This is a genomic window from Winogradskyella litorisediminis, assembly GCF_042675765.1.
GTDB classification, from domain to species: domain Bacteria; phylum Bacteroidota; class Bacteroidia; order Flavobacteriales; family Flavobacteriaceae; genus Winogradskyella; species Winogradskyella litorisediminis.
The window spans coordinates 1-57,671 of record NZ_JBHTJL010000012.1 but is presented as its reverse complement, the minus strand read 5'-3'; the positions used below and the strand labels follow the sequence as shown (position 1 = coordinate 57,671).

Annotated in this window: 49 protein-coding genes (1 of these 49 running past the window's edge); 26 read left to right on the top strand and 23 right to left on the bottom strand. The window is 33.4% G+C overall.

The features are described from left to right. From porD to ACFQ1Q_RS10270, 10 genes are all read left to right on the top strand, one after another. Positions 1-290, top strand: partial view of a type IX secretion system protein PorD gene (gene porD / locus ACFQ1Q_RS10315; protein ID WP_386130878.1) — the 3' portion only. Its footprint begins 598 nt before the window's first position; only the last 290 of its 888 coding nucleotides appear in the window; its start codon lies off the left edge, out of view; the stop codon is at positions 288-290. A gap of 66 nt (positions 291-356) precedes the next feature. Next, positions 357-2,009: a DNA repair protein RecN gene (recN, locus tag ACFQ1Q_RS10310; RefSeq protein WP_386130875.1), complete on the top strand. Its 1,653-nt coding sequence runs from the start codon at positions 357-359 to the stop codon at positions 2,007-2,009. A gap of 132 nt (positions 2,010-2,141) precedes the next feature. After that, on the top strand, positions 2,142-2,960 hold the full coding sequence (locus tag ACFQ1Q_RS10305; RefSeq protein ID WP_386130872.1) for an enoyl-ACP reductase FabI: 819 nt from the start codon (positions 2,142-2,144) through the stop codon (positions 2,958-2,960). A 168-nt stretch (positions 2,961-3,128) separates the two neighbouring features. Further along, positions 3,129-5,570: a T9SS type A sorting domain-containing protein gene (locus ACFQ1Q_RS10300; RefSeq protein WP_386130869.1), complete on the top strand. Its 2,442-nt coding sequence runs from the start codon at positions 3,129-3,131 to the stop codon at positions 5,568-5,570. Positions 5,571-5,659: 89 nt separating this feature from the next. Beyond that, on the top strand, positions 5,660-7,396 hold the full coding sequence (locus tag ACFQ1Q_RS10295) for an FG-GAP-like repeat-containing protein (protein ID WP_386130866.1): 1,737 nt from the start codon (positions 5,660-5,662) through the stop codon (positions 7,394-7,396). 63 nt (positions 7,397-7,459) lie between these two features. Beyond that, positions 7,460-8,464, top strand: a complete 1,005-nt coding sequence (locus ACFQ1Q_RS10290; protein ID WP_386130985.1) for a glycosyltransferase — start codon at positions 7,460-7,462, stop codon at positions 8,462-8,464. An 89-nt stretch (positions 8,465-8,553) separates the two neighbouring features. Further along, on the top strand, positions 8,554-9,426 hold the full coding sequence (locus ACFQ1Q_RS10285) for a CdaR family protein (protein ID WP_386130864.1): 873 nt from the start codon (positions 8,554-8,556) through the stop codon (positions 9,424-9,426). Beyond that, positions 9,423-10,031, top strand: a complete 609-nt coding sequence (gene coaE / locus ACFQ1Q_RS10280; protein ID WP_386130862.1) for a dephospho-CoA kinase — start codon at positions 9,423-9,425, stop codon at positions 10,029-10,031. The genes ACFQ1Q_RS10285 and coaE overlap by 4 nt, the downstream gene beginning before the upstream one ends. A 75-nt stretch (positions 10,032-10,106) precedes the next feature. Further along, positions 10,107-11,681 carry a sensor histidine kinase gene (locus ACFQ1Q_RS10275; protein WP_386130859.1) on the top strand — a complete coding sequence of 525 codons (1,575 nt, stop codon included), beginning with the start codon at positions 10,107-10,109 and terminating at the stop codon, positions 11,679-11,681. A gap of 4 nt (positions 11,682-11,685) precedes the next feature. Then, entirely contained in the window at positions 11,686-12,390 is a 705-nt protein-coding gene (locus ACFQ1Q_RS10270; RefSeq protein WP_132706073.1) for a response regulator transcription factor, read from the top strand. Positions 12,391-12,422: 32 nt separating this feature from the next. Here ACFQ1Q_RS10270 and miaA read toward each other — a convergent pair whose 3' ends face one another. The 10 genes from miaA to ACFQ1Q_RS10220 form a co-directional block, all read right to left on the bottom strand. After that, entirely contained in the window at positions 12,423-13,373 is a 951-nt protein-coding gene (gene miaA / locus ACFQ1Q_RS10265; RefSeq protein ID WP_386130855.1) for a tRNA (adenosine(37)-N6)-dimethylallyltransferase MiaA, read from the bottom strand. After that, a complete protein-coding gene (locus tag ACFQ1Q_RS10260; protein ID WP_386130852.1) occupies positions 13,324-14,205 on the bottom strand; it encodes an ion transporter in 882 nt (293 codons plus the stop codon). The genes miaA and ACFQ1Q_RS10260 overlap by 50 nt, the downstream gene beginning before the upstream one ends. A gap of 18 nt (positions 14,206-14,223) precedes the next feature. Then, positions 14,224-16,101, bottom strand: a complete 1,878-nt coding sequence (locus tag ACFQ1Q_RS10255) for a DUF3857 domain-containing protein (RefSeq protein WP_386130849.1) — start codon at positions 16,099-16,101, stop codon at positions 14,224-14,226. 76 nt (positions 16,102-16,177) lie between these two features. Further along, positions 16,178-17,542: an exonuclease domain-containing protein gene (locus tag ACFQ1Q_RS10250; RefSeq protein WP_386130982.1), complete on the bottom strand. Its 1,365-nt coding sequence runs from the start codon at positions 17,540-17,542 to the stop codon at positions 16,178-16,180. A gap of 66 nt (positions 17,543-17,608) precedes the next feature. Further along, positions 17,609-18,277 carry a YggS family pyridoxal phosphate-dependent enzyme gene (locus tag ACFQ1Q_RS10245; protein WP_386130846.1) on the bottom strand — a complete coding sequence of 223 codons (669 nt, stop codon included), beginning with the start codon at positions 18,275-18,277 and terminating at the stop codon, positions 17,609-17,611. Positions 18,278-18,325: 48 nt separating this feature from the next. After that, the gene (locus ACFQ1Q_RS10240; RefSeq protein ID WP_449361590.1) at positions 18,326-18,940 is read right to left on the bottom strand and encodes a DUF7477 domain-containing protein; all 615 of its coding nucleotides are present in this window, start codon (positions 18,938-18,940) and stop codon (positions 18,326-18,328) included. Next, the gene (locus ACFQ1Q_RS10235; RefSeq protein WP_386130841.1) at positions 18,941-19,207 is read right to left on the bottom strand and encodes a hypothetical protein; all 267 of its coding nucleotides are present in this window, start codon (positions 19,205-19,207) and stop codon (positions 18,941-18,943) included. It abuts the gene before it with no gap. A 62-nt stretch (positions 19,208-19,269) separates the two neighbouring features. Beyond that, on the bottom strand, positions 19,270-20,508 hold the full coding sequence (locus ACFQ1Q_RS10230; RefSeq protein WP_386130839.1) for a DUF1015 domain-containing protein: 1,239 nt from the start codon (positions 20,506-20,508) through the stop codon (positions 19,270-19,272). A gap of 79 nt (positions 20,509-20,587) precedes the next feature. Beyond that, a complete protein-coding gene (locus ACFQ1Q_RS10225) occupies positions 20,588-21,475 on the bottom strand; it encodes a 3-hydroxyacyl-CoA dehydrogenase family protein (RefSeq protein ID WP_386130837.1) in 888 nt (295 codons plus the stop codon). A gap of 101 nt (positions 21,476-21,576) precedes the next feature. After that, the gene (locus ACFQ1Q_RS10220) at positions 21,577-22,536 is read right to left on the bottom strand and encodes a Gfo/Idh/MocA family protein (protein ID WP_386130834.1); all 960 of its coding nucleotides are present in this window, start codon (positions 22,534-22,536) and stop codon (positions 21,577-21,579) included. A 256-nt stretch (positions 22,537-22,792) separates the two neighbouring features. Between ACFQ1Q_RS10220 and ACFQ1Q_RS10215 the strand changes: the two genes are divergently transcribed. Next, a complete protein-coding gene (locus ACFQ1Q_RS10215) occupies positions 22,793-23,434 on the top strand; it encodes a protein-L-isoaspartate(D-aspartate) O-methyltransferase (RefSeq protein ID WP_386130831.1) in 642 nt (213 codons plus the stop codon). 101 nt (positions 23,435-23,535) lie between these two features. On the opposite strand, the gene ACFQ1Q_RS10210 is transcribed toward ACFQ1Q_RS10215, so the two are convergent. The 4 genes from ACFQ1Q_RS10210 to smpB all read right to left on the bottom strand — a co-directional run bounded on the left by ACFQ1Q_RS10210 (position 23,536) and on the right by smpB (position 29,063). Continuing rightward, positions 23,536-25,362, bottom strand: coding sequence for a Xaa-Pro dipeptidyl-peptidase (locus tag ACFQ1Q_RS10210; protein WP_386130828.1), 1,827 nt, complete (start codon positions 25,360-25,362; stop codon positions 23,536-23,538). Between the two features lie 128 nt (positions 25,363-25,490). After that, positions 25,491-26,015 carry a hypothetical protein gene (locus ACFQ1Q_RS10205; protein ID WP_386130826.1) on the bottom strand — a complete coding sequence of 175 codons (525 nt, stop codon included), beginning with the start codon at positions 26,013-26,015 and terminating at the stop codon, positions 25,491-25,493. A gap of 15 nt (positions 26,016-26,030) precedes the next feature. Beyond that, positions 26,031-28,490, bottom strand: coding sequence for a DUF5686 and carboxypeptidase regulatory-like domain-containing protein (locus ACFQ1Q_RS10200; RefSeq protein WP_386130823.1), 2,460 nt, complete (start codon positions 28,488-28,490; stop codon positions 26,031-26,033). Between the two features lie 114 nt (positions 28,491-28,604). Beyond that, on the bottom strand, positions 28,605-29,063 hold the full coding sequence (gene smpB / locus ACFQ1Q_RS10195; RefSeq protein ID WP_386130820.1) for an SsrA-binding protein SmpB: 459 nt from the start codon (positions 29,061-29,063) through the stop codon (positions 28,605-28,607). 115 nt (positions 29,064-29,178) lie between these two features. Here smpB and ACFQ1Q_RS10190 point away from each other — a divergent pair, with 115 nt between their 5' ends. Then, positions 29,179-29,946, top strand: a complete 768-nt coding sequence (locus ACFQ1Q_RS10190; protein WP_386130817.1) for a DUF6503 family protein — start codon at positions 29,179-29,181, stop codon at positions 29,944-29,946. Here ACFQ1Q_RS10190 and ACFQ1Q_RS10185 read toward each other — a convergent pair. The 3 genes from ACFQ1Q_RS10185 to clpB form a co-directional block, all read right to left on the bottom strand. Next, complete coding sequence (locus ACFQ1Q_RS10185; RefSeq protein WP_386130814.1) at positions 29,932-30,444, bottom strand: SixA phosphatase family protein; 513 nt, start codon at positions 30,442-30,444, stop codon at positions 29,932-29,934. The two genes, ACFQ1Q_RS10190 and ACFQ1Q_RS10185, sit on opposite strands and share 15 nt — an antisense overlap. A gap of 48 nt (positions 30,445-30,492) precedes the next feature. Then, on the bottom strand, positions 30,493-31,152 hold the full coding sequence (gene deoC / locus ACFQ1Q_RS10180; RefSeq protein ID WP_386130811.1) for a deoxyribose-phosphate aldolase: 660 nt from the start codon (positions 31,150-31,152) through the stop codon (positions 30,493-30,495). A gap of 551 nt (positions 31,153-31,703) precedes the next feature. Then, positions 31,704-34,310, bottom strand: a complete 2,607-nt coding sequence (gene clpB / locus ACFQ1Q_RS10175; RefSeq protein WP_386130808.1) for an ATP-dependent chaperone ClpB — start codon at positions 34,308-34,310, stop codon at positions 31,704-31,706. A gap of 209 nt (positions 34,311-34,519) precedes the next feature. Between clpB and ytxJ the strand changes: the two genes are divergently transcribed. Further along, complete coding sequence (gene ytxJ, locus ACFQ1Q_RS10170; RefSeq protein ID WP_386130805.1) at positions 34,520-34,903, top strand: bacillithiol system redox-active protein YtxJ; 384 nt, start codon at positions 34,520-34,522, stop codon at positions 34,901-34,903. A 7-nt stretch (positions 34,904-34,910) separates the two neighbouring features. Continuing rightward, positions 34,911-35,717 (top strand): methyltransferase domain-containing protein, encoded by an 807-nt coding sequence (locus tag ACFQ1Q_RS10165; RefSeq protein ID WP_386130802.1) that lies wholly within the window; start codon positions 34,911-34,913, stop codon positions 35,715-35,717. Between the two features lie 10 nt (positions 35,718-35,727). On the opposite strand, the gene ACFQ1Q_RS10160 is transcribed toward ACFQ1Q_RS10165, so the two are convergent. Beyond that, positions 35,728-36,150, bottom strand: a complete 423-nt coding sequence (locus tag ACFQ1Q_RS10160) for a thiol-disulfide oxidoreductase DCC family protein (RefSeq protein ID WP_386130801.1) — start codon at positions 36,148-36,150, stop codon at positions 35,728-35,730. A 101-nt stretch (positions 36,151-36,251) separates the two neighbouring features. Here ACFQ1Q_RS10160 and hpf point away from each other — a divergent pair, with 101 nt between their 5' ends. After that, positions 36,252-36,551: a ribosome hibernation-promoting factor, HPF/YfiA family gene (gene hpf, locus ACFQ1Q_RS10155; protein ID WP_386130799.1), complete on the top strand. Its 300-nt coding sequence runs from the start codon at positions 36,252-36,254 to the stop codon at positions 36,549-36,551. A gap of 116 nt (positions 36,552-36,667) precedes the next feature. After that, complete coding sequence (locus ACFQ1Q_RS10150) at positions 36,668-38,461, top strand: DUF885 domain-containing protein (RefSeq protein ID WP_386130796.1); 1,794 nt, start codon at positions 36,668-36,670, stop codon at positions 38,459-38,461. A 30-nt stretch (positions 38,462-38,491) separates the two neighbouring features. Here ACFQ1Q_RS10150 and rlmH read toward each other — a convergent pair whose 3' ends face one another. After that, positions 38,492-38,965, bottom strand: a complete 474-nt coding sequence (rlmH, locus tag ACFQ1Q_RS10145; protein ID WP_386130794.1) for a 23S rRNA (pseudouridine(1915)-N(3))-methyltransferase RlmH — start codon at positions 38,963-38,965, stop codon at positions 38,492-38,494. A gap of 100 nt (positions 38,966-39,065) precedes the next feature. On the opposite strand from rlmH, the gene nadC reads away from it, so the two are divergent. The 4 genes from nadC to priA are packed head-to-tail and all read left to right on the top strand — an operon-like array spanning position 39,066 to position 43,798. Further along, positions 39,066-39,923 (top strand): carboxylating nicotinate-nucleotide diphosphorylase, encoded by an 858-nt coding sequence (gene nadC / locus ACFQ1Q_RS10140; protein ID WP_386130792.1) that lies wholly within the window; start codon positions 39,066-39,068, stop codon positions 39,921-39,923. Positions 39,924-39,975: 52 nt separating this feature from the next. Next, positions 39,976-40,929 (top strand): YihY/virulence factor BrkB family protein, encoded by a 954-nt coding sequence (locus tag ACFQ1Q_RS10135; protein WP_386130790.1) that lies wholly within the window; start codon positions 39,976-39,978, stop codon positions 40,927-40,929. After that, positions 40,926-41,345: a DUF2147 domain-containing protein gene (locus ACFQ1Q_RS10130; RefSeq protein ID WP_386130787.1), complete on the top strand. Its 420-nt coding sequence runs from the start codon at positions 40,926-40,928 to the stop codon at positions 41,343-41,345. The genes ACFQ1Q_RS10135 and ACFQ1Q_RS10130 overlap by 4 nt, the downstream gene beginning before the upstream one ends. Beyond that, on the top strand, positions 41,345-43,798 hold the full coding sequence (priA, locus tag ACFQ1Q_RS10125) for a replication restart helicase PriA (RefSeq protein ID WP_386130784.1): 2,454 nt from the start codon (positions 41,345-41,347) through the stop codon (positions 43,796-43,798). Before ACFQ1Q_RS10130 ends, priA begins: the two co-directional genes overlap by 1 nt. 79 nt (positions 43,799-43,877) lie before the next feature. Here the strand turns inward: priA and ACFQ1Q_RS10120 are convergent, their stop codons facing one another. Then, entirely contained in the window at positions 43,878-44,573 is a 696-nt protein-coding gene (locus tag ACFQ1Q_RS10120) for a LytR/AlgR family response regulator transcription factor (protein ID WP_386130782.1), read from the bottom strand. Between the two features lie 196 nt (positions 44,574-44,769). Between ACFQ1Q_RS10120 and rpsF the strand changes: the two genes are divergently transcribed. From rpsF to ACFQ1Q_RS10095, 5 genes are all read left to right on the top strand, one after another. Continuing rightward, entirely contained in the window at positions 44,770-45,108 is a 339-nt protein-coding gene (rpsF, locus tag ACFQ1Q_RS10115) for a 30S ribosomal protein S6 (RefSeq protein WP_386130779.1), read from the top strand. 2 nt (positions 45,109-45,110) lie between these two features. Beyond that, positions 45,111-45,407, top strand: coding sequence for a 30S ribosomal protein S18 (gene rpsR / locus ACFQ1Q_RS10110; RefSeq protein WP_386130776.1), 297 nt, complete (start codon positions 45,111-45,113; stop codon positions 45,405-45,407). 13 nt (positions 45,408-45,420) lie between these two features. After that, positions 45,421-45,882 carry a 50S ribosomal protein L9 gene (gene rplI, locus ACFQ1Q_RS10105; protein ID WP_386130773.1) on the top strand — a complete coding sequence of 154 codons (462 nt, stop codon included), beginning with the start codon at positions 45,421-45,423 and terminating at the stop codon, positions 45,880-45,882. A gap of 76 nt (positions 45,883-45,958) precedes the next feature. After that, positions 45,959-46,825 carry a glycerophosphodiester phosphodiesterase family protein gene (locus tag ACFQ1Q_RS10100; protein WP_386130771.1) on the top strand — a complete coding sequence of 289 codons (867 nt, stop codon included), beginning with the start codon at positions 45,959-45,961 and terminating at the stop codon, positions 46,823-46,825. Positions 46,826-46,857: 32 nt separating this feature from the next. Continuing rightward, positions 46,858-47,331 (top strand): DUF6495 family protein, encoded by a 474-nt coding sequence (locus ACFQ1Q_RS10095; protein ID WP_386130768.1) that lies wholly within the window; start codon positions 46,858-46,860, stop codon positions 47,329-47,331. A 104-nt stretch (positions 47,332-47,435) separates the two neighbouring features. Here ACFQ1Q_RS10095 and ACFQ1Q_RS10090 read toward each other — a convergent pair whose 3' ends face one another. Next, positions 47,436-48,680 (bottom strand): ABC transporter permease, encoded by a 1,245-nt coding sequence (locus ACFQ1Q_RS10090; protein WP_386130765.1) that lies wholly within the window; start codon positions 48,678-48,680, stop codon positions 47,436-47,438. 215 nt (positions 48,681-48,895) lie between these two features. On the opposite strand from ACFQ1Q_RS10090, the gene hisS reads away from it, so the two are divergent. After that, positions 48,896-50,278 carry a histidine--tRNA ligase gene (gene hisS / locus ACFQ1Q_RS10085; protein WP_386130979.1) on the top strand — a complete coding sequence of 461 codons (1,383 nt, stop codon included), beginning with the start codon at positions 48,896-48,898 and terminating at the stop codon, positions 50,276-50,278. 54 nt (positions 50,279-50,332) lie between these two features. On the opposite strand, the gene ACFQ1Q_RS10080 is transcribed toward hisS, so the two are convergent. Together ACFQ1Q_RS10080 and ACFQ1Q_RS10075 are read right to left on the bottom strand one after the other, a co-directional pair. Next, entirely contained in the window at positions 50,333-56,776 is a 6,444-nt protein-coding gene (locus ACFQ1Q_RS10080; protein WP_386130762.1) for a LamG-like jellyroll fold domain-containing protein, read from the bottom strand. A 180-nt stretch (positions 56,777-56,956) separates the two neighbouring features. Further along, on the bottom strand, positions 56,957-57,671 hold a 715-nt coding region (locus tag ACFQ1Q_RS10075; RefSeq protein ID WP_386130759.1), incomplete at its 5' end, for a T9SS type A sorting domain-containing protein.

Sequence of the window (57,671 nt, the reverse complement as noted above, 5' to 3'; positions counted from 1 at the left end):
ATAAGGAATTTAGAAGCTCTATGTATACTTATCATAGAAATGGATTAGATTTAATGTTTAAGGATGTTAAAACTGGAAAGCAAGAAGTGTCAAAGTCAATTTTAGACTTGCAGAAAATGCATGGTCGAAGACCAAATTCGTTCTTAATGCGCGTCTTTTTTGATTCAAAAGCTAATGAGATTACCAGCATTTTTTCAGGTGGTCCAAGTGTACAGATTTCGAGCTTAGTTAATGCACTAAATAAAATTGCACCAATCCACGGTTCTAAGTGGAAAAAGATAAAATTCTAAAATTTACGTTTCCGTTTTTCATTGTTAATTTCAAAGTGTAGCTTTGTATGTATAATCTATTCTGCATTGATAACTTCGCTAAGTATAACTAACTACGCCCTAATCGATTTTTTAGAAGTCGGTTTTAACAACGGATTTTCCATAATTACTGGAGAAACTGGTGCTGGTAAATCTATTCTTTTAGGTGGTCTGTCTCTAGTTTTGGGAAAACGCGCAGACATCAGTCAAGTAAAAGATACTTCAAAAAAATGTGTGATTGAAGCTGTTTTTGATATTGCTGGTTATAGTTTAAAATCTGTCTTTAAAAATGCAGATTTAGACTACGACCCACAAACTATAATTAGGCGAGAGATTTTGCCATCTGGTAAGTCTAGGGCTTTTGTAAACGACACACCTGTAACTCTAGATAGCTTAAACCAGCTAAGTGTTCATTTGCTAGATATTCATTCACAGCATCAAACTTTACAGTTGGTAGATGACCAATTTCAATTTAGGGTTATTGATGCGTTGGCAAAAAATGAAAAGCAATTAGAAAATTATAATACAGAGCTTAATAATTACAAAAGCTTAAAACAAGAATTAAAACAAATACAAGATTTTGCTATTGATGCTAAAAAGGAATATGACTATAATTTGTTCTTGTTAAATGAATTAACAGAGGCGAATTTGATAGATGGCGAATTACAAGAGCTTGAAGAAACCTATGAGCAACTTAGTAATGTAGAGACAATTAATGAAACCATAAGCTATTCTATTTCCTTATTAAATGCCGAGGAGATTGGTGTTGTTGACCGTTTGGCTGAAATAAAACGACAGTTTACTAATATTTCAAACTTTGGAAAACAATACGAAGCCATTCAACAACGTATTGAAAGTACAGCGATTGAATTAGATGATATTTTAATTGAATTAGATAATCTTGAAGGCGAATTAACATCCGACCCAAGCACTTTAGATAAAGTAAATCAAAAGCTTTTAATTTTAAATAATTTATTGAAGAAGCATTCCGTTTCAGAAGTTTCAGAATTAATAGCAATAAGAGAAGAGCTGTCAGAGAAAATTTCTGTTTCAGAAAATTTAGACTCAGATATTAATGTGCTTCAAACTAAAATAAATGCTTCAGAAGAAAAGTTGAAATCTATAGCTACAGAATTAAATAAAAAAAGAGTTGAAGTCACGCCGAAATTCACAAAAAAACTTCAAGATATTTTAACGCAATTAGGTATGTCTAATGCCAGATTTGATATTCAATTTCGATTAACAGACGGCTTCAAAATTAATGGCATGGATGAGCTTCAGTTTTTGTTTATGGCCAATAAAGGCGGAAATTTTACAGAGCTAAAGAAATCTGCTTCTGGTGGAGAGTTATCTCGTATTATGCTTGCTATAAAATCAATTTTGGCTAAGCACATAAAGCTTCCTACGATAATGTTTGATGAAATTGATACTGGTGTTTCAGGAGAAATTTCAAATAAAATGGGAGATATAATGAAGGACATGAGCAAAAATATGCAGGTCTTTTCTATTACACATTTACCGCAGATTGCCTCAAAAGGTAATTGGCATTATAAAGTTTATAAAACAGATACTAATAATGTAACCCAAACGCAAATGCGTTTATTATCTCAAGATGAGCGCATTGTTGAATTAGCACAAATGCTTGGCGGCTCAAACATTACAGAATCTGCTATTGCGCATGCTAAACAATTGTTGAATTAAACAATGTTTGTAAAAAGGTTTTTAATTTAAGTTTAGTTAAAAAAGCTTTTTAACTATAAAAACATAATTATACTATCTTTGAATTAAATTTTAAAACAAAACTTACAATCAATATTATAACAACCAAACATTATGTCATATAACTTATTAAAAGGAAAAAAAGGAATCATTTTTGGCGCTTTAGACCCTAACTCCATTGCATGGAAAACAGCAGAACGTGTGCACGAAGAAGGTGGAGAATTTGTTTTAACCAATGCGCCAATTGCAATGCGTATGGGGCAAATTAACGAATTAGCAGAAAAAACAGGTTCGCAAATAATTCCTGCAGATGCTACTTCAGAAGAAGACTTACAAAATTTAGTAGAAAAATCTATGGAAATTTTGGGAGGTAAAATTGATTTTGTACTCCACTCAATAGGTATGTCTGTTAATGTTAGAAAAGGAAGAGCTTACACAGACCAAAAATACGATTGGACACAAAAAGGAACAGATGTATCCGCAATGTCTTTTCATAAAGTAATGTCTGCGTTGTATAAAAATGATGCCATGAACGAATGGGGAAGTATAGTCGCATTAACTTATATGGCAGCACAACGTGTCTTCCCAGATTATAACGATATGGCAGATAACAAAGCCTATTTAGAAAGTATTGCGCGTAGTTTTGGCTATTTCTTTGGAAGAGATAAAAAAGTACGTGTTAATACCATTTCGCAATCACCAACACCAACAACAGCAGGTCAAGGCGTAAAAGGTTTTGATGGTTTTATAGCCTATGCCGAAAAAATGTCACCACTCGGTAATGCAACAGCACTAGATTGTGCAAACTACACTGTAACTTTATTTAGTGATTTAACAAAGCGTGTGACGCTACAAAACTTATTTAACGATGGCGGATTTAGCAACATGGGTGTTAGTGATGCTGTTATGGAAGCTTTTGTAGAGAAGGAGTAAAAACGAAAAAATTAGCATTTAATCTATTATAAGTCACTGTTCAAAGCAGTGACTTTTTTTTGATAAATTTTATCGAAATAATTCGCTTTTTATCGAATACGTTAAATTTTAAGCAAATGTTTAAAAAATTAACATAATTTTAAAGTTCTAATTAATAATTCAACATTTATGAAAAAAATTACTTTTTTAACTTTATTGTTATCAATATTCTGTTGGCAATCGTATAGTCAAGATACTTGTGCTACAGCAGTAACACTAACACCTGGAGTAGCTCAAGTTGGGGACACGACAGGTAATAGTCCCGGCAGCTTCTCGGATAGTAATACCGCTCCAGAAGTTAATCCTTGTAGTACTAATTATAACGACCAAGAGTATTGGTTTGCTTACACAGCTACTGAAACTGGCGAAACACTTGATATTTTAGTTACAGATTTGACTAGTAATTGGTATGGTGTATTTGTCATTGATAACTGTCCAGATTCTTCACCTACTTGTATTGCCTCAGATACAAATAGTACATCTATGGCAGATTTGTCAGTAACAACTCCTTCGCTAACAGCAGGAACAACTTACTATATTGTAATGTCAGATTTCATAGAAGGTTCTACGACATTTACTATGAATACTACGGTGATAGCTGCACCGACATGTTTACTTCCTGAAAATTTAACGTCAATGAACGAAGACACTACAGCAGACTTCTCTTGGATGGCTGGTGCTAGTGGTGAAACAAGTTGGGAATATGCCCTATTACCTTCATCGGATCCAGAACCAACTTCTGGAACTACTATTATGACTACAAGTTTTGCAGCTACTGGTTTAACAGTATCAACTGATTATACTTTTTGGTTACGTGCTAATTGTGGACCAGGAGATAATAGTGAATGGGTTTCCACATCATTTACTACAACAGATGGTCCACCTCCAGTAAATGATGAATGTTCTGGCGCTACTCCTTATACAAGCTCATTTTCAATGTTTACCCAAGGAAATTGTGCGGCCAATAATAGTTTGAATTTAGTTACTGCCTCAAATGATGCAGATAGTGATACACCTAGTTGCGATGCATCTGGGAATTTTGGTGTTTGGTATACTTGGACAGCAACTTCAGTTGGTTTAAACTTTACCAGTGGAACAGGATTACCTGGCATAGCTGTATATGAGGCAGGAACATGTGGGTCTTTAGTTCAAGTGGGCTGTTTGAATAACGTAGATGGTATAATTTTAGGCATGACTGTATCTAATGATTATTTGATTCATATATGGGATGATACTGCTGGAAATACTGTAGAATTTTGTTTAGAAGAATTTACACCACCTCCACCACCAAATTGTGCAGAAGCACCAATAACACCTTTGGATGGTGAGACAGGTGTAGATGCATCTACTAATGAAGTTACTTTTTCTTGGACAGCACCTTCAACTGGTGACGCACCGTCTGGATATGAGATATTTTTAGGAACAGAGTCTGGTAATTTAACCTCATTAGGAGTAACACCGAATGTTTCTGAACCTATTACTGGTATTGAGGGCGGAACAACATATTATTGGCAAGTAGTGCCAGAAAATTTAGGTGGTTCAGCGACTGGTTGTCCAGAATGGAGTTTTACAACTGCGCCTATTGCACCGCCATCAACAATTGGTACAATTACAATAAATAGTTGTGGTGAGTCAGATTCGTTTACAAATACTTATGTAATTGGGGAAGTAACATGGGTTGAATTGGTTGTAGTTGCAGAAGGATGTGATTTTTCTTTTAATACATTAACAAGTACTATAGGTGATTCTGAAATAGGAATTTATAGCGAAGGCGGAGTGCTTTTAGGTTCTAACGATGATGCAGCATCTGGTGGTTTATTGAGTGAATTACTAGCTGCAGATTTTCCTGCCGGAACATATTATATAGCAGCATCTGCATACAATGTAAGTTTTGGACCTGCTTTTGGTGTAACTACAGATGATGATGCTGACGCGGGTGATATTATTATAACTGTTACTTCTGTTATCTCTAACGACGATTGTGCTGACGCAGAAGCTGTTACTTTTGGTAACGAAGTTTCGGCTAGCAATACAGGAGCAACAGATTCTAACGTAACAGGTACTTGCTTTACTGGAAATATTAGAGATGTTTGGTATTCTGCAGTTGCAGATGCAACAGGAGAAATTTATGTCAATAGTTTAACTCCTGGTTTCCAATATGCTATTTACAGCGATTGTTCTGGTACAGAGGTAAGCTGTAATGCTGGTGCAACAGGTTTAACTGACGGAAGCACTTATTATATCCGAATTACTGACGACGGTACAGGTACAACGCGAGCTTCAGGAGCATTTAGTTTTACACCTTCTACAATGTCCTTGTCTACTAATGATTTTGATTCTGAATTAGGATTTAAATACTATCCAAATCCAGTTAAGAATACATTAACATTAGACGCTCAGCAAAATATTGATACTGTAGTAATGTACAATATGCTTGGTCAAGAGGTGTTAAGATTATCTCCTAACAGCGTTAGTGCAACAGTTGATATGTCTAATTTAAACACAGGAGCTTATTTTGCAACGGTGTCTATTTTAGGAAACACAGAAACTGTACGTGTTATTAAACAATAATTATTAATAAAAATACCTTTAAAAGCCACCAATTTGGTGGCTTTTATTTTCTTTAATCCTTTAAAATAAACAATTAAGTTCGTTTTATAATGTCAACAAAAATCATTTTCTTATTAGTGTTTCTGTTTTCTAATTTGGCTTTTTCACAATTATTATTTGAAGATGAAGCAACGTCTAGGTTAGTAACTGCACAAACCCTATATGATGGGAATGGAAACGGTTTAAGTTTTGCCGATTATAATGGTGATGGCTTGGACGACTTAACATTTCCTTCCGGGAATGGAGCTGAATTAAGATTTTATGAAAACCTAGGGGATATTTTTAGAGAACAGCGAGTTATTTCTCCAGCTATTACATATAAAACTCGTTCTGTGTCTTGGGTAGATTATGATAATGACGGAGATAAAGATTTATTTGTTGTAAGTGATGAACAAGGTAATCGGCTTTATAGACAAGATGCAAATTTTCTTTTCACAGACGTTACTATTTCTTCGGGTTTATTTACCGATGATGTGGAATCTTTTAGTGTTTCTTGGGGTGATATCGACAACGATTCATGTCTAGATTTGTTTATTTCTAATAGAACACTTGCGACGGGTATAACAAATTATATTTTTAGAAATAATTGCGACGGAACCTTTTCTAATATTACAAATCTTGCTGGTCTTTCTCAACTGCCTAGACTAACCTTTGGTGCAAGTTTTTTTGACTATAATAATGATGGATTTCAAGATATTTATGTTATCAATGATAAAAACGGCTCAAATATTCTCTATAAAAATAATGGTGATTTAACTTTTGAAGATGTAAGTGTTATTACTTCAACAGGTATAGTAGTTGATGCCATGTCTGTAACTATAGATGATTATAATAATGACGGTTATTTTGATATTTATATAACCAATACACCTAACGATTTGGCAACTCCCACATTAGGTAGTGTATTATTAAAAAATGTAAATGGACAATATTTTGACGATGTTTCAGAGGAAACATCAACTCTTTTAGATGGTTGGTGCTGGGGTTCTAATTTTTTGGATGCAGATAACGACATGGATTTAGATTTATATGTCAGCTGTATTTTTACTTCACCTGATGAACGACAATCATATGGATTTTATCAAAATGACACATTAGAAACTTTTTCTTCTCCAGAAAATATTGGTTTTGTAAATAATGACAATGAAAGTCATGGTTCAGCAATAGGAGACGCTAATAATGATGGAAAAGTAGATATTGCCGTCATTAATAATGAAAATATAGCGCCAAATCTATGGATTAACAAAACTGAAAATTCCAATAATTTTTTAACGATTTCATTAGAAGGAACAGCTAGTAATAAAGATGGAGTTGGCTCGATAATAGAAATTTCTATTAATGGGAATAAGCAATACCGATATGTATGTAATGGAGAAGGCTATATTTCACAAAATTCATTTAAAGAATTTTTTGGATTAGGGACAAATATGACTGTAGATTACGTAAAGGTTACTTGGTTAAGTGGTATTGTTGATACTTTTTTTAATGTATCTGCAAATCAAACCTTAAACATCGTAGAAGGCAGCTCATCGACGTTAAGTACAGAAACCTTCGATAAATTAAATCTAAAAATTCATCCAAATCCAGCTAATGACTGGCTTTTAGTTACAGCAAATGAAAAAATAAAAAGTATAGAAATTTTAAATATTTTAGGTCAAAGTATTGATAAAAAATATTTCAATTCTAATAGCGTGACCACTGATGTTTCATTTATCGCTGCTGGTACTTATTTTATTACTGTTTCATCTGAGCAGAATATCAAAACTTTAAAATTTATTAAAGAGTAGATATTTGTACAAATCATTTGATTAGTTATTTATTCTGTTGCCTTTACTTACCTTTGTGCAATGATGCATAAGCTAAGTTATTCTTTCATTATTCCCGTTTATAATCGTCCTATAGAGATTAAAGAGCTTCTTACAAGTTTTTTAGAATTAAAAGGTGGTTTTAAGTACGAAATTGTAATTGTAGAAGACGGATCAATAGAACCTTCAGAAGTTGTTGTAAATCAGTTTAGCTCAAAACTAAATATTTCATACTATTTTAAACCTAATTCTGGTCCTGGTGCGTCTCGTAATTTTGGTATGCAGCGAGCAAATGGCAATTATTTTATTGTTTTAGATTCCGATGTAATTTTACCATCAAATTATTTGGTTGAGGTCGATAACTACCTTCAAAAAAAGTTTTTTCATTGCTTTGGTGGTCCAGATGCGGCCCATAAATCTTTCAGCGCGCTACAAAAGGCAATTAACTTTTCAATGACATCATTTTTAACTACCGGCGGTATTAGAGGTGGAAGTGAAGCTGTTGATGATTTTCAACCACGTAGTTTTAACTTAGGATTATCTAAAGAAGCTTTTGAAGCTATAGGCGGTTTTGGTAAAATTCATCCTGGAGAAGATCCAGATTTAGTATTGCGATTGCAAAAAAAAGGATTCAATACAACACTTATAAAAAATGCTTTTGTGTACCATAAAAGAAGAATATCATGGAAAAAGTTTTATACCCAAGTCAATAAATTTGGAAAAGTAAGACCAATACTTAATAAATGGCATCCAGAATCTAAAAAAATAACATATTGGTTTCCTTCTTTGTTTTTAATTGGATTCATCTTAGCTATTTGCTTATTTTTTTTCGGTAATTTTTATCTTTTGATGTTTTATGGTTTTTATTTTTCCCTCATATTATTAAGTGCATTTATTACCACTAAAAGCTTACAAATTGCAATCATGAGTTTAGTTGCTGTTGCAATTCAATTTTATGGCTATGGCAGTGGTTTTTTAAGTTCAACTGTAAAATTAAGTTTATCAAAAAAGCCAATTGAAGCAATTTTTCCTAAATTGTTTTTTAAATGAAATTAAAAAATAACAAGAACCGATTTAAATTCTTAAAAAAAAGAAATGTAAAGCTTTTTTCTTTTTTTCTGGCAGCAGCATTCTTTTTTTTGATATTAACAAAACTCTCTCAGTCTTTTACAAAAACTGTAACACTGCAAGTTAGTTTGTACAATTTAGATGACAATGTCGTTGTTTTAAATGATTCATTACTTTCTGCTAAAGTAGTTTTAGAAGCAAAAGGTTTTATCTTGTTTAATTATTTATTTAGTCCTTCAGAAACTATTACTATTGATGCACAGTCCGATGTTTCAAAAAAAGGCAACCGTTTATTTTGGGACATTGAAAATAGAAAATACGAATTAAAACAAGTATTTGGAAAATCAGTCAATATTCTTTCTGTAAAGCCAGATACCTTATTTATTGATTTTGATGTTTTGGCATCAAAAAATATCCCTGTTGAAATAGAAAAAAATATCAGTTTTACTGAAGGTTTTGATTTGATTAAGGATTTGAAATTATCTCAAGATTCTGTGAAAATTATTGGTTCTAAAACTCTTATCGATAAAATTTCTTCCATTAAAACAAAGTCATTGATTTTAAAGGATGTTAATTCAAACATTAATCAAACTATCGCAATATCAAACGATAATAAAAATCTAAAAATAGTTCCTGAAACATTGGAGGTAACTGCAGTAGTAAAACGATTTACAGAAGGAAAAGTTTTGTTACCAATAAAAAAAATAAATGTTCCTGAAAACACTAATATTAAAATTTTCCCTAAGCAAGTAGAATTAATTTATTATGTCGACATCGAAAGTTATAAATCTATAAAACCAGAAGATTTTGAAGTTGTTGCCGATTTTTCAAAAATTTCAGACAGTGACCAAAACAGTTTAAATTTAGAAATTAAAAAAGTTTCTGATAAGGTAAAAAATGCCCGATTATTCCAAAACAGTATTGAATTTATAATTTCCAAATGACACACGACATCAAAAAACATACAATCGTAGGTATAACTGGCGGAATTGGAAGTGGCAAAACGACTATTGCAAAATATTTTGAAGAATTAGGAATACCAGTATACCACGCGGATTTTGAAGCAAAGTTATTAATGAATCGTTCAAAAATAATCAAACGAAAATTAAAGGAACTTTTTGGAGAAGAGGCCTATAAAAAAGACACATTAAATAAACCCTTTTTAAGAAATCAAATATTTAAAAATAAGGAGCTTCTTCAAAAAATGAATGCTATTGTACACCCAAAAGTTGGTTCGCACTTTCAAAGATGGTTAAAAAAACAAAATGCACCCTATATTTTAAAGGAAGTAGCAATAATATTCGAAAATAATCTACAAAACCAATACGATTATATCATATCTGTTGTTGCAACCGAAGAAGAACGTATAAGGCGCGTCATTAAGCGCGATGATGTTTCTCGTCAGTCAGTTATGGCCATTATTAATAACCAATGGTCAGATGCAGAGAAAATAAAAAAATCAGATTTTGTTATAGAAAACAATCATCTCGAAACCGCCAAAGCCCAAGCATTAAGAATCCACAATCAATTACTAAGTAAAATCAAGTAGTAAAATTTTAACATTTGTGTTAATGTAAGGTTAAACACAATTTCTGCTAAATGTTAAAATGTTAAATTTGTTTTGATGAACAAAAAGCTTTTCGTGTTATTGGTAGTACTCATGAGTCTTTCACTCATAGGTATAATATTCGTTCAGTCTTATTTCATTAATCAAAGTATAGAAGATAGACGTCAGCAATTTTCGCTGAACGTCAAACGCTCTTTAAGTCTTGTGTCTAAGCAAATAGATGATTACGAATACCGTAATTATTTAGACATCATGAGACAGTATTTGTCTGAGAATAATGTACCAGACTCTACTGCCGTTCAGAGTTTAATTGTATCTTTTGATGATGATGAAAATGAACAAACCATTGTACACCAAAACATTATTTTAGAGGAGCGTTATAGAGTGCCATCGTTGTTCTTTGAAATAGATGCAGATAGTACAGATTTTAGTAAATACCGAAATCAGAAAATAACAGAAGTCTATAAAAAAACACCTTTTGAGAATGGTTCAGTAGAACGCGTATCCCAAATAAAGGAATATGATGAAATGAGTGATGATACTAAAAGTTTTCTTTATAGAGATGCTTTTAAATCACTTGTAAGTTCTTACGATTATCCTATTAACAAAAGGGTAAATAAAGATTTAATAGAAAGTTTTTTAAACAAAAATTTAAAAAACCAAGGTGTAGATATCGATTTTGAATATGCTATTTATGATGATGATTTATCAACAAATATACGTAGTGATTATTTCGAAAAAACTGAAAATTCTTACGGAATTCCAATTTTTTTAGATAATAATGACGAAAGCAGTTTTAATCTTTGGGTAGATTTTCCGGACCGTAGCAAGTTTTTACTATCAACCATTTTGTGGATGATTGTATTGTCGATAATTTTTACAAGTGTTATTATAATTGCTTATACAAGTGCTATTTATCAATTAATTAAGCAACGTCAAATATCTCAGATAAAAACGGATTTTATAAACAATATGACGCATGAGTTTAAAACGCCAATTGCAACCATAAATTTGGCATTAGATTCAATCAGAAATCCAAAAATAATTGAAGATAGAGAAAAAGTACTTCGCTATTTGGGCATGATAAAGGAAGAAAATAAACGAATGCATGCGCAAGTAGAAAATGTACTTAGAATCTCTAAGCTCGAAAAAAATGAGCTTAATATAAGTAAGGAACACCATGAGCTTCACGACTTAATAGAGGACGCTGTTACGCATGTTGAATTAATTGTTGAAGATAGAAAAGGATATATCAATTTGCATCTAGAGGCTGAGAAGTCATCAATATTAGCTAACGAGACTCATTTTACAAATGTTATCGTAAATGTTTTAGATAACGCTATTAAATATTCAGATGATAAACCAAAGATTGATGTTTACACAGAAAACGTGGGAAATAGCATTCAATTAAGAATAGCTGATCAAGGAAATGGCATGTCAAAGCAAGTTCAAAAACGTGTTTTCGAAAAGTTCTATAGAGAACATACTGGAAATGTACATAACGTTAAAGGGCACGGATTAGGATTAGCTTACGTAAAAAGAATAATAGACGACCATCAAGGTCATATATCAGTAGAAAGCGAAAAAGGAAAGGGTAGCACCTTTATAATTAGGCTACCATTAATATCATAATACTATGGAAGAACAAAATAAGAAAATACTTTTAGTAGAAGATGATCCAAATTTTGGAACAGTTTTAAAGGACTATTTAATCATGAACGATTTTGATGTTGTTCATGCCAAAAATGGTATGGAAGGTTTTGAGAAATTCAAAAAGGACGATTATGACCTTTGTATTCTTGATGTAATGATGCCTTACAAAGATGGCTTTACCTTAGCCAAAGAAATTAGAGAAAAAAATACTGATGTGCCAATCGTATTCCTAACAGCGAAAGCTATGAAAGAAGACGTGCTTAAAGGGTATAAGGTAGGTGCAGATGATTATCTCAACAAGCCATTTGATAGTGAAGTACTATTAATGAAAATTAAAGCCATCATGCAGCGTAAAGCTACAGATAGTGTTGCAGATAGTAAACAATTTGAATTTGAAATTGGTAGATTTCATCTTAACTCTAAACTAAGATTTTTATCTTTTGATGGAGGAGAACCAGAAAAATTATCACCAAAAGAAAACGAATTATTGCGTTTATTGGCTTTACATGAAAATGATTTAATGCCGCGTGAACTAGCATTAACAAAAATTTGGAGAGACGATAATTATTTTACTTCTCGAAGTATGGATGTTTATATTGCAAAGTTGCGTAAATATCTAAAACCAGACCCAAATGTAGAAATTTTGAATATTCATGGCGAAGGTTTCAGACTTGTGATTAACAAATAAATGATACTCTTAGTATATATTAAAGCCAGCTATTATGCTGGCTTTTTCATTTTTATATAGTCAATTACATCGTCAACATCATCTAAATAATCAAACCATTTTATAGATTCATCCTTTCTATACCAAGTGAGTTGACGCTTAGCAAAACGCCTCGTATTTTTTTTAATCTCTGAAATTGCAAAATCCAAGGTCCCTTCGCCTTCAAAATATCTAAAAAGTTCTTTGTAACCAACAGTATTTAGGGCATTTAAATTCTTATAAGGTAAAAGTGATTTTACTTCCTCTATGAGGCCATTTTCTACCATAATATCTACACGACGATTAATTCTGTCATATATAATTTTCCTATCCGCATTAAGACCTATTTGTATAGTTTCAAAAATTCGCTTTGGTTTTTCCTTAGCCAAAAAGCTGGAATAGGGCTTGCCCGAACCAATACAAACCTCTAAAGCCCTTATCACTCTTTTTGGGTTGTCAATGGCAATAGTATTGTAAGATTTTGGGTCTAATGCTAGTAATTGAAACTGTAATGGTTCTAGACCATCAGTCTTCAATTTAGCATTCAATTGATCTCTAATTTCTTCTGAAATTTTAGGAAAATCATCTAGTCCATGTATAATAGCATTGCTATATAAACCAGAACCACCAACCATTATTACGGTATCATGCGACTTATATAATTCATCTAATTTAGCGATAGCTTCTTTTTCGAACTGACCAACACTATAAGGCTCTTTTATAGATATATGCTGAATAAAATGATGTGGCGCTGCTGCTAATTCTTCTTTTGATGGTACCGCAGTACCGATTTCCATTTCATTAAAAAACTGACGAGAATCTGATGAAATAATTTCAGTATTAAAATGTTTGGCTAATTTTATGCTAAGCGCTGTTTTACCAATTCCTGTTGGTCCTACGATAGATATAAGTAACTTACTCATGATGCAACCCTTCGCCACATTTATAACAATATTTTGCGCCATCTAAGTGTTTTTCTGCTAAACAAGAGGAGCAACTTTGAGTATTGATAGGGACAATAGTAATTATCGGTTCTGTTTCAGTAGCATTATCTTCATTTTTTTTGTCATCTGTGACAGCTCTTGCATATTCAGCAGATACAATTCCTGTAGGTACGGCAATGATTCCGTAACCCAAAACCATAATTATTGTCGTTATAAACTGGCCTAATGCAGTTTGTGGTGCTATATCTCCAAAACCAACTGTTGTTAATGTTACTATACACCAATAAACGCTTTTAGGTATGTTTGTAAAGCCGTTAGCTTCGCCTTCTACCAAGTACATGATAGTACCAAATACAACTGATGATACCATCACCGCAAAAAGAAAAACCAAGATTTTAACTCGACTAGCAATTATAGAATTTTTTAATTGGTTTGATGCACCTAAATAGCGTGCTAATTTTAAAATTCTAAAAACTCTTAGTAATCTTAATGCCCTTAAAACAACTAGCGCTTGTGCTCCGCCAACAAAAAAATAAGCAATATACATTGGTATAGTCGACAAAAAATCGATGATACCAAACATGCTAAAAATATATTTTGTTGGTTTTTTTACGCTGACAATTCTCAAAATGTATTCAATGGTAAAAAATATGGTAACAAACCATTCTCCGATAAGAAGTAATTTATGATATTTTTCGTCTATACTATTGACGCTTTCTAGCATTACCAATATAATACTCGCAATAATTAATATGAGTAATACAATATCAAATAATTTTCCAGCAGGTGTGTCGGCTTCATAAATTATTTCATGAACTTTTGTTCGCCAATTATGTTTTTTGGTAGTTTCCACAATTTAAAGTTACGAAAGTTATTGTTTTTCTAGTACAACAATACTATTATTCTGCAAGTCAATAATTTTAGCCATGAATATTTTTAAAGCGTCGTAGTAGCCAGCTTCATAAACCGGCTTGTCCAGTTTAATCCTTACAAAAACAGATAATTTTTTTTCGTTTGCGCTGCTGGAAAATGTAACCATGCCAGCTTTGTTAGGTAAGGCCATTGTTGTTGGTTCTGGTAGTTCAACAACTTTTAGATTGTCTCCAAGCTCTAACTCTAAAGTGTACAGAAATGCTTGTTTATAACCAAAATCTACAGGATAGGTGCGTTGTTGAAGTTTGAATGGATTTTCAGAATAAAATTGATAAACAAACGGATTGAAATAAATCTTATCTCCAATCATTTCTTGTTCATTAACTAATTTAATTTCTTCAATAAACTTTTCAGGATTTTTTCCTTCAGAAAGGACTTTATGTTCTGTAATACTGCTTGTTGGGTATCTATTTTTTAACCATTCGAGATAGTTTGATTTATTTTCAGAATACTTTCTTTTCTTTAAATAGCTATTGTTACCAGAAACGGCAATGGTTACATCGGCTTCAAGTTGATTGCTATCATTCAATTTGTATTTAGCACCTATTTGTGTGGTAGAATAGGCTTTAATATCAATATCTTCCCAATAACTGGCATATTCAATGTCATAAACTCGACCATATTGATTTAGACAATACAATGGCAATTCACCAAAACTTAAATATGGGTCGGTGGCGTCTAGAAAATACGTTTGCTCGTCGTCAATATTTAATTTAACAATCACGTAGTTAAAGTCGGTTAAAACTGGATAAACTTTGGTGGCATGACCATTTTCTCTAGTTGAAATTAGCATAGGATATGCTTCAAACCCTTCAGAATAAAATAGATTTTGAAGCAGTAAATTGATTTCAAACGCATTTCCGCCACCATCTGCTAAGAGACGTTTAATCGAAGCATCATATCTGCCGGAATTGTTGTTCCATTTGTAATTATCGAGAACATATTGGTATATCGCTTTTGCTTTTTCTAGTTTATCGGTAATGGTTGTGATATTACTTGGTAATACATCTTTTACAAGTTTTTTCTTATTGATTTGTCTTCCAAAGTCAGAGTCTGTTCTTAATTCTCCATCAACATCTTCCCATGTTTTAGATATTTTATCAACAGCTCCGTTAAATTGTCTCACAACACTAAGTTCATATTCAATTCTTGACAAATAATTATCACGTGTAGTAGTATATTCTTCAGCTTTATATGCTGGGATGTCTGTCATCACATATTTGTAGATGGCACAGTTTGCATATGCGCCTCGACCAGCTTCGAGGCAATTAGGTTCAACATCGCTTTTATTGACGTCTAAAGGAAGACTACCAACTAATTTTATGTTATACTCATAATTTCCAGGTATACTTGCATTATATTCGCTATAACTCACAGGAATGTCTTGTTGAAAATACCAAGGCTGAAATTTATTGATAAACTTTGTTGATTTTGTATAACTATATGTAATTACGCTACCTACTTTTACGTTAGGAAAGGCAAGCCTAATAATTTCGTAGGTTTCATTTTGTTCTTTAAAAATGGCATCTTCGTTTAAAGTCGAAATAACAGATTTTCCATTGACAGTATGATGAACGGAAGCTTTTATTTCTCTAATCGTTTCTCTAGAATTTTCACCAATTAATAAAGGGATTTCTACTTGACCATATTTTAATCCGTCTTTATTGAGTATTTTAATTTTTTGTTTAATTTCTATGTTTAATCTCCAAGTTTCTTTGTTGAAAAAAGCATTTCCATAATCGTAAACAATCACTGCACTTGCATTTGTATCCTTATCATAAACAGTTGTACTTAATTCTTCTTTTGTAACATTCATATTTGGTTTAAAAACTTGACTATAAATATGAAAATTGGATAGTATAAACAGTAAAAGTAATTTGTATTTCTTCATTTTAAAAGGGTGAAATTTTTAAACGTTTTTTATTTCTACGCACGTAGCTTTGTATAATGTGCTGGTTATCTCTGTTATTAGACATTGGTGTAATAAGTGAGAGCAAAACTTCTGGATTTGTAATTTGATGATTGAGGTCATAAAACCCAAGACCTTTAAATTCGCCATTTTCAATAACCACGACGCTTTTTTCAGAAACGTCTCTGCCACGGTCAATAATGAGCATATTCTTATTTTCGTAAGAGTGTAAATCTATAAAAGCACTAACTCTGTCGTTATAATCGTTTACGTTTTCTTCTGAAATACATGCACCTAAACATTCTTTAATCCCGTAGTTAAAGCAGCTTGTTTTCGTCTTTTCTAAGCCTGTTAGTTTTTGACAAAGCTCAAAAGTTTGAAGAATGTAGTTCATAAAACTTGTAGCACTTTGTCTGTTGGTAAAGGTTGTTATTGGTCTTTCGTTTTTACTAGCGGATTCGATTCTAAGGTTTATGTACCCATTTTTATCAGTAAATTGATAAAGCCCATGAGAGAAAATATGCTTTCTTAAAGCACGATTTAATAGGGGCTTATTCTTTTTAATTTCTTCACTTTCTTTTAAAAGCGCAACTAGTTCGCTTCCTGTTTTTTCAAAAGAAACCGAATGCACTAAAGCTTGTATTTTTTTTGATTTAGAATTTTTGCCTGTAAAATGCTGTGTAATTCGTTTTTTAATATTGTTACTTTTGCCGATATATATAATTTCCCCAGCTTCATTATGTATATAATACACTCCGGTTTCAGTAGGCAAGTCTTCAATAATATTTTTTAAACTTGAAGCAATTTTTGGTTTAATCTCCGTTTTTACTGCGGCTTTAATAATTTCTTTTTTTGAGTCTTTACTCATTAAAAGTTTAAAAAGCTTTACAGTTGCTTTTGCATCGCCATCTGCGCGGTGTCTATCACTTAAAGCAATACCAAGAGCGCGTGTTAATTTACCCAAGCTATATGATGGCATATCTGGTATCAATTTTTTGGAAAGCTCTACAGTACACAAGGTTTTACGTTTAAAAGGAAAGCCTAATCGCTTAAATTCGGTACGGAGAATACGATAATCAAAAGATGAATTGTGGGCAACGATAATACAATCTTCAGTAATTTCTACAATACGTTTAGCAACTTCGTAGAATTTTGGTGCATTTCTGAGCATTTTGTTATTAATGCCAGTAAGATTTACTACGAAAGGCTGAATCTCTCTTTCAGGATTAACCAAGCTTATAAATTGGTCTACGATTTTATGACCGTCAAATTTGTAAATAGCAATCTCCGTGATGCCTTCTTCATTAAATTTTCCGCCTGTAGTTTCTATATCGAGTATTGCGTAAATAAGCTGTTTTTTTGTAAGATTTTAAAAATGAAAGGTAAGTGTATTTGCTAAAAAAATCAATAGGAATTAATCGTAATTTCTAGCTCCAAAAATGCTACTGCCAATGCGCACCATATTACTGCCACAATCGATTGCTAATTGATAATCGCCGCTCATTCCCATAGATAAAGTTTGAAGTACGCAATTTTTAGTTTCTTGTGGTTTTAGTTCATCAAAAAGACGTTTTAAAAACTGAAATTCTTTTTTGACTTGAGAGACATCATCAGTAAATGTTGCCATTCCCATTAAGCCAACAATCTTAATATTTTGTAATTCTGAAAATTCTTCTGAAGAAAGTATTGACTTTGTATCTTCTGCTGAAAGTCCAAACTTACTATCTTCTTCAGCAATTTTAATTTGCAGCAAGCAGTTAATCACACGGTTGTGTTTTTTTGCTTGTTTATTAATTTCTTTCAAAAGTTTTAGGCTATCAACTCCATGAATTAAATCTACAAATTCTGCCATGTATTTAACCTTGTTTCGCTGAACGTGTCCAATCATATGCCATTGAATGTCTTTTGGCATTTCTTCCCATTTTTCAGCCATTTCTTGGATTTTGTTCTCTCCAAAAACGCGCTGACCAGCATTGTAAGCTTCCATTAAATCGCTAACAGGTTTTGTTTTAGAAACTGCGACAAGCATCACCTGTTTTGGAAGTGCTTTTTTTAGTGTTGTTAATTTTTCTGTTATAGACATGTATCTTTTATAGATTATAAAGATAATAAACTAAAGTATCATAATTGCTTAATTGTCTTCCCAACCTTTACTAATTTCTTCATTAGGGAATTGTACTCGAGTCCTCCATATTTGTCCATAAAAACCTGTTCCTTTTGCACTAAGTAATGCCCAAAAACCATCGCCATAAGATATAGAGATAATAGTTTTTTGTAAATCCCAAAATTCTTTTATTTCTGTTGAAGGAAAATCGATTCTAGTTCGCCAACTCTGCGCATAGTATCCAGAACCTTTTGAGAATACAACAATCCACTTATCCTTAGAATAGTTTAGTGTTGTGATTGTTTTGTTTTTGTCCCAATTGTCTTTAATTTCATCCTTAGGAAAATTATTACGAGTTATCCAAGCTTGCTCAGAGTAGCCAGTTCCTTTAGACATAACTAATACCCATATATCTTTGCAGTATTCTAAATGTGTAATAGTTTTTCCCTGTTCCCAACCTTTACGTATTTCATCTTTAGGAAATTCTAGTCTTGTCCGCCAAATTTGGCTATAATATCCAGTACCTTCTGACATCACTAAAACCCAGACACCATTTCCATATGTTAGAGTTGTTATCGTTTTGTTTTTATCCCAACCTTTTTTAATCTCATCTTTTGGAAACTCAACCCTCTTTTTCCAAATTTAATGTGTAAAGGAAGTTCCCTTACTCATAACTAAAGCCCAAAGCCCATTTCCATAAGAAAGAGAGGTAATATATCTACCAATTTTATAACCTTCTTCTATTTCTTTTTCAGGGAAGTATTCAGTGAATGAAGTGGTTACATCGTCGGACTTTAAGCATAGCACTTTATCAGAATTTTTATAATTAAAAGATGATAAAGCAAACGAATTATTTAAATTGAAAAAAGCAATAAGTAAGAATAAAATTAATTTTTTTGTAAATATCATTTGTTATTAATTTTTACTAAAACTAATAAAATCTTACTAAAATTTAAAAAGAGTTAGTTTTTTCAAAACTCATAAATAGTAACGCCACTTCTCAATTTAGGCTCAATATAAGTACTTTTTGGCGGCATGGTTAAACCTTCATCGGCGATGGCTTTTAGTTGCTCAATTGTTGCCGGAACCATTCCAAAACCTACTTTAAATGTTCCACTATCAACCATACTCTTCAAATTAACAACATCTTTTTTACCGCTTAGATAATCAATACGTGTATCGTTTCGCAAATCATTGATACCTAAAATAGGCTTGAGAATTGTATCGTATAACAACTGCGCGTCTAACTGGTCTAAAGCAGTTTTAAATGTATAATCATTTTTTCGTAAGTAAAGCGAATAAAATTCACCGTCTAAATACATACTAAAATGATGAGGTTTTGAAGGCTTGTATGGCATTATACCACGATTATCAATTCGATAAATCGTATCAAGCTGAATTAAAAACTCTTCTTTAGACAATCCATTTAAATCTTTAATAATTCGGTAAAATTCGTGAAGCTTTAATTCGGACTCAGCAATTAAAAAACTCATAAAATGGTTATAAGTTTCTTTGCCATTATGATTTGGATTTTCGGCAGTTAAAGCGTCGCATAAAAGAGCAGAAGATGATGACCGATGATGACCGTCAGCAATATAAAGTGTATCCATTTCGGCAAACGCATTTGCAATTGTTTGTACATCATTTGCCGAGTTGATTTCCCATAAATAATGCGTATCGCGATAAGTTGTGGTAAACTCAAATTCAGCTCGTTCTTTTTGTACTTCGTTTACAATAAATGAAATATTAGCATTATCAGGATAGGTGAGTAGCACTGGCTCGGCATTAAACCCCACGGTTTTTAGATAATCTTTAAAAATGATTTCTCTACTTTCAATCGTGTCTTCGTGTTTTTTTATGACGTTATTTTTATAATCCTCTACACTTGCTGCAGCTATAATACCATTAAATACTTGATGGTCACGGTCAATAATTTTATAAACATAAAATGATGGCAATTTGTCTTGAACAAAAACACCATCTTCCTTAAATTCTGAATAGCGGTTTTTCACCAATTGGTAACGTTCCTTGCCTGAGATTTCTTTATCGTACTTATAACCAGGGTTAACAATGTGTAAAAATGAATACGGATTGTGGTCCAGACGTGCCTCACGCTCTGATTGGGTATAACTTTGGTACGAACGCGATGCCACAAGACTGACTTTATCTCGTGTTGGCCGAACTGCGCGAAAAGGTTTTATGTTTGCCATATATTTTTAATTGGCAGCCTTAGTTTCATCTATAGATATTTCTAAAACTAATTCTGATTACTACGACTGTGACCGTCTACTAAGAAAATTGTGAAGCAATTTTCTCTGCTTTTCGACTTTCAGAATAATCGTAAAAACCTTCACCAGACTTTACACCTAACTTTCCTGCCATAACCATATTTACTAATAACGGACATGGCGCATATTTAGGGTTCTTAAAACCGTCGTACATCACATTTAAAATGGAAAGACAAACATCGAGACCAATAAAATCCGCCAATTGAAGTGGTCCCATTGGATGCGCCATTCCGAGTTTCATTACGGTATCAATTTCTGAAACGCCTGCAACACCATTGTATAAAGTCTCAATAGCTTCATTAAGCATTGGCATTAAAATACGATTAGCAACAAAACCAGGGTAATCATTGACTTCGGTTGGCACCTTGCCTAAAGTTTTAGACAGTTGCATTATAGTGTTTGTTACATCATCACTTGTATTGTAACCGCGAATGATTTCTACCAATTTCATAATTGGCACAGGATTCATAAAATGCATACCGATAACTTTCTCTGGTCGAGAAGTTGCAGCACCAATTTGTGTAATTGAAATTGACGACGTGTTAGTTGCCAAAATTGTGTCTTTTGGAGAAGCTTCATCTAACTGCTTAAAAATTTTAAGTTTTAAATCTAAATTTTCTGTAGCGGCTTCAACCACTAAATCGGCATGTTTTACACCTTCAGAAATGTTTGTATAAGTGGAAATATTGTTTAGTGTTTCAGTCTTATCAGCTTCAGTAATTTTTTCTTTTGCGACCATTCGGTCTAAATTTTTAGAAATAGTTGTTAAACCTCTTTCTAAAGAAGTTTCACTGATATCTATTAAATTAACTTTAAAACCAGACTGTGCAAATGTATGGGCAATTCCGTTTCCCATTGTTCCTGCACCTATAACTGCTATATTTTTCATATGTCCTTTCTTAATCTCTCCAAAGGAGAGAAACTGTTATGTTTAATTTATCTTTTAAAAGTTTGAGTGTTTTTCCCTTTGGAAAAAAGTCAAAAAGGGATTTAAAACTGATTAATAATCATATTTGCCACTCGTAATGCTTCTGTACCGTCGTGTAGTGTTACAACTGGTTTTGTATCGTTATTGATAGCATCAGCAAAAGTTTCTAACTCGTCTAAAATGGCATTATTGTTTTCAATTTCAGGATTATCAAAATAGATTTGCTTTTTAATACCTTCTGCGTTTTGTAGAATCATATCAAAATCACCGGGATTTTCTGGCGCATCTTTCATTTTAACGACTTCGCACTTTTTTTCTAAGAAATCTACAGATATGTAAGCGTCTTTTTGAAAAAATCTTGTCTTCCTCATGTTTTTTAATGAAATACGACTTGCAGTTAAGTTGGCTACGCATCCATTTTTAAATTCTATACGCGCGTTTGCAATATCAGGGGTTTCAGAAATCACAGAAACGCCACTAGCTGAAATATGCTTTACTGGCGAATTTACCACACTCAAAATAATATCAATATCGTGTATCATTAAATCTAAAACCACAGGAACATCTGTACCACGTGGATTAAATTCTGCTAATCGATGTGTTTCAATAAACATTGGGTTTACAATTTGGTTTTTTACACCAATAAAAGCAGGATTAAATCGTTCTACATGACCAACCTGACCTTTTACACCGTGTTCTGCGACCAAAGTTCTAATGGTTTCCGCCTCTTCAACAGTGTTTGTAATTGGTTTTTCTATAAAAATATGTTTCCCTTTAGAAATGGCTTTTTTAGCACAGTCGTAGTGACTCAGCGTAGGTGTTACGATATCAACAACATCCACAGCATCAATTAATGCATCTATAGAATCGAAATACGTATAACCGAATTCATCAACAACTTTTTTAGCATTTTCTGGGTCAGCGTCGTAAAAGCCAACTAGATTGTATTTATGAGATTGATTGAGTAATCTTAAATGAATTTTTCCAAGGTGACCAGCACCAAGAACACCAGCTTTTAGCATGTTTTTCAGTTTTTAACAAAAATAGTTGTTTTCCTTTAGATTATTTATAATGAAAATATAAAAAAGAGAGATTTTCGTAATTTGAAATTGAATGAGATATTTTGTCTGTTTTAGAATTGACTCGGCCTAAACTAGTTGAATAAAAGAAATGTTTTACTCCTTTCAGGCGCATAATAAAGATTCATAAAATTTGAAATTTTAGTCATTGGAATTTAAATAATCGTATCTTATTTTCGCAATAACTAAACTACCATTTTTGAAAGATACATTTAAGCATAAAGGCATGCGCCAGCAATTGGTCGAGGTCTTAAAATCTAAAGGTATAAAAGACGCAAAGGTCTTAGCTGCAATTGGCAAAATACCAAGGCATTTGTTTATGGATTCTGGCTTTATTGACCATGCTTATGTAGATAAGGCGTTTCCTATTGCCGCAGACCAAACCATATCGCAACCTTATACTGTGGCGTTTCAGTCGGAATTAATGCAAATACATGCTGGCGATAAAGTTTTAGAAATAGGAACGGGTAGTGGTTACCAAACAGCTGTTTTATTAGAGCTTGGCGCCAAAGTGTTTAGTATTGAACGTCAGCAAGAATTATTTAAAAAAACATCCAAGTTTTTACCTAAAATAGGATACCGAGCTAAAAAAATAATTTTTGGAGATGGTTATAAAGGTTTACCTGCTGAAGCACCTTTTAAGAGCATTATCGTTACTGCTGGTGCACCGTTTGTACCAAAACCATTATTGGGGCAATTGATTATTGGTGGTCGATTGGTTATTCCCGTTGGTGAAGAAGTGCAAATTATGACCTTATTTATTAGAAAAGGCCCAAAAGAATTTGAAAAGCACGAATTTGGTGAGTTTCGATTTGTGCCTTTGTTGGAGGATAAGAATTAAATTTTAGTTGCTGCGCTGAGTAAATTACTATTATAATTTATATAAGAAGACCTCACAGGTTTTAAAACTTGCGAGGTCTAAATATTTAATTCAAAGTTTTTTTAATTTACAGCTTTCAAAAAAGCATCTTTCCCGCCAACAACTGGTAAAGAAATAGATGTTTTGTCTAATTTTATAGTTAATTCTGTTCCTGGTTTTGGATGTAAAGTAAATTCTGGGTCGCTACTAAAAACCATTAAGCCTATTTGTTGGCCTTTTCTAATGATTTGGTCGTCTGGTTGTAAATCGAAATTTACGGTGTAAAATTTACCAGGCTCTAAATCCTCTTCTTCAGTTAAAGATTTGTAATTTTTTGGATCAGCCCAATTTCGAGTTATCAAATTGTCTGTGATTTTAGAGCCTTCTAACGGTAATGATAGTAGATATACAGAAAGGTTTGCGGCTTTTTTACTGCTACTCAAAGTGATACTTATCTTTGGTACACCCGAAATGTGTAAATCCTCTTTTAATGGCTTTGTAACGTATAATAACCGATTTTCTGATTTTTCAGCTTTCGCTAAATCTTTCCATGTAAAATTAACATCGTCTTTTAGCGTTTCATTCATTTCTGAAGTTAAATCTGTAAATAAACCGCCTTGTCTATTTCCGCCTGCAAATAGATTTAATGTTACATCTTCTGCATCTGGATTTGGGTAATCTTTATATGCTGTTGGATTTTGTCTATCGTCATATTCTCTAACGATATACGCTTTGTTTTCTTCGTTTTCAATGCCATTATCTACACCGTGTAAATATTTTGTAAACCATTTGTTCATCATAGATGTTGGTGGCGGTCCGCCGTGACCCTGTTGATGGTAATAAATCGCTGTTGGCAAGCCCATCTCTTTAGCTTTTTTGTAGATACGGTAACTGTGTTCTGGCATAACATTCCAGTCGTTAAAACCGTGAGACATAAGCATTGCTGCTTTCATGTTTTTCATTTTTGGTAAATAATCGCGATTATACCAAAAGTCGTTCATATCACCAGTTTCACGGTCCATACCGTTTTTTATTTCAGTATCTCTAACAGTTTTGTTGTTATATGCACGTTTGTCTTCATCTCCACTATGCACAAAATCATAAAGTACATCAATGTCTTCACCCAAATATCCACCAGGTGAACGCACCAGACCGTTTGAGCGGTAATAATGGTAGGACGATGTGTTCGGAGCAATTGGTATAATAACTTCTAAGCCTTCAACACCAGTAGTAGCTGCAGCTAATGGCAATGTTCCGTTATATGAAGTCCCTGTCATACCCACTTTTCCTGTAGACCAATACGCTTTAACTTCCTCAGTTCCGTTACGTTCTGTAAAACCTTTTGCCTTTCCAGTTAACCATTGAACAACAGCTTTTGGCGCTAACTCTTCATTTACGCCACCGATAGTTGGTGCGCCGTCTGAAAATCCAGTACCAGGCGAAGAGGAATGCACAACAATATAACCACGTGGCACCCATTTTTTGATATGTGAATTTGAAATAATTGGGCGTTTACCACGGCGCTTCACTTCTGGATGATGACGTTCTTTTGCAGATTCACCTAATTCTATTTTTACATCCCACATTGTTCCGGGTTCATCTCCTGCAACGCCTGCAAAATATGGACTTGTTACGTAAATTATAGGTAATTTTAATCCTTCAGTTTCGGTTTGTTTTGGTCGTGTCACCGAAACATGCATCCGGTCTTTTTCTCCGTCGCCATCGGTATCAAAAGTTGTTTCTACCCAAAGGTCATGGCGTAACCAATCTTGTTGATTGCTAAAGGCATCTACGATTTGAGCTTCACCATCTTTAAAAACGGGTTTAGCTTTTTCTTGAGAGATTGCTGCTAATGAGAACGTAAAGGCAACAACTAGTAGTGTAGTTTTGTGTAAAAATGAATTTGTCATGCTTAATTATTATAAAGATTTCTCGACTGTCGCTCGAAATGACAGACTCGAAAAAAAATAAATTAAATTCCAAGTCTAAAATTAAGACGAAAAGTTAGTACGCCCTAAAATAATAGACTTTATTAACATTAATTAGAAAGATACTTTTCAGGAATAGGTGAAATTTCAGATTCTTGCATCCAATAAATGTTTATTATCCACCAGCGATTTCCATCGTTAAGTAATTGAATGCTGTTGATGCCTCGCATAAAAGGTTTGGTGTCGCTTTTACTTTTAAAAGATTCGTAGGTGCTAAATACTTGGGTGATGTTGCCAAAGGTGTCTGTTTTACGACTGATTTCTACTTCGTGAAATCCGTTTTCGACTAACCATTTTCCTGAAGTTTTAATGTAATCATCAGGCTTTAAATAGCGTGCAATAATTTCGCCTTCTTTATTTTTTCCTGTAGGAATTAATCTGGCTTTAGGGTGAAATAAATGCTTAAATAAATCCCAATTGCGTTCAACGCCTTTGTCACCAGAAATAACTGAATATAAGGTTTCAATAGTGTTGTCTAATGTTGAAACGTTTTCAGAATAATCGGGAGTTTCTGTTTCTTGAGCAGAAATTTGGAATGTTATTGCCAATGAAAGTATTATAATAATTCTTTTCATAAAATGAAGTTTTGCTTAGAAAAATTTCAACCCAAACACAAAAGCATCACCTTGATAGCCGTTTTGGTAAGATCGAATATAATCAAATCTTAAAAAACGCCATTTGCCGAAGCCAATATTGTCTAGTCCTATTGTAAATTCTTGATACGGTTTGTTGTCTGGTGTTGCTAAATTATGCGCACCGACGACAAGGTTAAAATTCAACTTATTTAGCAGCGGAATTTTCCCTAAAATAAAACCATTAAAATCATGCTCAGCATGCATTTCTAAATAGCTATCGTTTGTGCTGGCATCGTAATAACCAAGATTATTAAAAACGTTAGTGTAATTTCCACGTCGACTAAAATTAATCTGATTGCCATTAAAATGTTGAAAATCCATAAACGCAATATTATCCGCATCAAAAAACTTTCCGGCGCGCACATTATACGCAAATCGCCCTTTGTTTGCAACATTTAAAGATTGATAAATACGTGCTTTTATTTGTCTAAAATTGTAATTATCGTTTGTAGAACCAAATCCTTCTTCATAACCTATTACAAGCGTTGGATATTTATCGTTAGAAATATTGAATTTACTATCTGGATAACTTAAATACTTCTGTCCAAAATTAATTCGCGCGGATGCGTTAAACTTTAAAATGTTATGATTTTGAAATGGTGCTATACCAAAAGCCGTTTCATTTAAAGGGTTGTTACTTGTATAAGGTTTATTGCTATCTGGAGAAAAGGTTTGGTCCGTGGTGTTAAATAATGCGTTTCGACGTTCGTAACTTAAACTGCTGTAAAATCTAAAGCCGTTAAAAAGTTCTTCAGAATAACTAGCTTGTAGAAATTGGCGCTCATAAATTTTCAAGTAGTTTTCATTAAAACCTAATGATGCAACAGTATTATCTATTCGGCTAATAGGTTCAGAATTATTAAATTGTTGCGTTTCTACTCCACCAGAAAGCGTTATAAATGCACGGCTAATGTCATTAAATTTATACGTAAGATTAGCGCTCGCACGCAATCTGTCGTCTGAAAAACCGTAGTTAAAATTAGCATTAGCACTGAAATAGCGTTTGAATTCGTCATAATTTTTACGGTAGAAAAGGTTTGCATTTGCATTCCAACCTTGTACGGTGTTAAATGCAGTTTCGGTTATTGGTATGTCATAACCAAAATGGTAATCTTTATGTGAATTTTGATAGGTGTAACCTAAAATATCGCCAAGTTTAAATTCATTTCGCGCCATATCAACCGAATCTAAATAGGGCTTAGATTCTTTCCTAAGCTGAATACTATCTTTCTTTACGTAATCAACGGCTTCTTCTTTGGTGAGCGGAACTGGTCTAATTTTTTTCCAAAACAACGAATCTTTTTTATTAGCTTCTTTTTCAAAAGCAACTAGCTCGGCTCCAAAATCATCTTTTGTGAGCGGTACATTAAATTCATAATTACTATAAACTGCTGTAAAGCGTCCATCTCCTTTAAAACCAAATAGACCATATTCAAAATCGATACTTTGAGAGATTAAAGCCCAAATAGTATTAGTTTCAGAATAGGAGAAATTTTGTTTTATAGTAATTATGTTTGCTACTGGAATTCGTGCTTGAATGCCAGTAATATCTAATTCCAAAGCATATAATGTCCATTGGTCTTCGACAATATAAACGTAACCCGAAAAAACAGGGTCGTTTGCTCGTTTTGGCATCACTTTAATTTTGTTAATGAGATTGCCTCTGTCGTCATAAAACACACCATCTAGTTTATACCGATAATAACCAAACGCATTGTTGGCAATAGGTGAGATAATTTCGTTTCCTAAAGAAATGGTATTGTTATACAAATTGAAATCGACGTCTTGCGCGTTATTGAAACTAAAACCGTTAGAATCTCCACTGATTTTTGAAGCCACAATCTTTTCTTTTAAACGGTCGGGTTTTAAAAATTGTAGTTTTGAAATTGTTTCAGATAAATATACAATGCCGCTTCTGGTAGAGTCTAATCCATCAATTTCGACCTCTTGACCTAAAATTTTCTCTGGCGCATCTTTAATTTTCATAAGTCCACGCGAGTAAAAATCGGCTTTATAGCTTTTTATTTTTTCGAGATTAGCCTTACGTTGCGCAATGACTTTTCTCATTATAATATCTGCAGGATTTTCTTCGGAATTTATAACAACTTCTTCAAGCGAAACGGATTCTTCTTCAAGTGTAATATTCAATTCAAAAGGAAACTTATCGACTTTTATTGTACGTTTTAATGTTTTAAATCCCAAATACTGAAAAACTAAATCGTAGCTTTTCTTTTCAGTAACATTAAGCTCATAATAGCCATTATCATTGGTGGTTGTACCTTTGTAAGTGTCTTCTATAAATACATTTACAAATGGTAAGGGTTCGTTTTTACTGTCTGTAACGTTGCCCTTAATTTGAGAAAAGGAAAATGTAAGGCTAAAAATAAAAAGAAGAGCAAGTAGAAGTTTTTTCATATAAATTTGATTGAATGATTTATTGATATAGACGTTAAATAATCTAAAATAGTTGCCTATAAAACTCAAACATAGATGAAATGGCTATGATAAAGCGTTAGAAATTTCCTAAAGTTATCGGAAACTTTTCTTAATACGATCTAAGTTTCTTTTGTTATCGCGGTCTTTAATTGTCTCGCGCTTATCGTAAAGTTTTTTACCTTTGGCTAAAGCAATATCTAATTTTGCTAATCCTTTTTCATTGATAAAAAGGCGCAGCGGAATAATAGCGTTTCCTTTAATATTTACTTCTTTTTCCAGCTTTTTTAATTCGCGCTTATTAAGTAGGAGTTTACGAGTTGCTTTAGGCTTATGATTGTAGTAGTTACCAAATGTGTATTCCTCAATCGTCATATTTACCACAAAAAGTTCACCTTTATCGTTAAATTCGCAAAAACTCTCTGCAATAGAGGCTTTGCTCATACGAATAGATTTAATTTCTGTACCCGACAAAACAATACCTGCCAGGTATTTGTCTAATATCTCGTACTGAAATTTCGCCTTTTTATTGAGTATGTTTACTTTTTGTTGCATGCACGACAAAAGTAACTCTTATAGTTAAAAGTTGAAAATTATATACATAGAGTTTCGTGATTAGTTTTGATAGTTAAATGATAATTTTGCGACTATCAATTTTTAATATTTTAATATGAAGTATCTGTCCGTAATGTTAGGAGTATTTTTGATGTTCTCTTGTAAAAATGAAGTTAAAAAAAACGAAATTGAGTCTTTAACAGCCAGTGAAATAATAGATAAGTCTATTGCAATAGCTGGCGGAGAGATGTTGAAGCGCTCAACTATCAAATTTCATTTCAGAGACTACAGATACACTGCAATCCGTGTTAAAGGAAAGTTTCGTTACACACGTTTTAAAGTTGCCAATAACGGAGATTCTATTTTAGACATTTTAAAAAATGAAGGCTTCAGACGTTACGTTAATATGCGACAAGTAAAAGTTGAAGATTCCATGGTTTTAAAATATTCTGCATCTGTAAACTCAGTACATTATTTTTCGGTTTTACCGCATGGATTGAATGACAAAGCTGTAAATAAAAAATTGGTAGGCGAGGAGCAAATTAAAGGGAAAGCGTATTATAAAATCGAAGTGACATTTAATAAAAATGGCGGTGGCGAAGACTTTGAAGATATTTTTATATATTGGATAAATACAGAAACTTATAAACCTGATTATTTAGCTTATTCTTATAACGAAGACGACGGGAAAGGTATGCGCTTTCGCAAAGCTTATAATGAGCGTTTTGTAGAAGGTTTACGGTTTGTGGATTACAATAATTATAAAAGTGAAAATCCAAAAACCAAACTTAATGATTTAGCAAAAGCTTTTGACAATAACCAACTAAAATTACTCTCAAAAATAGAATTGAAACAAATAGAAGTAGATTTAATCGACCTGTGATATTGAGCTAGATTTGTTGCCTTCTTTGTCTATAGTAACAACAATTAAATTAGAATTTACTCTATCATCAAATTGCTTATATTTTTTTTCGCCCAAAAGCGCATTTGCGAATGCTGGTGTTGTATTGCTGTGACCTACAATTAAAACTGTTTTGTTTTTGTTTTCTTTAATAAAATTTGGACCATTAATATTACCAGGGTCGTAAAATTCTAATTCTAAGTCTTTTGATTCTGCCGTTGGCACTGCAGTTTCTTTTGTACGATTGTAGTTAGTAGAGTAGACTTTGTCTAATTTAATTTCATCAAAATATTTTGCCCAACCATCTGCACGCTGTTTACCTTCTTCGTTTAAATTAGGGTCACGATTAGATGCGTCAGAACGGTCTTTTTCTGCGTGTCTAATAAGGTAAATAACGGTAAAGTCTTTGTCTTTAGAATTTGACTGTCCACAGCTAAAAGATATTATAGAAAGTAAAGCAAGAAGCAGTATGCGTTTCATATTAAAATGATTTTTTCTCAAATATAGGATTTTATCCTGATTTGAAACTTATCCTGCTTGAGACAAACTTCCATTCATCATATCTACACCAGACGAGGTACCAATACGATCTACACCTGCATCTATATATTTGTAAGCTGTTTCTTGGTCTCTAATTCCACCAGATGCTTTAATTTTTGCTTTTCCTTTAAGGGTTTTTTTCATGATTTTAACGGCAGTTAAAGTTGCACCGCTTTTAGAAAAACCTGTAGAAGTTTTTACAAAATCAGCCCTGGCATCAACACAAATCTCACAAGCTTTTACAATTTCGTTTTTAGACAATTCGCTGATTTCGATGATTACTTTTAGAGGAATTTTTCCGATTGCTATTTTTACATCATTGATATCCTTTAATACAGCAACGTAATTTCGACTTTTTAGGTAACCAATATTTATAACCATATCAATTTCAGAAGCACCATCGTTAATTGCTTTTTTAGCTTCAAAAATTTTGGCTTCGGTTGAAGATGCTCCTAACGGAAAACCTACAACTGTACAAATTTTAACAGGAGTTTCTTTTAAGGCTTGTTTTGCAATTGGTACAAAACAGCTATTAACACAAACAGTTTTAAAGTTGTAGGTAATTGCTTCATTACAAAGCGTCATAATTTCTTTTTCGGTAGCTGTGGCTTTTAATAATGTGTGGTCTATGTATGCGTTTAATTCCATTTGGGGGACTTTTTTTATATAATTCAATAAATACTTAACTTTTGATTGTAACTAAATCAAACTTTAGGTCAATAATTAATCAATGGAAGGAATTAATAGCTAGACAAATCTACTGATTTATCCGACAAAAAGAAATATTTACAGATGAAATGCAATGCATTTCATCGAAAAGTTTTAAAATGTTTTTTTTTAATTTCGAAATTAGAATGATTAATTTTTAAATTTTGAATGTATTTACACGAGATAACTGTTTGAAAAAGATTTATTAAGGATTATGATTTTTATTCCCGTTTTTGAGTAATAAAGATTAAAATGTGTGAATCCTGCCCAAAGAATGGCTCTAGTTCTATATTTTAAAAATTAAAAAGCAACGCTACTTTAACCTGGACGTCACAGATTGTTTGGCGTTGCTTTAAATTGTCTGCCGCTAAGCAGACCAACCAATCATAATAAAGACTGTTGAGTCTGCTTTTTGTTACATTAAGCTCATTACTTATGGTAATAACAAAAAATATTTTGTTTTAACCATTGCTCAATGCAAGCACTTTGTTTTATATTTCTTCGATAACTAAATCACCTTGATTTCTAAATACCAATTCTCCATCAAATTCGTCTAAAAGAATAATACTATTTGTATTTACTTTTCCTGCTAAGATTTCTTTACTTAACTGATTAAGTACTTCTTTTTGAATGACTCTTTTAACTGGTCTTGCACCATATTCTGGATTAAATCCCTTTTCAGCTAAGTAAGCTTTCGCTTCTTGAGTGGCATCAAAAGTAATTCCTTGTTTGGTAATCATTTTGGTTACAGATTTCAATTGTAAGTCTACAATTTCAATGATATTATCTTTTGTTAATGGCGTAAACAAAATGGTGTCATCAATACGATTTAAAAACTCTGGTCTTACTGTCTGTTTTAGCAATCCAAGAACATCTACTTTTGCAGCTTCCATAGCTGAAGGAATATCCTTAGTTGCTGCAAAACGTTCTTGTATGATGTGACTTCCCATATTAGAAGTCATAATTATAATCGTGTTTTTGAAATCAGCAACACGACCTTTATTATCTGTTAATCGACCCTCATCTAATACCTGCAAAAGGATATTAAACGTATCTGGATGTGCCTTTTCAATTTCATCTAACAATACAACCGAATATGGTTTTCTTCTCACCGCTTCTGTTAATTGGCCACCTTCATCGTAACCCACATATCCTGGAGGTGCACCAACCAAACGACTTACCGAATGGCGTTCTTGATATTCGCTCATATCAATACGTGTCATAGCACTTTCATCATCAAATAAATATTCGGCTAAGGCTTTTGCCAATTCGGTTTTACCAACTCCGGTTGTTCCTAAAAAGAGAAATGTCCCAATAGGTTTTTGTGGATTTTGCAATCCGGCACGTGAGCGTCTAACCGCATCACTTACCGCTTCAATAGCTTCTTCTTGACCAACGACACGTTTGTGCAATTCGTACTCAAGCTTCAATAACTTTTCGCGCTCGCTCTGAATCATTTTGGTTACTGGAATACCTGTCCATTTTGCCACAACATCGGCGATATCTTCGTAAGTGACTTCTTCTTTTATTAAAGCCGTTTCTTGCTGCGCGGCAAGCTGCTTTTGGAATTCTTCTAACTGCTCATTCGCTTCTTTAATCTTTCCATATCTAATTTCAGCAACCTTACCATAATCACCATCGCGCTCAGCGCGTTCGGCCTCAAGCCTATAGTTTTCAATCTCTTGTTTTATATTCTGAACGTTTTCTACAACTTCCTTTTCATTTTTCCATTTGGCGTTGAGTTCGTTGCGTTCTTCTTTTAGATTGGCCAATTCCGCTTTAAGAGATTTAAGTTTTGTTTCGTCTTTTTCTCTTTTAATTGCTTCATGTTCAATCTCTAATTGCATTATTTTTCTATCTAAAACATCGAGTTCTTCGGGTTTAGAATTGATTTCCATGCGTAATTTTGAAGCCGCTTCATCCATTAAATCAATTGCCTTGTCTGGTAAAAAACGGTTGGTGATGTAACGGTTAGATAATTCTACTGCGCCAATAATAGCTTCGTCTTTAATACGAACCTTATGGTGTGTTTCGTATTTTTCTTTGATACCACGAAGGATTGAAATTGCACTTTCGGTATCAGGTTCATTGACCTGTACTTTCTGAAAACGACGCTCCAAAGCTTTATCTTGCTCAAAATACTTTTGGTATTCGTCTAAGGTCGTTGCACCAATAGCACGCAATTCGCCTCGAGCCAAAGCAGGTTTTAGAATATTTGCCGCATCCATTGCGCCTTGTCCGCCACCAGCGCCAACTAATGTGTGTATTTCGTCTATAAATAATACAATGTCACCTTCGCTGGTTGTCACTTCTTTAATAACTGCTTTTAAGCGCTCTTCAAATTCACCTTTAAATTTTGCACCAGCAATTAATGCGCCCATATCTAATGCGAAAATTTGCTTGTCTTTTAAATTTTCAGGTACGTCACCATCGACGATACGATGCGCTAAGCCTTCAGCAATAGCTGTTTTTCCTGTTCCAGGTTCACCAACTAAAATCGGGTTGTTTTTGGTTCGTCTTGATAAAATTTGAAGAATACGACGTATTTCCTCATCACGACCAATAACTGGGTCTAACTTTCCGTCTTGTGCCAATTGGTTGAGGTTTTTGGCGTATTTGTTTAGTGAATTGTATGTTTCTTCTTGACTTTGAGATGTTACGCGGTCGCCTTTACGTAATTCTTCAATGGCAGCGTTTAAGCCTTTTTCTGTTACGCTTTGGTCTTTTAAAATTTGAGCAATTTTGCTTTTTGACTTAAAAATTGCCAGAATCAAATGTTCAACAGAAACATAATCATCGTTCATTTTTTTTGCAATGATTGATGCTTCGTTGACGGTTTTTCCAGCCTCGCGAGATAGCATAATATCACCGCCAGATACTTTTGCAAAGCTCTGTAATTCTTTGTCAAGAATTTGTTCTAATAAACTCACATTTACATTGAGTTTTTTCAAAATAAATGGAAGTACGTTTTCATCAACATTAAGAATACCTTTAAAAAAATGTTCGTTTTCTATTTGCTGATGGCCATGACTTTGCGCTATTTGCTGAGCTTGTTGTATGGCTTCTTGAGATTTAATTGTATAATTATTAAAATTCATGTTTTTTTATTTTTTTTATTTAATCACTTCAACTTATATTGGTGACCAAATAGGTTTAATTTTTTCTTTTTCAGTTAGCATATTTCAATTATCTTACCAACAGATTAAAAACGACAAATTGTCTGTAAACACTTGGTTTGTAGTGACTTTTTGTCTGTTGTAAGTCGCAGTCAAATTTTCGACTGACTATTCTAAATAGAAATATAATTATGGGAATTTTCAATAAAATGTTTGGTTCTTCAGAGCCAAAGGAAGAAAAAGCTTTGCCATGGCAAAATTTAACCGATGTCAGTCAATTGGCAGAGATAGAAAAACGCTCTAATGCAAAAACACAATTGGTTTTTAAACATTCTACACGCTGCGGAATTAGCCGTATGGTAATGGGTCAGTTTGTGTCTATGTACGACTTAGATTTAAATGCAGATTTGTACTATCTTGATTTATTGAACTATAGAGATGTGTCTAATGAAGTTGGTTATAAGTTTCAAGTGATACACCAATCGCCACAATTGCTAATCATTAGAAATGGGACTGCGGTAGCTCACGCAAGTCATGGCGCTATAAACGAACTAGATTTAGAAAAGTATATTTAATGTTTTAATGAAACAGACTTTAGAGCAACTTAAGGAGCATTATAATCTTGAAGTGCGTTTGGCAAACAAGCTCAAAAATTCAACGTTTGAAGAGCGAAAGACACTTTATAAAGAAGTTTATAATGAGCTGTTTACCAAGTTGCCACACCATCCTCAAAACACGACGCGGAATTCGCCCGAAATCCAGCAAGCTTACGTAAATTTTCAGTTTGCTTTTGTAAAACGATTTTTGAAAAAAAATATAGTTTTTGCAGAAATTGGACCAGGCGATTGTTCATTAGCATTCAAGGTTGCAAATTATGTTGACTATGTTTATGCGGTTGATGTATCCGATGAAATTACAAATACCAAAACTCAACCTAAGAATTTTAAGCTTATTCTTTCTGATGGTGTTTCTGTGCCTATTGGGCAAAAAGTTGATGTCATTTACAGTGACCAACTTATTGAGCATCTTCACGAAGATGATGTAAAATTGCAACTCAAAAATATCTACAATGCTTTAAACGATGCCGGAAAATACGTTTGTGTTACACCAAGCCGTTTAAGCGGACCACATGATGTATCTCAATATTTTTCAGATAAAGCAGAAGGTTTTCATTTAAAAGAATATACGTTTACAGAATTAGATATGCTTTTTAAATCTGCCAGATTTTCTAAAGTTTTTGGCTATTACGGCGCAAAAGGTGTGTTTGTAAAAATGCCGATTTCAATATGTATTGCTGTGGAACAAATGATTAGTTGGTTGCCTAAAACATGGCGAAAGAATCGTGTGTTTATTTCGCTTTTGAATATTAGGATTGTTGGTGTGAGGTGATTTAACCCAACTACCCAAAATCAATCCTACAACTCGCAGAATTCCCAAACCACTTTACACGATTTTTAGAAGCTTTTTTATAAATAAAATCTCTAAACGAACGCGGAACGGCACAAAGCAACTTTGATACTTTTTTCCACTTAGGGATTTTTGAGATAATTTTAATAAATCCATCCGAATGGGTTTTTACACCGTTACGGTCTATTAAAATTACCGTGTCTAACTGATTTGTTGGAAATCCATAGTCCATCAATAATCTTTGTCCTTCTTTAGATTGAAATGGCACAAACTGAAATAAATGTTTTGGAGCATATTTCAATAGCCAGCCAACAACGCCGTTACAGAGATTGCATTCGCCATCAAAAATAATAAGGTCTTGGTTATGTGTAGTTTTCATGAAGATTGAGTCGTAATCGCTTTCTCTTACTTTCAATTTTTATGAAACATTTAATTATTTTTTATGAAAAGCTATAGTATTTCAAACCGCATAAATTGTATCTTTAATTTTAAGTTCAACCATAAAAATTAAAGACTATGACGGTAAATTTTGAATATGTAAATATGGATGTAAGCGAAGCGCTTTCGGCCTATACAAAAGTGAGACTAGACAAATTGAGCGATAAGTATGAGTTTTTAATTTCGGCACAAGTCTATTTTAAACAAGACGAAAAGGATAATGAAGCTGGCAAACATTGTAATATAGAATTGAGCTTGCCTGGACCACGAATTTTTGCAAAATCTAATGAGCGAGAATATGAGACTGCAGTTAATAAAACAATTAGCGATTTAAAACGCCAATTAGAAAAACGAAAAGAAACATACAAAGTGTATTAATAGTATTTTTTATTTATTTAAAGCCTGTAATTTTTTGCAGGCTTTTTTTATGTAAAAGCTGTAATCAAAACACTCAATTATAAAAGCATATCTTTACTTTAAACAAAAATAAAATTATGATACGTCGATTATTTATTTTAGGACTTTTAGTTGTTGGTATTAATTCGTGTAAAAATGAGCAAACAGGAACTTTTGATGCAACTGAAGACAATTTGCCTAATACGGAATTTGCAAATCTTCTAGAAGACTACAGCAAACAAGGTTATGCGCTCGACCCTATGGTTGCCACCAATGCAGGTGATATGAGTTACAATACGGAGTTCCCAAATTTTTTGTCAGAAGATTACAAGGCAAAGAAAAAAGCCTATTATAACTCGTTTAAAAATGAGCTTTCAAAAATTGATAAATCGACTTTAAACGCTACCGAAAAGATGAGCTACGATGTGCTTAATTGGGATATCGACATTAATCTCGAAGCCATGCAGTTTAAAAAAGACTTAATGCCGATTGACCAAATGTGGTCAAAAAATTTAGATTTTAACCAATTGGCATCAGCGAGTAATGCGCAACCTTTTAAAACAGTTGAAGATTATAAAAACTGGACAAAACGTGTAGACAATTATTTGATTTGGCTTGATGCTACTATAGAAAATATGAAACGCGGTATGGAAGAAGGTTACGTTTTGCCGCAATCTTTAATTAAAAAAGTAATTCCGCAATTTGAAACTTTAGCCAAAGGAAACGTTGTTGACCATTTGTATTATGCGCCGATTAAGAATTTACCAGATAATTTCACAGAAGATGAGCGTCTTAAGCTTACCGCAGAATATAAGTCTATGATTTCGGATAAAATTATGCCTGCGCATCAAAAAATGGTGGATTTTTTAACAAAAGAGTATTTACCAGAAGGAAGAACAACAAGCGGTATTAATGCGACTCCACTTGGTGATGATTATTACAACCATCAAATAAAATTGTACACTACAACAAATATGACTGCAGACGAAATCCATAATCTTGGATTAAGTGAAGTTGCGCGTATCCGTTCAGAAATGGAAGCTGTAAAAAAAGAAGTAGGTTTTGAGGGCGATTTAAATGCCTTTTTTGAGCATGTGAGAACCAAAAAAGAATTGATGCCGTTTACAGAACGTTCTCAAGTTATTGCGTTTTATGATAGCATTCATAATGTAATGAAACCTCAAATTAATAAGCTTTTTGATAAACAGCCAGTGACAGCGTTTGAGGTTAGACGCACTGAACCTTTTAGAGAAAAATCGGCTGCTGCTAATTATAGTCCAGGCTCATTAGATGGGACGCGACCTGGAATTTTCTATACGCCAATCCCTGATGTAGAAAGCTATAATGTTTTCGATAAAGAAGATTTATTCTTACACGAAGCAATTCCTGGACATCATTTTCAGATTGCATTACAGCAAGAAAATGAAGATTTGCCAACATTCAGAAAAACTTTGTGGTATAGTGCATATGGCGAAGGTTGGGCACTTTATACAGAATCTATGGGTAAAGAACTTGGTTTGTATAAAGACCCATACCAATATTTTGGAATGTTAAGTGCCGAAATTCATCGTGCTATTAGATTGGTGGTAGATACTGGTTTGCATGCCAAAGGTTGGTCGCGTGAAAAAGCCATACAATATTCTTTAGAAAATGAAGCCGAATCTGAACGCGCTATTACAAGCGAAATTGAACGTTACATGGCAAATCCTGGTCAAGCTTTATCTTATAAAATTGGTCAATTAAAATTAATTGAATTAAGAGAACGTGCTTCGAACGCTTTAGGCGATAAATTTGATATTAAAGAATATCACAATCAAGTGTTAGAAACGGGTTGTATTCCATTAAAATTATTAGAAGACAAAATTGATGCTTGGATTGAATCGAGTAAATAAAAATTAGAAAAATACTATTTAAAATGAGTCTTATCGATGATGATAAGGCTCATTTTTTAGTATGGTAAAACCACGATACAATTGTTCAATAAAAAAAAGTCGTACCATTTGATGGCTAAAAGTCATTTTAGATAAGCCAAGTTTACCATTGGCACGCTGATAAAGCGCATCAGAAAAGCCGTAAGGTCCACCAATGACAAAAATGAGCTGCTTAATTCCTGAGTTGAGGTGTTTTTGTAAGTAAGTGGAAAATGCTACAGAATCCATTTGTTTTCCGTTTTCATCCAAAAGAATAATAACGTCTGAGTTTTGTGTTTTCGCTAAAATTAATTCGCCTTCTTTGTCTTTTTGTTGAGCTTCAGAAAGATGCTTTACTTTCTTTAAATCTGGAATAATTTCCAATTGAAATTTTATATAAAACCCTAAACGTTTTTGATAATCTGCAATTAAAGATTGTAATTGCTTATTGTCGGTTTTTCCTATGGCGATGAGTTTAATTTGCATGCTCAAATTTACGAATTACAATTTATGATTTACGATTTATTAAATTGACAATCGTATATCGTAAATCAATTTCATATTTTTACGTTAAATACAAATCCCAATGATTTCAAAAGAACAATTCAATAAAGAAATAGAGCTCATTATCGCTAATGCCATCCGTGAAGATGTAGGCGATGGTGACCATAGTTCGCTATCTTGTATTCCCGCATCAGCACAAGGAAAAGCTAAGCTGTTAGTAAAAGATGAAGGTATAATTGCTGGAGTAGAATTTGCAAAACAGGTATTCAATTATGTAGATACAGATATGAAAGTGGAAACTTTAATAGAAGATGGTTCTGAAGTGAAATATGGTGATATTGCGTTTTACGTAGAAGGCGCTTCGCAATCTATTCTCAAGGCTGAACGTTTAGTATTAAATGCCATGCAGCGTATGAGTGCCATTGCGACGAAAACTAAAGTCTTTGTCGATTTATTAGAAGGCACAGGAACTAAAATTTTGGACACCCGAAAAACCACACCAGGAATTAGAGCTCTAGAAAAATGGGCAGTGAAAATAGGCGGTGGAGAAAATCATAGATTTGCTTTGTACGATATGATTATGCTAAAAGACAATCACATTGATTTTGCGGGTAGTGTAAGTAAAGCTATTGCTAAAACAAAGGAATATCTTAAAGAAACAGGTCGTGATTTAAAGATTATTGTCGAAGCAAGGAACCTTGAGGAAATTCAAGAAATTCTTGATGCTGGCGGCGTGTATCGTATTCTTATCGATAATTTTAATTATGAAGATACGAGAAAAGCTGTAAAACTCATTGGTGATAAATGCTTAACAGAATCTTCTGGTGGTATCAACGAAAAAACCGTAAGACATTATGCCGAATGTGGTGTAGATTATATTTCGTCAGGTGCTTTAACTCATAGTGTTTATAATATGGATTTAAGCTTAAAAGCGGTTTAGTAAAAATTAGAGTCTAATAAGCTTAATCTTAAATCAAAATTCGTAAATCTAAATGGCTGAATCTATAGAAGACAGTTTAAAACAAATACCAGTTGTAAAAAACATTGTTGTTTTTTTGCAAAAAATTGAGCTGCCAGGTTTAGACGGTTTAACGCTTTACGATTTACTCGAGCTTTATGGTTTAGGCATTGTTAAAGGCACATTAACAGCCAGAGCAAGTGCTATTGCTTTTAGTTTTTTTACGGCTATTTTTCCGTTTTTATTATTTGTAATTATACTCATTCCATTAATCCCAATTGAAGGGTTTCCACTTGCATTTCAAGATTTTTTACAGACGTTTTTACCGCCACAAACTTCAGATTTTTTCATGGGTAATATTTTTGAAAATTTAAAATCTAATGAGCAAGCAGGTTTATTGTCTTCAGTTTTTTTATTATCTATGTTTTTAATGGCAAATGGCGTAAGTGCAGTGTTTTCGGGATTCGAAAATTCGTATCATAAACAGTTGGTGCGCAGTATCTTTAAGCAATACATGTACGCATTTGGTGTGGCGCTAATATTAGCCTTTTTGGTATTATTTACAGTTGCGGTTTTCTTTTATACTCAGATTTATATAATCACTCCACTTTATGAAACTTTTAGCGGAAGAGCATTTGAGGACGGCGGATTGGGTTATGTTCAGTTTGGTAAATATTTGTTTTTTGTAATTATGACGTATATCGGCATTGCAACATTATATTATTTTGGCACAAAAGATGGTCGCGAGTCACGTTTTTTCTCTATTGGTGCTTTATTTACAACTTTACTTATTATGTTAACTTCCTTTTTATTTGGAGTGTATATCGATAATTTTTCGAGATATAATGAGTTGTATGGTTCTATTGGTGCCTTATTAATATTACTCTTGTATTTATGGTTAAATGCAAATATACTGCTGTTAGGTTACGAGCTTAACGCTACGATTCGTGGATTGCATAAAATAAATTTATCAGAAGAGGAAGAATGAAAAAATTTTGTTTCATCATATTAGTATTAAGTTTTATACAACTTGAAGCGCAATCACTTGTTGGAAAATGGAAAACCATTGACGATGAAACGGGCAAGGAAAAATCTATTGTAAATATTTACAAAAAAGGAGATAAATATTATGGAGATATTGTTGAATTAATAAATCCAAGTAAGCCGAATCCCAAGTGCGATGTATGTAGAGGAGAGATGAAAGGTAAATCTGTTTTAGGCATGACGATTATTAATGATATGGAGTTAGAAGAAGACGAGTATTCTAGCGGCACTATTTTAAATCCTTCAAACGGTAAGGTGTATAAATGTCAACTAAAATTTGAAGACAATCCTAATGAGTTGCGAGTTAGAGGTTATATTGCTTTTTTTTACAAAACACAATATTGGAAACGCGTTAACTAATGTTAGATTTTATTGACGTTATACTGCCCATTCCGCTTCAAAAAGCCTTTACATATCATATTACTAAAGCTGAGGTCGATTTCCTAGAACCAGGAATGCGTGTTGCTGTACCTTTTGGTAAAAGTAAAATCTATACCGCTTTAGTTTATAACATTCATAAAAATCCACCAACAGCATACGAAGCCAAAACCATTCATCAAATTTTAGATGAAGCACCAATAGTAACCAAAAATCAATTGAAACATTGGGAGTGGATATCAAAATATTACATGTGCAGTTTAGGCGAAGTGATGCGCGCCGCAATGCCAAATGCCTTTATTTTAGAGAGTGAAACCATTATTTCTAAAAATGAAAGTGTTGTCATCAATGATTCTGAATTAAAAGATGACGAATTTTTAATTTACGAAGCTTTGCATCATCAATCTTCTTTAAAAATTGGTGATGTCATTTCAATTTTAGATAAAAAGCGTGTTTTGCCTATAATCAATGCACTTGTTGAAAAAGGGGCTGTTGTTCTTCAAGAAGAAATTTATCAAAAGTATATACCAAAATTGGTGCGTTATGTTAGGTTGCATTCTAGTTATAAGTCTGAAGGAAAACTTCAAGAATTATTAGAGGATTTAAATCGCGCTAAGAAACAACGCGAAGTGGTTTTAAGTTTATTTCAGCTAGAAGTACAATCAAAAAAACCAATAAAAGTTTCAGATTTATCTGCGCAAAGTGGTGCTTCAAGCGCCATCGTAAAAGCTTTAATTGACAAAGAAATACTTGAAGAATATCACATTCAAACCGACCGTGTTTCGTTTGATGGCGAAACAGATTCCGAAGAAAAAACATTAAACGAATTTCAAGAAAAAGCCATAAATGAAATTAAAACGTCATTCGAAGAAAAGCCAGTAGTTTTGTTGCATGGCGTAACATCTTCTGGTAAAACCGAAATTTACATTAAGCTTATTGAAGAACAATTGGAGCTCAATAAACAGGTATTGTACTTGTTACCTGAAATTGCTTTAACTACACAATTGGTTTCACGATTGCAAAATCATTTTGGTGAAAAGGTGGCTGTTTTTCACTCACGTTATTCAAGTAATGAGCGCGTAGAAGCTTGGAATAATATTCTGCACAAAGAAGAAAAGGCACAGATTATCATAGGAGCAAGGTCTGCTTTGTTACTGCCATTTAGCGATTTAGGCCTTATTCTGGTAGATGAAGAACATGAGCAGTCTTTTAAACAATTTGACCCTGCGCCACGATATCATGCTAGAGATGCGGCTATTGTTTTAGCCCATATTTTTAAAGCGAAAACTTTACTGGGAACAGCCACGCCAAGTTTAGAAAGTTATTATAACGCTTCACAAGGTAAATACGGTTTGGTGGAACTAAACCAGCGTTACAACAACGTTTTAATGCCAGAAATTGAATTGGTAGATTTGGCAGATAAGTACAAACGCAAACGCATGAAAGGTCATTTTAGCGACCGATTAATAGAAGAAATGACTGAAGCTTTAGAAGCAGGTTTTCAGATTATTTTGTTTCAAAATAGACGTGGATTTTCACCAATTATTGAATGTACAACCTGCGGTCATTCTCCACAATGTCCTAATTGCGATGTAAGTTTAACGTATCACCAATATCGAGACCAATTACGCTGTCATTATTGTGGCTACAATTCAGCGATGCTAAAAAGTTGCCAAGCTTGTGGTAATACAACTTTAGATACTAAAGGTTTTGGTACAGAACAGATAGAAGAAGAAGTAAAAACACTATTTCCAGATTACAAAACTGCTCGAATGGATTTAGACACCACACGAGGCAAATATGGTTTTGAACGTCTCATAACAAAATTTGAGCAAAAAGAAATTGACATTCTTGTTGGTACGCAAATGCTAACCAAAGGTTTAGATTTTAGGCACGTAAAATTAGTTGGAATTATGAATGCCGACAATTTATTGAATTTTCCAGATTTTAGGGCACATGAGCGCAGTTACCAATTAATGGCACAAGTATCGGGTAGAGCAGGACGAACGGATTTACGCGGCAAAGTTTTAATTCAGACTTACAATCCGCATCATAATATTTTGCAACAAGTATCTACTAATTCTTATTATGAGATGTATAAGGAGCAACTGAATGAGCGACACAATTATAAATATCCACCGGTTTTTAGGTTGATAAAAATAACGCTGAAGCATAAAGACTATAATCGTGTAAATCTTGCTGCAGATTGGTATGCTAAATCTTTAAGACAATTGTTTAAAGCTAATGTTTTAGGTCCAGAGTTTCCGCCAGTATCTCGAATTAGAAATCAGTTTCATAAAAATATTCTAATTAAAATTCCGCCAGGTCAGGCTTTAGGAAAAACAAAAGAAGCTATTTTAAAAGTTGATAACAGCTTTAATGCGGTTAAAGATTTTAGGTCTGTTAGAGTTATTATTAATGTTGATAATCAGTAAGTATTTAACTAGTTTTTAAATACAAAAAAATCCTATTCAAAACAATGAATAGGATTCTTTATATAGGGGAATGTTTGCTTTACATATTGTTTAAAGCATCAACAAGCTGTGTCTTCTTGTTTCGGCTTAACGGTATTTCGTAAGCTCCAACTTCAACGTTTTTACTGTTAAATCTGTCAATTTTATCTAAGTTGACAATGTAAGATTTATGAATTCTTAAAAATTTACCTTCTGGTAGTTCTTTTTCAAAAGCTTTCATTGTCGATAAAACAACAAGACTGTTTTCTTCAGTGACTACCTTAACGTAATCACCAAGAGCTTCAATCCATTTAATATCTTTAATATATACTTTTCGCTTTTTTAGGTTACTTTTTACAAAGATGTGTTCGCCTTCAGTTTCGTTAAAGTCTAATTTTAGTTTATGCTGCTCAATGGCCTTTTCAACAGCTTGATTAAAGCGATCTTTGGTAATTGGTTTTTGTAAATAATCTGTTGCGTCGTAGTTAAATGCTTTAAATGCGTATTCGGTTTTACCAGTAACAAAAATAATTTGGGGCTTATTATTTAGTACATCTAGTAATTCAAACCCATTTAGGACAGGCATTTCGATATCAAGAAAGATTAAATCTACCTTTTTGGTATTTAATCCGTTTTTAGTTTCTAATGCACTGCTGTATTCGGCGACGAGATTTAGGGACTCGTGATTTTCTATGAGTTTTACTATAGATAAACGCTGAATTGCTGAGTCATCGACAACTACACAATTTAAAGTCATAACATTCAATTTTTAGGTTAAGCTTCGACAATAGTACAAAAAATTCGGACAAATACCAAAAATCATCGATTAAATGCAGAAAATGTAAAAAATTATTACAATTAATAACCATCAAAAATTAGTAATAAATGCTTGGTACACTTTTAAATAATACGTATTTTTGCACCCGTTTTAACAATAAACAAAACAATTTATTATGAATCATTATGAAACTGTTTTCATCTTAAATCCCGTTTTATCTGATGACCAGATAAAGGAGACAGTAAAGAAGTACGAAGATTTACTCACTTCTAACGGAGCTAAGATGATTGCCAAAGAAGATTGGGGCTTAAAGAAATTAGCGTATCCAATCCAAAACAAAAAAAGTGGTTTTTATCACTTATTTGAGTACACAGTAGCTGGAGAAGTTATTGAACAATTAGAGTTAGAGTTTAGACGTGATGAGCGTTTTATGCGTTACTTAACTGTTAAATTAGACAAGCATGCAATTGCTTGGGCTGAGAAAAGAAGAAACAGAAACAAACAAAAAGCGTAATTATGGCATCTATAGATCAACAAGCAAAAGGAAAAAAAGAAGGAGAGATTAGATATCTTACGCCTTTGAACATAGAAACTTCTAAGAAAAAGAAGTATTGCCGTTTCAAAAAATCTGGTATCAAGTATGTAGACTATAAAGATGCAGACTTTCTATTAAGTTTTGTAAACGAGCAAGGAAAATTATTACCAAGACGTTTAACAGGAACATCTTTAAAATACCAAAGAAAAGTATCTGTAGCGGTAAAAAGAGCTAGACATTTGGCTTTAATGCCATATGTAGCTGATTTATTAAAATAAATATATCATAACAATGGAACTTATATTAAAACAAGACGTTGAGAATTTAGGATTTAAAGACGATATTGTAACAGTAAAGAACGGTTATGGTAGAAATTTTTTAATTCCTCAAGGGCAAGCTATTTTAGCTACGACTTCTGCAAAGAAAGTATTAGCTGAAAACTTAAAGCAAAAAGCCTATAAAGAAAAAAGTGTTATTGCTGAAGCTGAAAAAACTGCTGAAGCTTTAAATCAATTAGATGTGAAAATTACAGCTAAAGCTGGAACAGGAGCAACTGCAGGAGACAAATTATTTGGTTCTATAACCAATATGGATTTAGCAGAAGCGCTTAGAAATGAAGGACACGACATTGATAAGAAATTTATTTCTATCAACGGTGGTAACATTAAGCGTTTAGGTCAGTACGAAGCGGCTATCCGTTTACACAGATCTGTAACTGTAGACTTCACTTTCGAAGTTGTTGCAGAAGCTTAATCTCCTTTAGTATTATAATTTAAGACCGTTTAGTGCAAACTGAACGGTTTTTTTATTCATCCAAAAATCAAAAATCATGAGGTTTTTTTATGTATTAGTTTTTAGCTTATTTTTATTAGGCTGTAAGTCCGACAAGAAAGATGTGGTATCTACTGAAGGTTCGGTATTATTAAGCATTTATAGGTATTCAAACAACAAGGCCCCAAAAATAAGTGTTCATCGTGGTGGAAAATCTATAAAAAACTACCCTGAAAACTGCCTGGAAACAATACAATATGTCAATAGTAAAATGGATGCTATTTTTGAAATTGATATTGCAAAAACAAAAGATGAACAGCTTATATTAATGCACGATAACTCTATTGACCGTACGACTACAGGTACTGGTCTAGTTAAAAATCTAACATATAACGAATTAAAATCAATAAATCTTGTAGATGATTTTGGTAATGAAACTTCATTTAAAATTCCACTCTTTTCTGATGTTTTGGCATGGAGTAAACAGAATAATGTTGTTTTAAGTGTAGATATAAAGAGAAGCGTACCGCAAAAAGAAGTAATTGACGCAATAAAAAAAGCTGAAGCAGAAGATGTATGTATCATCATTACTTACAATTTAGCCCAAGCAAAAACAGCTTACGCTAGTGCACCAAATATGTTATTATCAGTTTCGGCAAGAAATAATGCCGAATTAGATGCACTTTTAGCAACTGATATTCCAACAAAAAATATGTTTGCGTTTACAGGAACACGATTGTCCGACAAATCTTTATTTAGCCGTTTGCACGATAATGATATTTTGGCAACTTTAGGAACTTTAGGTAACCTTGATAAACGTGCGGCAGCAAGAGGAAATGATTTATATAATCAATGGTTAAAACTCGGTGTAGATATGATTGCAACAGACAGACCGTTTGCAGTAAACGAGACAATTAATAAATAAAAATACGAGATACTGAAATAAATTCAGCAGAAATGAAATACGCAAGACTTACAAAAGAACAGTTTGAAGAATTACACCAAGAGTTTATCAATTTTTTAGCTACACAATCTATAACCGCAGACGAATGGGCAGATATAAAAAAGAATAAACCCGAAGCTGCTGAGCAAGAGTTAGATGTATTTAGCGACTTAGTATGGTTTGGTGTATTAAGTAAGGTTGAATATTTAGAGCATATTTCACCGCAACAAATCCACTTATTTAAGTGTAGAGAAAACGACATGCATTTAATTGCTTTGCGTATCAATAATACAGCGATAGATTTTACAACAAAAGATGGTTTTGCATGGCTGCGTAACAATTTGCTATCGGATAGTGTAGAGTTTTTTAATGCAAAAAAAGATTACTCGGACGATAAGCATTTAGACATATTTAAATTGATTCAACAAGGCGCAAATATTACTAAAGGCGAATTGTTTCAGTATTTTGAAAAGCTTATAAAACAGTAGTTTAGTACTGGTTTTAAGTGACTAGTGTTTTTGTAATTACTTTAAAGTGTAAGTATTAGCATCACATCTATTTGAGAGTTTTGCTAAGTCCACAGCAAAGGGCTTTACTCATACCTTAGCGACTCTACAGGATCTAATTTACTTGCCTTAGACGCTGGATATACTCCAGAAATAATTGCAACGATAAACGAAATAATTATCGCCCATGTCATAGCAAAAAATGGGAATGTAAATATCAAATCAAATACTGAAGATAATCCCCAACCAATCAGTACGCCAAGAAAAATTCCTAAGGCTGCACCCATTACGCTTATGGTTAACGTTTCCATAAAAAACTGAACAGCAATAGTTCTGCTCTTTGCACCAAGTGCTTTACGCACTCCAATTTCTCGTGTGCGTTCACTTACAGAAACGAGCATAATGTTCATGAGTGCTATTGTAGAACCAAAAATTGTTACTATACTAATTATCCAGGCTGCTAAATACAAATATTCAGATATGTCTGCACCACGATTTAGTAAATCATCGCTTCGCTCAATTCCAAAATTATTTTCCTCAATTGGGTTTAATCCTCTTATATTTCTAAAAGTTTGTATGGCATCGTCTTGCGCACCTTCAAGCATATCCTTTTTGTCCACTTTTATGCTTAAAGCATAGTTAATAAACGGACTTGTAAAAATAGAACGAGCTTTTTGTATAGGAATTATAACTCGCAAATCTTCATTATTGCCAAACGTAGCACCTTTAGCTTTTAGGTGACCAATGACCTTAAATTTAGAACCTCTGACACTAATTTCTTTTCCTATTGGATTTTCGTCCTTAAAAAGGGCTTTTACCAAATCCGCACCAATGACACAAACCGAATTGTTATTTGTAACATCAAATACATTAAAACCACGGCCATCTTCAATTTCGAGACCAGAATTTTCTAAAAAATGCTCGTTTGCTCCCAATACTCTAACTTCTGGGTCTGTTTTTTTGTCATCCGTTTTTACTTCAGCGGCAAAAGTTCCTGTAAAAGAAATGGAGGTTTTTGTAAATGGAAAATCATATTTTTCTTCAAAATCTTTGACATTTCTGTAAGTAATAACGGGATTTACTTTCTGTCGTTCTCGACCACTTTGACGTTGTGTTCTAAATTCATAACGCTGAATATTAAACGTATTTGCGCCCATTGACGAAAAGTTACCAGCAATGGTATTCTCTAATGCACCAACACCGCTTAAAATTCCGACTAAAGCCATGATTCCTATACCAATAATAATAACGGTAAGTATAGTTCTAAGTAGTTGACCTTTAATGGAGCCAAGTGCTATTTTTACATTTTCTTTAAAAAGAGAAATCTTCATTTTTCAGTGTAAGGTTAGGGTCGTTTTGCTATAAGACTAACAAACGCCAATAAAGTTACTACAAATTTGAAATTACTTGGCTACGCCTCTAAAATTTATAATATTTTTGTGACTTCACATTGTTATTTTTAAAACAATGTAAAGTCACGCTTAGCGATGTCGAAGCGTTTTTGAAATTAATTAAAATGAGATTCCTACTTTCGTGGGAAATAAATATGGCACAAAAACCAAGCATACCAAAAGGAACAAGAGATTTTAATTCTGAAACTGTTGCAAAACGCAACTATATTTTTGATACGATTAAAAAACAGTTTCAAGTATATGGATTTCAACCTATAGAAACACCAAGTTTTGAAAATTCTGAAACCTTAATGGGAAAATACGGTGATGAAGGTGATAGATTAATTTTTAAGATTTTGAATTCTGGAGAATATTTGAAAAAAATATCTGATGAAGATTATGCAGAACGTTCAGAAACGAAGTTGACGCCAAAAATCTCAGAAAAAGCCCTTCGTTATGATTTAACTGTGCCATTTGCGCGTTACGTAGTACAACACCAAAACGAAATTGAGTTTCCATTTAAACGCTATCAAATTCAGCCTGTCTGGCGAGCAGACCGACCACAAAAAGGACGTTTTAGAGAGTTTTACCAATGCGATGCAGATGTTGTTGGCAGTACGTCATTGTTTCAAGAGGTTGAGTTTATTCAACTTTACGATGCAGTATTTTCAGCATTACAGCTTAAGGGCGCAACTTTAAAAATTAATAATCGAAAGATTTTATCTGGTATTGCTGAAGTGATTGGTGCACAAGACAAGCTTATTGATTTTACTGTGGCGCTAGACAAGCTCGATAAAATAGGCGAGGAGAAGGTGAAAGAGGAAATGCTATCTAAAGGCATTCCTGACAATGGCATTGCAAAACTTCAACCTTTATTTGAGCTTTCGGGTAGTTTTGGAGCTCAAATTGAAAGTTTAAAATCTATTTTAATCACTTCAGAAATTGGATTAAAAGGTATTGAAGAATTAGAATTTATAAATACCGCGATTTCTCAATTAGAATTAAAGTCTGCAATACTTCAACTTGATGTTACATTAGCACGCGGATTGAATTACTATACAGGCGCTATTTTTGAAGTCTCTGCACCTGATGGTGTAAAAATGGGCTCGATTGGTGGCGGCGGACGTTACGATGACTTAACAGGCATTTTCGGTTTACAAAATATGAGCGGCGTTGGTATTAGTTTTGGTTTAGACCGAATTTATCTTGTTTTGGAAGAACTAAATCTTTTTCCGGAGTCAGTTTTAGAAAACACAAAAGTATTGTTCTTAAATTTTGGAGAGCAAGAAGCTTTATATTCTTTAAAAGCAGTATCTCAATTACGGGAACAATCTATTAATGCCGAATTGTTTCCTGATTTGATAACTTCTGGTAAGCAAATGAAAAAGCAGATGAATTATGCCAACAAACGGAACATTCCGTTTGTGGTTGTGATAGGAGATGAGGAGCTAAAATCTAAGGTTTATAGTTTAAAAGATATGTCTTCTGGAGAACAAATAACCGTTTCGCTGCAAGAATTGCAAGAAAAATTATCATAAAAAAAAGCCTCGAATTAACGAGGCTTTTTTGTTGAGTTAAAGTTCTTCTTTGGATTAATTTACCAATACTTTTTTAGATACCGAACCGCTTACAGTATTTAATTTAATGATATAAGGTCCAGAACTTAGTGTCCCAACGTTGTATTCTGTTTGATTTCCTGTTTTAATCTCATCGATAGTAATGATTGATTGTCCAAGAATATTATAAACTTCGATTGACTTAACATCTAATCCGTGTGGGTTGATAAGTACAACTTTATCTATATTGTTAGCGTATCTAACATCTAAACTGTTTTCGTTTAAAATTTCATCGTCTGTACTTAAACTTTGATTTTGGTCAGCAAATACTATTGCAAATCTTGTATCATAGTAACCTGCATTTAAGAAAATTTCGTAATCTCCTTCTCTTAAATTGTGGTAATAATTAAGTTCAATGTCATGTAGGTAAACGTTTTCATCAGCTTCAAAGTTTATGAGTTCATCAATTTTAATTGTGTTTTCTCCATCTTCTGATGTGTAAATGACTAATGGGTAACTAACATCTGCGTCCATAGAAGGCGCTCCTTGAATAACACACCAATTGTTTCCTATTGTCCAAAACATTTCATCATCTTTATAATCGTATGTTGTAGCGTCGAAGCCCCAATCCATTCCAGCTGTTGCTTTTTCGTCAATAGTTAATAATAATTGTCTGTGCTGTTGAGCAATAGACTCAAAACCAAGTTTTATTTTGTGTCTTGTATCTGCTTCATCCGTAGTTTGCACTGTTGCCGGTTGATTATTAGTGTTTGTTGTTCTAAAAAATTCACCATTAGTAGCTGATTCTTTCTTAAACACACGCTGTCCGTTATTAAAGTTTATTGTTCCGCCATTATCTGCAACTACAAAGAAACCTTGACCAACAGGAATATATCTTCCTGGCGCTTTTGTACCAGATCCAGATTGTGATACATCTGGGTCTGATGTACCAACTATACTAAATGGCGCAGCAATACTACCTGATAGATTATAAGTTCCATAGCCACCTTGATAATTTGCAAGGATATGATCTCCGCCGCCCCAATGTTCCCAGAAATATAGAGATCCACTAGTTGTTGCATCATCCTCAGTAGAATAGCCAGTTACAATATAAACAATGTATCCGTTGCTATCTAAAACTGGGCTACCACCACTATCTAAAAGTGCATAATGTGGGTTGTCGTCTCCATCTAAATAAATAGGATTACCATTTGCATCATTGACAGGTGTACCACCTCCAGTTACCTGCATGGTATATTCACTTCCGCCATCTGTTTGATAAATAGGATTTCCATTACTGTCATTAACAGGATTATCAAATTCATCTAACACGATATGAATTAATCCTTCGTTAAATGCTAAAGTAGGCCCGTTATCTAAGATAAATTGTCTTGCATCAATAGCTGAAGCATATGGGTTACCAACTAAGTAATCATTATATTGACTAATAGTTAGGCTAATGTCAGCATTATTTGGTTTACCTAAGAAAGTGTAGTTTTGCTCAGTTGTTGATGTTCCAGGTCCTTTCATCGTAAAACCTTCACCAGGCTCAATATTACCAGTTCTCCTTACATGTTCCCAAGCTGAGTAGTCACCATCGGGATTGTTGGCAAATTTCCAAATCCAATAATCTGCAATTGTCACTGGGTTGGTTGCAGCTCCATCATAACCTGAACTTGAAAAATTAACTGCATTTGTGCCATCTCTCATTACATCGGTAACCGAATAAGAATGTCTGTTTGGATTTATGCTCGCAGGAGCTATACTAGTTTCTCCAACAGGAGAAGACCAATAGTTGTAATGATATGTGTTTACAGTACCTTGCTGGTCTTTTTCTAGTTCAGCAGATGGTCCTAAAATTAAATCACTACCCAATGTTTGTATTAGTTGAGATTCTCCTTCTAGGTCAAACTTACCGCTCATTTCTAGGTAATGCGTAACTGTATAACCAAATCCTGTTTTAGACGTATTATCGCCATTTACAGTGATTGTTCCTGCAGTTTGTACATGCGCTAATACAGTTCTGTTTCCTTCTGTATCGTTTCCATCCGTATCAGGTACAGTGAATATATCTGTATTATCTATAGTAATATCGTGAGAAGTCTCAACTATATTCCAGTTTACTGTGATGTCACTATCAGCAATAGAACGTGAACCAGGAATGTATTGTAAGTTACCGTTTGTCCAAGTATTATTTGATGTCCAATCTCCATTTTGAGTAGAAATATAAGGTAGAGGTGCAGTTTGAAAATCTACAGTTCTCAATTGTCTTAAATAACCCACTAAATCGTTTCCAGACTCGTCATTTGTATTGGTATATGTGTAACGCGACATTGGGAAATAAGCTCTAAGGTTGGTAAAATCTAAGCCAGAAGCATCATTTTTTGTTGGAAGAATGCTACTTGCATTAAAATATTTACCGATTGTACCAGGATTGTTTTCTAATTCTTGATTCATTAAAAAACGTATTTGACTTTCTGTTAAAGCAGTGTTCCATACACGAACTTCATCAATATTTCCGTCAAAATGTGCTGTTGAGTTTCCGTCTCTACCTGCTGCACCAATTAAAAATGATCTATCTGTATCAGCTGGCAAAGGTAAGTTTGCTGTTGTTTCTAATACACCATCTATATATAATCTTGCAGTAGTACCATTGTGGGTAATTGCAATATGATGCCAAACGTTTTGTGGAATAACTACAGCTGATTGAATACGGTGTGTTCCACCATTTTTCCATGACATTTCAACACGTTGGCTGTTTAAAATTTTAAGGTCATAACCTTGTGCATATGATGCATCCCTTTTTGATATAATTGATTTGTTACGAGAGTCTGATTCTCTTTTTATCCAAGTTGACAATGTAAAAGCAGAATTTAAATCTAAATTATCTTCAACATCAATATAATTTTGGGCAGTTGGCTCAAAGTTTATAGAGCGCTCTACAATTATTTCTGGCGCATAACCAAAAGTAATATATCTTACAGCATTGCTTGGAAAATCATAATCAGCTTCTAAGTTTCCGTTGCCATCAGCCGTCATTACTCTATACTGTGCAGTTGGCGTAAATACCCCAGTTTCTGAAATAAACATTAAGTAACTTCCTGGAGGCGAAATGTTACGAACCACGCTCTCAGGAATACGAATTTTCATTCTACCAACATCGCCTGTTTCTTTTACTCTCCAAATACGTTGCATCCCAATAAAGGAAACATCTGTATTAAGTCCTGTTATATCAGCACTCATGTCTACAGTAATTGTTGAAGGCGTTGCATCTAAGCTAGCATTGTTATTACCCCACATAATAAAATTTCTATCTGAAAACGCCGAAGTATTAGCTAGGTTTACATTGTTAGTGTCATAGATATCGCTTAATCCCATAGTTAAAAAACCGCTAGTAGGGCCAGTGCCATCCGATTCGTCATTTTGGCTACGTGATTGTCTTTGGTCTAAATTAGAAGCATCATCTCTTCCGACACCAGCAACATCGTAGTTGTAGGAGTTGCCACTACCATCTGTGTCTGTAGTGTTCCATATGATGGTTCCTGCAGAGTCAATATAATTTTCGTCATTTAGTCTGTGGTCTAATAAAGTAGAGGCATCATCTTGAAGCGTTACACCATACTTTAAGGCCAAATAAGACTGAATTTTTTGTTTATTAATCGCAGAATTTGGTGAAGAGTACGAAATGATTTCCGCAATCATACCATTCATTTGCGAAGTTGTACGCCCAGCAATACCAGAACGTCCTGTACCTATTAGATAAGGTAAGTTTTCGAGCTCATTAAAGTTTAAATCTGTTCCATTTCCAGCCTGTCCCGTAGTGTTATCTACTTTTTTACCGTTTTTATAAATTTCTGCAGCTGTTGCTCCTGGGTTTGTTTTAATGTTTACGATAATTGGATGATTGCTAAAGGTGTCTGTTGTAGACGTATAAGCTCTACCATATGATGTGTCGTTTGGTCCTGAAGTAGCTGCGTTTGGAAACGAACTAATATTAAAAGCTAAAACCTCATTATCATAACGTGCTGTAGAACTTCCTGCAGCAATACCAGAAGCATCCTCATGGTAATCAGTTTCTGCAAAGCGTGCACCAATTGCAAATTGTCTTCCAGGAGTAAAAGTTCCTGTTTCGTTTTCTATTGTATCATCACTTCGAAACACAACAAATAAATCTTGTGAAAATAATCCACCTTTTCCATTCATGTAATTTGTTGTTGTATTATCGAAATCTGCTACTGGGTTATAATTTATATTTCTATTAGCATTGTCTCTATATGTTGGCGCTATACCAATACCTGATGTAGCATCTTCTTTATCTACAGCAGCTGAAACATATGCTTGGTCTTCCCATAAAAGTAGTGGAGAACCATCTGAAGTACTTATTCCTTCATTAGCTTTTAGCCATAATCTTAGGTTGCTTGTAACATTTGCTGGTGCTGGTGGTGTTGGACCTACCAACACTCCGATAGGATCTCCTTCTATCCTGAAATTATCGAAAGCTACACCTTCAAAATTATTTACTCCATTAGATGAAAATTGTATTCTAAATCTAACGTTTGATTGATTTGAAAAAGTAGAACCAGGTAAATTTAATGAAGCATTCACAAATTGATTGTGTGGGCCAGTAAAAGTAGGGTCTGTAGGGTGTCCATCTCCAGACCACCCATCGCTGCCTAACGATGTTACATTGCCGCTATACCAATTTGTTCCATCACCAGTAGATCCTAATATGGAATATGGTCCGCCAGCAACAGAATATAAAATTTTTATACCATCTTCAATATTTTCTGTATTGTACTTAATATCAAGGCTTAATTTAAGATTATTAACATTTGAAAAATTATATACAGGACTTTCAATAACTATATTGGTATTGTTACTATAGGAATTATAGTTAGTGTTTCTGAAAAAATAACCTTCTCCTAATTCGTCAGTAGTAGTAAATGAATTAGTTCTAGTCCAAGAATCATTAGTTGAGGTGATATTGTTCCATCCCTCATTTCCACTTTCAAAAGTGTTGAAATAGTAAGTATATGATGGTGGTGGCAAATCTCCTACACCTTGTATTGAAAATGTATATATATCTTCTGGAACACTATCATTATTATCAATAGTTATGGTACTACCTATATTTCCTGCGCCAGATGGTAAAAATGATACTGTGAAATTAGTTGAACCTCCAGGAGGTATAGTTGTTAATGCCGGTGGTATGGTAATATTAAAATCACTATTACTACTTGACCACGAGTTTAAAATTAAATCGGTAGTTCCTAAGTTCTGTATAGTGAATGTTCTATTTATAGGTGTTACGTTATCAGTTGTGCCAAAATCTGTACCATCTGCTACTGATGGAGTCGTGTCTCCATCTACAATATTCATAGAATTACCAACAATATTTATCTCAGGACCAGTTGGTATGCTGGTTTCTAACGATATGTTGTCAATTGCCATATCACTTGTAAAATCAGCTCCTGTGTTACCACTAAATCTAATTTTTATAGTTTGACCGATATAAGTTGATAAATCTATAGTAGCTAGCCTCCATGCTTCAATACTACTAGTTTGCTGTTCACCAGATAATGTCCAGACAGGAGCAGACCAAGATGAACCTCCATCTGTGCTTACCTCTACATCGAGTGTTCCCATATTATTACCATACATATGATAATAAAATGAAAAGTTAGCAACAGACGCAGATGATAAATCAAAACAGGTACTTATTAGGTTAAATTCAGAATTAAAATTTGGATTACTTCCTTCAGTAAATAAATAAAATAAACCTTCATTTGCTCCACTTGGTCCTGTATTATTTGAAGGAGTAACTCCAGAATTTCTTGTCCAATCTCTATCGTCTCCACCATCCTGTGTCCATAGACCTAAACCAGATTCAAATCCTTCGTTGTACGGGAATGTGTTTACAGCTGCACAGCCAGAGGCTGTTACAGTAACATCATCAAAAATAGCATATTCGTCTGCTTGGTTTGATTGTCCTCTAAATCTCAATTGAGAATTATTTGCAAAATTGTAGGTAGAATTGTCAATGGAAACTGTAGCAGAATTTTGAACACCACCGCCATCTCCAGTAAAATCTGTGCCTCTAGTAAAGGTTCTTATTGTTATCCAACTTGTACCGTCAAAATATTGTAAATCAAATCCGTCTCCGTTATCTATATTTAGTGTATGATAACAAAAATCAATATCTAAATTTGTATAAGATTGTAAATTATAGGTTGGAGATGTAAGAACTGATGATGTGTCTAAATCATAATCATATCTTAAAAAAATATAACCATTATTTGTACAAGAATATAAAGCATTGTTGCCATAACCTGCATAAGTTCCACCATCTATCCAACCATCAAACGTTCCTGTAAACGTATAATCACCTACAACAGTTTGCGATAGTAATATTTGATTAGAAAAAATAAAAAATAACAATAAGACTAATGGTCTTATTAAATAAGAGTAATAAGTTTTCATAAAGCGGTTAATTTTATAGTTTTGGGACTATATTACGGTACAAACATACTAACTAACTCTATGAAATGCAAAAAAATTCGATGAAATGCATTTATATTTTTTAAATAGCTGATTATGAGTTATATGTAAATTTAAAAAACGAGACTATTTCTGTATAAATAGTCTCGTTTAAAGTTTTAACTAGTATTTAATTAATTTTGAATTAAACACGTTATTAGTTGAATTGTTTTTAATTCTGATAATATAAGGTGCTTTTTGCAAGTGACTTAAGCCATTGATATTGATTGTTGTATTAGAAGCACTTTTAGTTTTATCAAAAACTTTTCTTCCATTTAAATCATATATAGAGATATTAAATGTGTCTCCAATATATTTGCTAGGAATTAATACCGTAATATTATCATTAAAAGGATTAGGTGATAGACTGAAAGATTCTAAAATGTCTTCATCGATATCTAAAGTCGTATCATCAAAACCATCGCAGTCTTCATCAATTCCGTTATTTGGAATTTCTACTCCATTAGGATTTTTATTAGGATTTGTATCGTCACAGTCGTCAGTTCCAGTTCCAGATAGTTCTGTAATTAAAAATCCGTTTATTGGACGCTCACAAGCAGTTACCAAAGAAGCTCCGAAATTATCACCATCGGCATCGATATACCAAGTTTGTCCAGGGAACTCATCGGCATCATTATCATCACAATCGGTGTTGTTATCTACATAACCAGCAGGCGCAGTAGTCTGGCAGAAATCAGCTGAAACCGAAGAGCCAAATCCATCACCATCGTTATCTTCAAAATAAGTTATAGGTGCGTTGATACCAGCATTGCCATCATCACAATCAGCAGTACCAGTTAACTCAGAGGCAAGGAATCCATCAGTAGGACGCTCACAA

Bases quoted from the DNA above. Each gene is read 5' to 3' on its own strand.
- ACFQ1Q_RS10305 (WP_386130872.1), top strand. From the start codon at position 2,142: ATGTCATATAACTTATTAAAAGGAAAAAAAGGAATCATTTTTGGCGCT.
- ACFQ1Q_RS10300 (WP_386130869.1), top strand. From the start codon at position 3,129: ATGAAAAAAATTACTTTTTTAACTTTATTGTTATCAATATTCTGTTGG.
- ACFQ1Q_RS10295 (WP_386130866.1), top strand. From the start codon at position 5,660: ATGTCAACAAAAATCATTTTCTTATTAGTGTTTCTGTTTTCTAATTTG.
- ACFQ1Q_RS10290 (WP_386130985.1), top strand. From the start codon at position 7,460: ATGCATAAGCTAAGTTATTCTTTCATTATTCCCGTTTATAATCGTCCT.
- coaE (WP_386130862.1), top strand. From the start codon at position 9,423: ATGACACACGACATCAAAAAACATACAATCGTAGGTATAACTGGCGGA.
- ACFQ1Q_RS10275 (WP_386130859.1), top strand. From the start codon at position 10,107: ATGAACAAAAAGCTTTTCGTGTTATTGGTAGTACTCATGAGTCTTTCA.
- ACFQ1Q_RS10270 (WP_132706073.1), top strand. From the start codon at position 11,686: ATGGAAGAACAAAATAAGAAAATACTTTTAGTAGAAGATGATCCAAAT.
- miaA (WP_386130855.1), bottom strand. From the start codon at position 13,373: ATGGCGCAAAATATTGTTATAAATGTGGCGAAGGGTTGCATCATGAGT.
- ACFQ1Q_RS10255 (WP_386130849.1), bottom strand. From the start codon at position 16,101: ATGAATGTTACAAAAGAAGAATTAAGTACAACTGTTTATGATAAGGAT.
- ACFQ1Q_RS10245 (WP_386130846.1), bottom strand. From the start codon at position 18,277: ATGTCTATAACAGAAAAATTAACAACACTAAAAAAAGCACTTCCAAAA.
- ACFQ1Q_RS10235 (WP_386130841.1), bottom strand. From the start codon at position 19,207: ATGATATTTACAAAAAAATTAATTTTATTCTTACTTATTGCTTTTTTC.
- ACFQ1Q_RS10230 (WP_386130839.1), bottom strand. From the start codon at position 20,508: ATGGCAAACATAAAACCTTTTCGCGCAGTTCGGCCAACACGAGATAAA.
- ACFQ1Q_RS10225 (WP_386130837.1), bottom strand. From the start codon at position 21,475: ATGAAAAATATAGCAGTTATAGGTGCAGGAACAATGGGAAACGGAATT.
- ACFQ1Q_RS10220 (WP_386130834.1), bottom strand. From the start codon at position 22,536: ATGCTAAAAGCTGGTGTTCTTGGTGCTGGTCACCTTGGAAAAATTCAT.
- ACFQ1Q_RS10210 (WP_386130828.1), bottom strand. From the start codon at position 25,362: ATGACAAATTCATTTTTACACAAAACTACACTACTAGTTGTTGCCTTT.
- ACFQ1Q_RS10205 (WP_386130826.1), bottom strand. From the start codon at position 26,015: ATGAAAAGAATTATTATAATACTTTCATTGGCAATAACATTCCAAATT.
- ACFQ1Q_RS10200 (WP_386130823.1), bottom strand. From the start codon at position 28,490: ATGAAAAAACTTCTACTTGCTCTTCTTTTTATTTTTAGCCTTACATTT.
- smpB (WP_386130820.1), bottom strand. From the start codon at position 29,063: ATGCAACAAAAAGTAAACATACTCAATAAAAAGGCGAAATTTCAGTAC.
- ACFQ1Q_RS10190 (WP_386130817.1), top strand. From the start codon at position 29,179: ATGAAGTATCTGTCCGTAATGTTAGGAGTATTTTTGATGTTCTCTTGT.
- ACFQ1Q_RS10185 (WP_386130814.1), bottom strand. From the start codon at position 30,444: ATGAAACGCATACTGCTTCTTGCTTTACTTTCTATAATATCTTTTAGC.
- deoC (WP_386130811.1), bottom strand. From the start codon at position 31,152: ATGGAATTAAACGCATACATAGACCACACATTATTAAAAGCCACAGCT.
- clpB (WP_386130808.1), bottom strand. From the start codon at position 34,310: ATGAATTTTAATAATTATACAATTAAATCTCAAGAAGCCATACAACAA.
- ytxJ (WP_386130805.1), top strand. From the start codon at position 34,520: ATGGGAATTTTCAATAAAATGTTTGGTTCTTCAGAGCCAAAGGAAGAA.
- ACFQ1Q_RS10165 (WP_386130802.1), top strand. From the start codon at position 34,911: ATGAAACAGACTTTAGAGCAACTTAAGGAGCATTATAATCTTGAAGTG.
- hpf (WP_386130799.1), top strand. From the start codon at position 36,252: ATGACGGTAAATTTTGAATATGTAAATATGGATGTAAGCGAAGCGCTT.
- ACFQ1Q_RS10150 (WP_386130796.1), top strand. From the start codon at position 36,668: ATGATACGTCGATTATTTATTTTAGGACTTTTAGTTGTTGGTATTAAT.
- rlmH (WP_386130794.1), bottom strand. From the start codon at position 38,965: ATGCAAATTAAACTCATCGCCATAGGAAAAACCGACAATAAGCAATTA.
- nadC (WP_386130792.1), top strand. From the start codon at position 39,066: ATGATTTCAAAAGAACAATTCAATAAAGAAATAGAGCTCATTATCGCT.
- ACFQ1Q_RS10135 (WP_386130790.1), top strand. From the start codon at position 39,976: ATGGCTGAATCTATAGAAGACAGTTTAAAACAAATACCAGTTGTAAAA.
- ACFQ1Q_RS10130 (WP_386130787.1), top strand. From the start codon at position 40,926: ATGAAAAAATTTTGTTTCATCATATTAGTATTAAGTTTTATACAACTT.
- priA (WP_386130784.1), top strand. From the start codon at position 41,345: ATGTTAGATTTTATTGACGTTATACTGCCCATTCCGCTTCAAAAAGCC.
- ACFQ1Q_RS10120 (WP_386130782.1), bottom strand. From the start codon at position 44,573: ATGACTTTAAATTGTGTAGTTGTCGATGACTCAGCAATTCAGCGTTTA.
- rpsF (WP_386130779.1), top strand. From the start codon at position 44,770: ATGAATCATTATGAAACTGTTTTCATCTTAAATCCCGTTTTATCTGAT.
- rpsR (WP_386130776.1), top strand. From the start codon at position 45,111: ATGGCATCTATAGATCAACAAGCAAAAGGAAAAAAAGAAGGAGAGATT.
- rplI (WP_386130773.1), top strand. From the start codon at position 45,421: ATGGAACTTATATTAAAACAAGACGTTGAGAATTTAGGATTTAAAGAC.
- ACFQ1Q_RS10100 (WP_386130771.1), top strand. From the start codon at position 45,959: ATGAGGTTTTTTTATGTATTAGTTTTTAGCTTATTTTTATTAGGCTGT.
- ACFQ1Q_RS10095 (WP_386130768.1), top strand. From the start codon at position 46,858: ATGAAATACGCAAGACTTACAAAAGAACAGTTTGAAGAATTACACCAA.
- ACFQ1Q_RS10090 (WP_386130765.1), bottom strand. From the start codon at position 48,680: ATGAAGATTTCTCTTTTTAAAGAAAATGTAAAAATAGCACTTGGCTCC.
- hisS (WP_386130979.1), top strand. From the start codon at position 48,896: ATGGCACAAAAACCAAGCATACCAAAAGGAACAAGAGATTTTAATTCT.
- ACFQ1Q_RS10080 (WP_386130762.1), bottom strand. From the start codon at position 56,776: ATGAAAACTTATTACTCTTATTTAATAAGACCATTAGTCTTATTGTTA.